Here is a 57,671-nt window from a genome sequence, read left to right as displayed (position 1 = left end):
GGAAAATCGATAACACAAAGGAAACTCGGAAGCCTTGGGCTTGAAGTGTCGGCCCTTGGCCTGGGCACGATGATGATGCCGGACAACGAAGAGTCGGTTCGTACCATACACGGCGCGCTGGATCTTGGCGTTACGCTGTTCGATACGGCGGATATTTACGGCGAGGAATTTATGCAAGGAAAGTTCGGCGGCAATGAGCGGCTGGTCGGCCGCGCCTTAAAAGGACGCCGGGACCAGGCAGTGATTGCGACCAAATTCGGCATTGTATCGCCGGATCTGAAAGTCCATGGACACCCCGCCTATGTAAAAAAATCGGTTGACGCGAGCCTGCTGGCGCTTGGCGTCGATTATATCGACCTGTATTACCAGCACCGCATAGATCCGAATACGCCGATCGAGGAGACGGCGGGCGCTATGGCGGAGCTTGTCCAGGCCGGCAAAATACGCTATATCGGCTTGTCGGAAGCGACCGCCGAGCAAATTCGCCGCGCGCATGCGGTGCACCCGCTTACCGCGGTGGAAACGGAATATTCGCTTTGGAGCCGCGAAGTGGAGGATGAGGTGCTGCCCGTTCTGCGTGAACTCGGCATCGGTTTTGTTCCGTACAGCCCGCTTGGCCGCGGGTTCCTGACCGGACAAATCCGCTCCTTCGACGATCTTCCCGAAGATGATTACCGCCGTTATTACCCGAGATTTCAGGGCGAAAACTTCAATAAAAACCTGGAGGTCGTGGCTCTCATCGAAAAGTTTGCCGTCCGCAAAGGCTGTACGGCGTCTCAACTGGCGCTCGCCTGGCTGCTTGCGCAGGGAGAGCAGATCGTGCCGATTCCCGGCACGAAGCGGCTGGACCGGGTCCGGGAAAATCTCGGCGCTCTGGAGGTGACGCTCAGCGCGGAGGAATTGGCGGAGATCGAACGGATTTCGCCGAAAGGGGCTGCGGCGGGAGCGCGTTACCCGTCATTTTTGCAGTCTTGATAAATACGAGACAGCCGCTTCGCAAGTCTGGTTTAGATTTGCGGAGCGGCCTTCTCATTTATTTGGCGCCATGCTCGATCAGCAGTCGCTTAATTTTTAGTCCGTCCGGATCATCTTCATCAACATCTTGCAGAATCGTAACCTCTTCTCCATAATCCCAATACGTCGCGTTAGCCTTAGCCCCTTGCTCAATCAGATAGTTGACCATCTCATAATTCGACTGGCTTACAGCCCGTGATAACAAGGGAATTCCCAAACCATCCGTCTCATTGGCATCAAAGCCGTAATTTCCTTCCAGCAGCAGTTTGGTTAGCGGCAGGTTTCCAAACGACACCGCATAATGGAGGATCGATATCCCGCCTTCATCGCCCGGCCGCAGGGACAAATCGGCTCCGTGCCCGATCAGATAGGCCGCGATATCCGTCCGGCCAAGCTCCACGGCGGCGAAGAAGGACGGAAATTCATGCTGGCCGAATCCCGCGTTCACATCGGCGTGATCCTGCTCCACCAACCGCTTCACCTCTTTCAAGGTCAGGTTGCCAAGTTCCGTATACAATTTTGCCGTGGCGCGTTCATCACTGGTTGCATAGGGCTCCAACTTCTCCACGGTTTGTTGATCTTGATTCACATAAGCGACCGTATAGGCGGTTTGGCCTGCTTTCGATTTGGCATTTACGTTCACCTTCTGCTCCAGCAAATAATCCACAGCCTGGTCATACTTTGCCGCTTGCTGACTATCAGATGCAAACGTTTTGTTTTCAACGGCCAACATCAAGGCCGTCTCTCCTTGAGCGTCCGGTGTATTCAAGTCCACTCCGCAGGCCTTAAGCTTCTTCAACGCCTCCACGCTTGCGTTCATCGCCGCGCCGGATATCCCGTATTCCGTACGCGTGCCGTCCTCGGCCGCCAATATGGCCGTTGGCCCTTCGTCATCCACCACGATATCGGCATCGGACGCCCCTCCGCCGTGGGGATAAAAGGACGCGCATTTTTCTTGAGCAGCGCTTGGTTCTTTAGTTTCGGCAGACCCTTTAGTACCGGAAGAGGCGGCATTGATCTTTGTCTCCTGCACGGGAACTTCGTCCGCCTGAGCTTTGTTCCCGGGCACATCCGCCCGGCCGCCACACGCCCCCAGCAGCATGCCGGTGATTAGCAATACGCCGCTTATTCCCAGCAACTGTTTCATGGTAGTCTCACTCCATCATTCTATTTTTCCACCTATATCTTGTCGGCTTTTTTGGCTTTATTTTATATAGAAGCTAGGAAAAAAGTTCGGTATAGTGATAAGACAGGATTGCTCGGAGGGAAAGGAGAGGGATTCAAAGTGTACACGATCCTCATCGTCGAGGATGACATGAAAATTGCGGACAAGCTGCACTCGTTCATGATGAAATATGATTTTGACGCGCGGGTTGTGGAGGACTTCAGCCGGGTGCTGGACACGTTCCTGGAAACGCAGCCCGATTTGGTGCTGCTGGATGTGAATCTGCCGAAATTCGACGGCTTCTATTGGTGCCGGCAAATCCGGGCGAAGTCGCTTTGCCCAATCATTTTTATCTCGGCGCGCGAAGGTCAGATGGATCAGGTGATGGCGTTGGAAAACGGAGCGGACGATTACATTACGAAACCGTTCGACATGGAGATTGTGATGGCCAAAATCCGCAGCCAGCTCCGCCGCGCCGTGGGCGCTTACGCCTCCGGGCGGGAGCGGGAAAGGACGATCGAATATGCGGGGATCGTGCTGTACCCGGAGCGCTATATGGCGTCTTATCAAGGGAACACGATTGATTTTACGCAAAAAGAAGCCGACCTGCTTACGATGCTGATGGAAAAAGGCGGCCGGGTCGTCAGCCGGGAGCGGCTGCTGGACATGATGTGGGAGGATCAGCATTTTATCGACGACAATACGCTGAACGTTTATATTACGAGAGTACGCCGGAAACTGAGAGAGCTGGGAACGGGAGACCTCATCGAAACGGTCCGGGGCGCCGGCTACCGGATCGCGGCGGACAAGGAGCCTTCGGCATGAGGCTGTTTTGGAAAGATCAGTTCCCGCTCGTTCTGTTTTTTACCGTGCAAATGCTGCTTGTCCCGTTCGTTTACTGGCTGACGGGCGAAGGGCGGCCGGTGCGGGTTGTCCTGTACGGCGTTCTGTTAAGCGGTTCGGTGTTGGCCGTCTATTTGGGATTCCGGTATGCCACGCACCGGGCGATGTACAAGGAGCTTGCGGCGGAGGAGCCGTCCGGGGAGTTTCTCAATCCGCCGCTGGGGGAGGCTCCGCTGCCGGAAGCCTTACACGGGCGGATCGGCCATTACGAGCGATTGTACCGCGAACAGCTCCACCGGCAGCAAAGCCGGACCGAGCAGCATCTCACTTTTGTGAACCGCTGGGTCCATCAGATGAAAACGCCGCTCTCCGTGATTCAGCTGACGCTTTCCGAAGTGGAGGACGAGCCGGCCGAAAGTATCCGCGAGGAGCTGGACCGGATCCGCAAAGGTCTCGATATGGTCCTCTATACCGCACGGCTGGAGCATTTCGAGCAGGATTTCGCCGTCCAAGCCATCGGACTGCGCGCGGCGGCCAGCGAAGCCGTCGCGGAGAACCGCACACTGTTCATCCGCAAAGGCATTACGCCCAAATTCGATATCGGCAGTGAGGTGCGGGTCTATACAGATGCCAAGTGGTTTCGCTTTATGCTGGGCCAGATTTTAACCAATGCGGTGAACTATTCGGGCGGTCCCGGCAAAGCGGTGCATCTGGCCGCGGAAGACGCCGGGGAGTACATCAAGCTCCACATTTGCGACGAAGGGATCGGGATTGCCCCGGAGGACATGGGCCGGGTGTTCCATCCGTATTTTACGGGAGAGCGGGGAAGGCAGTACCGCGAATCGACTGGCATGGGGCTGTATCTTGTGCGGGAAATCGCCGGCAAGCTGGGCCATGAAGTGGAGCTGGAATCCGCGCCCGGCGAAGGCACCACGATTAGCTTGACCCTGCGCAAAGCGCACGCCAATGAAGGCACATCCTAAAGGGGGTGTGTCTTCTTCCGTTATGCTGGACAGCCATCCGAACGAAAAGGCGAACACAACCTTATCGCAAATGTAAGGTTCGGTTCACCTAAACCGATGGCAGCTTAATGCGGAACTGGCGTAAAGTTAGGATATAATTTGCAACGGCACAGAAAGGAGCTGCTTTAAGCTTGGATATTCTTGAAGTCAAAGCATTAAACAAAGTTTACAGCGGTAAAGTGGCGACGCATGCCCTGACCGATATTCATCTGACGATCCGCGAAGGGGAGTTTGTCGGCATCATGGGGCCGTCGGGCAGCGGGAAAACCACCCTGCTGAACATGGTATCGACCATCGACCGGCCCAGCTCGGGCGAAGTCCGAATCGGGGGACTCAACCCGTACAATATGAAAAAAAGAGAGTTGGCGCACTTTCGGCGCAAACAGCTCGGCTTCGTGTTTCAGGATTTCAATCTGCTCGATACGCTTACCGTGGCGGAAAATATCGTCCTGCCGCTGACGCTGGACAGACGTCCGCTGAAAGAAGCGGAGGCGCTGCTGGCCCGGACGGCCTCCAAACTTGGCATTGGCGGGATTCTGAACAAACGCGTCTACGAAATCTCGGGCGGACAGCGGCAGCGGACGGCGATTGCCCGCGCCATTATCGGGTCTCCCGTGCTGCTGCTGGCGGACGAGCCGACCGGGGCGCTGGATTCCCAATCCTCGCGGGCGGTCATGGAGTCGCTGGCCGAAATTAACGAGCAGGACGGAACGACGCTGATGCTGGTGACGCATGATCCGGTGGCCGCAAGCTACTGCAACCGCATCGTCTTCATTAAAGACGGCAAGTTGGCGGCGGAAATTCACCGCGGCGAGAATCGCCAGGCTTTTTTCCAAAAAATCATCGATATGCTGTCGTTCTGGGGAGGGGATACGCGTGAACTTTCCTCAATTCGCGTTTAACAACGTCCGCCGCAATGCCCGCGCTTATGTCGCCTATTTGCTGAGCAGCGCATTTATGGTCATGATTTTTTTCACCTACGCCGTCTTTATTAATCACCCGAACATCGCCGGCTCCCCCATGGGCAACATGACCCGGACCGGCATGACGATCGCCACCGTCATCGTTTATGTGTTCGCCTTCTTTTTCGTGTTGTATTCCATCAGCGCTTTTCTGAAGTCGCGGAACCGCGAGTTCGGCATCCTGACGATCCTGGGCGCAGAATCCCGGCAGATTAACCTGCTGATTTTCCTGGAAAATATGCTGATCGGCGCCGTGGCCATCGTAACGGGAATCGCGGCGGGACTAATGTTGTCCAAAGTGTTTCTGCTCGTCAGCACCAGGATGATCGATATGGAGGAACTGCCCTTTTACTGGCCCGCAAAAGCGATCCTGCTGACCGCCGGCGCGTTTGTGCTGTTGTTTCTGTTTATCTCTCTGTTTACGCTGTTGTTTATTCGGAAACGCCAAGTTCTGGATTTGCTCACGGGCAGCAGCAAGCCGAAAAAAGAACCGAAAGCGAACGTTTTTATTTCCGTGTTCGGCATCGCCCTGCTCATGATCGGGTATTGGGCTCTTCATGGGAAAAAGCTCGATGAAATTGGACTTTTGATCGCGGCCGTAAGCGGCATCGCCGGAACGTACTTTTTCTACTCCCAGCTGTCCGTCTGGATCATCCGAAGACTGCAGCGCAGCCGGGCGACGGCCTGGAAGGGCACGAATCTGCTGTGGATCTCCGAAATGAGCTATAAGTTGAAGGATAACGCGCGGATGCTGTTTTTGGTTACCGTCGTTGTCGCTTTGGCCTGCATGAGCACCGGGTTTGTTCTGGCTTCCCAGCAGGCGATCAGGGATTCTTTTATGGGGAACCCGTTCAATTTTAGATACACAGCTTACAGCGACGGGGATAAAACGAAGGCCGAGGAAGATCTTGCGTACATCGAAAAAGCGCTCCGCGCGGCAGGCTTGGAATATCGCCTCGAAAAGGCGGATTTGATCGCAAACAACAGCTACACGGCGGGGGAAGAGGAGACTATGCTGATTTCGCAAACGCAGTTTAACCGCCTGGCATCGGTTATGAATATCGACACGGTGGAACAGCTCGGCGAAAGCGAAGCGGTGCTGGTGCAAACGCCGGAAACTAAACGCGATCATCTTCCGCAAGGGGATACGATGGATCTGCGGATTGCGGAATCGGCGTACCCGTTCCATGTTGTTGCCCGGACGGATCCGGCTGCCTTCCTATCCTATACGGGGAAGCTGCTGGTTGTCGAGGACGGGGTATTCGAGCGGCTGGAGCAGGAACATCGGGCCGGGGGAGGTTACGTGCAAAATAACACCGTCTTTATGGTTCCCGGTTCCGGCAAGCTGCCAAGCAAGGAGGACCCGGAAACGAAACTGGGCCTTGAGCTGACCGAGTGGAGCCGAAGCGGACATCATGAAGGTTTCCTGCAATCGCGGGCGGAAGATTATTACACCTATAAACAAACCTTCTCTCTTTTTAGTTTTATCGGTGTATTTATCGCGCTGATTTTCTCGGTCTCTTCGGCGAGCTTTCTTTATTTCAAATTGCACACGGAGCTGACCGCCGACGCGGCAATGTATCGCTCCCTGTCCAAAATCGGGCTCAGCAGCCGGGAGATGAACGTCTCGGCGACGATTCAAATTGCCGTTTTGTTTTTTATCCCGATCGCGGTGGCGGCGCTTCAGTCGCTGGTGGTGCTTGGGCCGGTCATGGAGATGATGAACTCGATGGGCCCCGTTTATGTACCCGTGCTGACCGCCTCGGCGGCTTTCCTCGCCGTCCAGATCGTGTATTTTCTGATCGTCAGAGCCCGCTATATCAGAGCGGTCAATAAAACGATGGTTTAAATTCGGCTCACGACGAAAATCAGTGCTTGACAAAATAAATGATGACGGAGATGGGGAGGGTTGTCTCTCCAAACCACTTTGCACGATTATCCCTTTGGTTCAGAAAGCCAAGTCACATGATCAAACGGGATAATTGTGCAAAGCCTCCGGATAGCAAGTCTCGCTCCAGGCCACGGTCTGTTGTCGGCTTGACTGTCAAGCACTGATGATTAGGTTGAACCTTAAATTCAGCAATCCATAAGAAATGTTATCTGCGCTTTTATGTATAATAAGCAGATAGCGGGGGCACCAAACTCCTCGTGTATAAAGACACCTACGTATAGTGAAGAGGAGGAGTTATGAAGCAGTATAATACACGCGCCATCATGGCGTCCTTGCTTATCTGCGGTTTTATCGGCATGTTCAGTGAGACGGCGCTCAACATCGCCATCAGCAATCTGATGGAAGTGTTCCAAATTTCGGCGGCGACGGCGCAGTGGTTAACGACGGGCTTTCTGCTGACGCTGGGCATTCTCATGCCGCTGTCCGGTTTGCTGCTGCAATGGTTCACGACGCGGCAACTGTTTGTCGGCTCGGTGACGAGCTCGATTATCGGCACCTTGATCGCGGCGCTTGCGTTCAATTTCGAGATGCTGATGGTCGCGCGCGTCCTGCAGGCGATCGGCATGGGGCTTTTGATCCCGCTTATGTTCAATACGATTCTAGTCGTTTATCCGGCGGAAAAACGCGGCGCGGCGATGGGCTTTGTTGGTCTCGTCATCATGTTTGCGCCTGCGACCGGGCCGACCGTGGCGGGACTTTTGATCGAATATTTGACTTGGCATTTCATCTTCTGGCTATCGCTGCCGTTCCTGGTGCTCGGCTTGCTCGTCGGTCTGAAATTCTTGGAAAACGTCACCGAAGTAACGAAACCGCGCATCGACCTGCTCTCCGTCATCCTGTCTACGCTTGGCTTTGGGGGCGTCGTGTTTGGTTTCAGCAAGGCGGGGGAAGGGGATGCGGGCTGGACTAGCCCGGTCGTCATCGCCTCGATCGCCATCGGTCTCGCCGCGCTTGCGCTGTTCGTGCTGCGCCAGCTGTTCATGCGCGAGCCGATGATGAGTTTGCGCGTGTTTAAGTACCCGATGTTTATCGTCGGGCTGCTGCTGGTGCTCACCTGTATGATGATTATCTTATCCAGCATGATTGTTTTGCCGATGTACTTGCAGCAGGGCATGAAGCTTTCGCCGTTTACCGCCGGCCTGATGCTGCTGCCGGGCAGCGCGCTGAACGGCTTCCTGTCGCCGCGGATGGGCAAGCTGTTCGATAAGTACGGTCCGAAGTGGCTCGTCCTGCCCGGGCTTGCCGTTGTGGCGGCTGCGTTATGGTTTTTCTCCGGCGTCACTCCGGTGACTTCGGTGTTCTTCATCGTCGCGCTGCATATTTGCCTGATGATCGGCATTTCGATGGTGTTCATGCCGGCGCAGACGAACGGCCTGAACCAGCTGCCGCCGGAGCTGTACCCGCACGGCACCGCGGTGATGAACACGCTGCAACAAGTGGCGGGCGCGGTTGGCACCGCGGTTGCGATTAGCATCCTGACGCACGGCATGGAGCGGTATCTCGGTGCGTCCGCGGCCCCGAACGAAGTCACCGAGGTGGCGAAAGCGATGACAATAGGCTCGCACGGCGTGTTCCAATTCGCGATGATCGTGACACTAATCGGGCTGGCGCTGGCGCTGTTCATCCGCCGCGTTATCGTGTCGCACGGGGCGGTGCATCCGTCGCATTAAGCGATAAATAAAAAACGCTGCTGACAAATGAATGTCAGCAGCGTTTTTTATTATTTTTATTAAATAGCATCCAAGGCGGCTTCGACTTTTGATTCCACCGATGTATCAACAAATTGTATGGCCATGACGTATCCGGTGTCCGCTGGTTTTAAGAAGATAGTGATTTTTGTGCCTCCTACATTCCACTCGCTCATGAAGTAACCTCCGTTGGCCAGAGGTATTAGCTCATTATTCTTATCGGCAGCAGCGATATTGGTTTCCGGTTCCCCATATTTGTCAACGAAACTAGCGACCATACCGTCGTAAAAACCGAGTAACTCGTCTTCGTTATAGCTAGGAACTTGCGGGTTATACATCCATTTGGCCAGTTTGTTTTTATAAAACACGTACATTTCATCCGTGTAATCGGGTGCTTCCTGGTACCATAGGGCATAAATATCGCCTTCTTGCCCTTCCTCGATCAGCTGCTTATGGCTGAAAATCGCCTTCATTTGCTCCGGGGTCGCTCCCCAGGGCGGAATCGGGACGGTTTCTGCCGGCTTTTCCCCGATCCAGGCGATTCCTTGAGAGGCGTCCAGTCCGATCGACTTGCCGGTTAACTGCTTGATGGCCGATAAAGGGATATACGTAGTTCCTTTCATCGACTTGGCCACTGCGGGCATGGTGACATCAGACCCGTTGATTTTGGCTTTTTTGCTTCCCGTCTTCACGGTGATAGAAGAGCCGTCCGAATTTTTGGCCGTAATGGCCTTCGTTTTGCTATCGACGGTCGTGACATAACCTAGAGCGGTAAGCACCGGTTTCATCGGAATAAGAGTGACATTCTTCTCCACAACCGTTGGGAATTTTGAAGATAAAACTTTGCCGTCCACATAAAGCGTGTAAGAAGCGGGGGCGGCAGCGTGAGATTGGGGAGCAAAAGAGAAAAGACCGATAAATGCAGCGAGGCACCCCATAAGCGTTAAGTAAACTATTTTTTTCATGACGTCTCCTTTTATGTATTTGGTTTCAAAATCATAGGACTATTCTCTTAAATATAACATAGGCAGCTTTAATAGGGGAGGAAGAATTTCCCTGATAGCCAAGGAGCGTCATACGCAATAAAAGAAAAATTTTTTACAATATATAAGTGGTGCAATCATTTTTACATAGGTTTTACGCCTGGATGACAAGCGATTAATCTCCTTTTGTTATGTTATAGCTGTTTGGAGTGTGGGTACATATCCAACAAAAATAGAGGGAGATGATCAACTAGGTGTCTAAAAAGCTGTTATCCATGTTGTTATGTACAGCGCTGACGTTTGGTTTATGGTCAGGATTAGGAGCCTCACCCGTGGCCGAAGCGGCCGCGCAAGACGAGCCAGACGAGCCCATGATTCTGCTGCCGCGAAACAGCGAGTGGAAATATTTTGATCAGGGTCAAGATTTAATGTCCGTATGGAGAGCCACGTATGATGATTCCTCTTGGGATTCCGGGTTTGCACCTTTCGGTTACAAGGATAACGGCAGCGGCATTGCCACCTCTACCTTTGGACCGCTCAATACGGAAGTTGACTATGGTCCGGATAAAAATCTCAAGCATCGCACCACGTATTTCCGTACGAATCTTCAAGTCAACAAGGATGAGATCGACGGGTACGGACAGCTTCTCGGCACATTCGGAATAGACGACGGGGCCGTTGTTTATGTGAACGGACATGAGGCGGTCCGGTTCGGTATGCCGGCAGGGGAGATCACGTATTCCACCAAAGCCGGCTCAAGCAAAGATCTTCCCGTATTGTATGAAGATGTGGATCTGACCGCGCCGCTGAAGTCCTACTTAAAGGACGGCGACAACGAAATTGCGGTCGAGGTTCATCAGCAAAGCGACAGCAGTTCGGACCTCTATTTCGATATGGAGCTGAAAGCGTTGGTCCAAGCTCTGGCGCTTGAAATCAGCAAGGTGACCGTAACTTTCTACGGTGATGCTACAAGTGCGAAAGGTTTTACATGGTATACACCGCTGGGCTCATCCCGGAGCGATGTGCAGGTTGTGGAAAATCGCGGGGGAGAGCCGGATTTTAGTCAGGCCCAAACATTTAGCGGACGTACTTCCGTCTCTTCGAATTCCCCGGGAGAGCATGTTCATAAAGCGGAAGCGACAGGTTTAGCGGCGGATACCTCCTATTATTTCCGGGTAGGCGATGCGGCGCTTGGCGTTTGGAGCGGCACGGGAACCTTCCGGACCGCACCGGAGAAGGGCGCGTTTACGTTTATCGATCTGGCTGACACGCAGGCGAAGGACGAAGAGGAAGCGGTGCTCTCCTCCGAGACGTTGGCCAAAGCGTTGGCTGCCGTGCCGGAAGCGCAATTTGTCGTGCATAATGGCGATATTGTCGATACAGGCGTCAAGGAAGAACAGTGGAATTGGCTGCTTGGGCACTCGCAGGAAAGCTTGCTCCATACGACGCTGGCGCCTTCCGCGGGCAATCACGAGGATGAAAACTACGCGTTTATTGAGCACTTTAATTTGAAAGTTCCGGAAAAATCGGCAATCGAAACCGGCGCATATTATTCATACAATTACAGCAATGCGCATTTCGTTATTTTGAATTCCAATGAGGATTCGGATACGTATGACAATTTCTCGGTAGAGCAAGTGGAATGGCTCAAACAAGATGTTCAGCAGGCCAAAAAGGCCGGGGCTCAGTGGATAATCGTGAATATTCACAAAGGTCCGTACACCACTTCGAACCATGCAACGGATTCCGATATTATGGGCACGAATGGCGTGCGCAACAAAATCGCTTCGATCATGGCGGAACTGGATATCGATTTTGTTTTGCAGGGTCATGATCATATTTATGCGCGTACCAAGCCGATCAAAGCGGACGGCAAAGCAACAGAGCCCGTCAAAATTACGGAAATGCTGAATGGGGAGAAGCTGGAATACTCGGTAAACCCGGACGGTACGATCTATTTGATTCCGGCAACCGCTGGTCCGAAGGTTTATTACAAAAATCCGAGCCCCGATCTTGGGGATGCGTATTACAGCTTGTTCGAACGTGCGGAGGAAAATCATGCGGCCAAATACGGCCCCGACCCGAAGGATAACCGGCGTCCGAAACGCAGTCAGGTGCAAAATTTCGTCGGCATTACGATAGACGGCGGCAAGCTGACGGCCGTTGCGTATGAAATTGATCAGAACCTGAATGGAGCGCAGCCGTTTATTATTGATCAATTCGGCATTGAGAAGAAGGGGGCCGCAACGCCGAACCCCGGTTCGGGGAACTCGGGTTCGGGTAATTCGGGTTCAGGAAATTCCGGTTCAGGAAAAGGGAGTAACCCGGTTTCGAGTCCCGGTTCAGGTAGCGGGTCAGGAGCAGGCTCGGAGAAAGATGCGAATTCAGGGAATGGGACAAATCCGGATAGTGGGGCAGATACAGGAGCGCAGCCCGGAAGCAATCCGGGTACCGGATCGGGCCGCGCGAATCCGCCGGTGCTTAAGGATATTCAAGAGCATTGGGCCAAAGCGGCCATCGATCAGGCTGTGGCGGCAGGCTTCGTGAACGGCTACGCTGACGGAACCTTCCGGCCGAATCAACAAGTTACACGTGCGGAATTCGTTACCATGCTGGGACGCGCATTGGATTTGAACGCGGACGGCGCGCAGCTTTCATTTACGGATGCAAGCAAAATTCCTTCATGGGCGACGGAGGCAGTAGCTGAGGCCGTGGCAGCAGGCATTATCAGCGGCTACAAGGACGGCTCTTTCGGTCCGCATAACCCGCTTAATCGGGCGGAGCTGACAGCGATGATTGTCCGCGCCGGCGGGATCCGTCCCGATTCGCAAGCCAAGCTTGCTTTTAACGATGCGAAGGATATTCCGGCCTGGGCTGCGCCGTATGTGGCGGCAGCGGTTGATGCCGGACTTGTGGACGGAGTCGGCAACAACCGCTTTGCTCCTCAGCAAGTTGCCACCCGGGCGGAAGCCATAACGCTTGTTGTGAAACTTCTGGAATTTGTGAAGTAGGCACCCCCCCGGAATGGATAATTGAGTGTTAAAAAGGGTTCATGGCGTTGCGGAAACGTCATGAGCCTTTTTTCAATTGAAAGCTACTGTTTATATGACAAGATAACGATCTCATTGTTCAGCTTATTAGACAGATACACGCGTACGGAGGCACAAATCATCGCCAGAACGAGCAGGGTGCTGCCGGAAAACCAAATAATGGTGTCGCCATTGATAATGAAACCAAATTTTTTAATGAAAGTAGCGGGAAGCGTAGCGGCAAAAATAAACAAAAACGAACTGACCGAAAGATAGGTGCGGATCCGCTCCGGGGTTTTAGAAAGCATAGAGATTAAGGTCAATGTACTGGTTGCGAGATAAGTAAAGAGAAGGTATGTTGCCGCAAACCAAACAAAAGACACATCTTGGAACAAATGAAGCAGCACAGTCTCGTGGCTGGCCATAGCGTAACCTGCTATAAGGATGTCGAGCAAAAGGATGGGGCCGATGTTTAAACTATAGGAGGAGCGGCTGTATATGCCGGTAAGCCGGCGAACATCCACTTGGTTGGCCAGGTAATATTCACAGCGCCCCGAGCTTTTTTCTGAAATCACAATCAGACTGATGGTCAGCATATTCAAAAAGAAATAGCTGGAGACATTCAACATCAAAAAAACATAGACAACGATAAACTCCATCAGGCCGGTGTTCGTTTTCAGAATTTGCAGCATGGAATTTAACGGTACGATCAACATGATGTTGAGCATGACCAGGTAGGAAGGACTTTTTAGGATATCTCTGAAATTGAGCTTATTGATCGGGTGAATGCCCATCATTTGATCCCCTCCAGCACATCAAAAAGTCTTTGCTCAAGGTCTCCCTCGAACACCTGATTATTGATAGTTTCCACGACGGTACCGCCGTTCAAAATCGTAATCCAGTCGCTGATCTTTTGAACTTCGGCCAGATCGTGCGAGGTAAGGATGACCGTACGGCCTTCTTCCTTTAGTTGGTTCAACACGCTGCGCATCACCCGTCTGGATTCGGGATCAACGCCGGAGGTCAACTCATCCAGCATCAGAATCGGTGTATTTCTAAGCAATGTAACCAGGAGAGAGAGCTTTCTTTTCATACCCTTTGAGTAGGCAGCAACCTTATTGTCGAGCGCTGAATCCAATTGCAACAAGGAGGAGTAACGGTCCACTGCCGAAGATGATTGTCCAAGATCTAGCGAAAAATAGATGCCAAAATCGCGAATGTTCTCTCGTCCGGTTTTGGCTTCGAATAGATAGTCGTTCTCCAGCAGCACAGCAATTTGATGCTCATCATTAGCATAACGGATTGTACCTTCATCCAAGGTCAACAATCCGTTCATGAGGCGAAGCAGAGTCGTTTTCCCTGCTCCGTTCGGGCCGATGATGGCGTATATGCTGTTGCGGGGCACGGCCAGAGAAACGTTATTTATAATCTTTTGGCCATTTAAAGTTTTGCCTGCGCCGGATACGAGAATAGCGTATCTTTCAATTGCTGAGGCACTTTGTGGGTGTACCATTTGCATTTCGCTCCTAGTTCCTGTGATTTGATATTTCCCCATAACAGACAATTACCACACGCTGAATCAGAGGCGGACACTGTCTTTCCGGCAACTAGCCAATCGCCTTGGTGTTCCTGCCTGTTGCTTGCCTTTGCACGATTATCCCATTCGTTCAGGGAGCGGGGATCAGGGGGCTAGAGCAAGGGTTGCAAAAAAAAGAGAAGAAAAAGAGAGGGGGAAAAATGAGGCGGTTCAGGTGAGATTTTCGATTTGATAAGGGAACGTACGTTTGATATTACAAAGTAAATAGAACGCGAGTTCGTAAATTCTTGATTTGGGGGCGAGCGAACATGGAGGTCAATGCGGGAACGGAACTTCAACCATTCACCAGCCGTTATAACAGCGAGCAGGCCTGCATGCCTAAATTATTTCGAACCTATCTGCTTCTCCACCAAATATTTTCTTCTCCAGAGCTTGTCTGTTTCTCTGCTACCTGTTCAAATGGGATAATCGTGCAAAGTCTCCGGACAGCGAGTATTGATCTGCCGCGCCCCCCAAGAAAAGAATACTTTAACTCACTCAAGATTTGTAGTTTCATCAATCCATTTATATATTCAAACTAGGAACGGAAGTATCCGACCCTGTCGAGGTGTGCATTGCAAAAAGGCGTGTCTTTAGCTGGTTGTTTGCTCCCAAAAAGGGGCCAAATTGACCGATAGAACCTCAATGACTTCGTCAAACATCGTTTCCACCGATCGATCTTGAGGGTTCCGGCTCCACTGTAAAGCCGATCCGAATATGCCCCAACTGATAACGAGCGCCATAGCTTCCAATTTTTCTTGCGAAAAGCCCTGTGTGTCCACTTCATTTGCCCGTTTAAGCAGGAGCCGATGAAGATCCTGATGCATGGCCTTTTCAAACATCGCTTCAAACGGCTTGTCTCCCGGCGTACTATTTTGTTGAAACCGTAAAAGAAAATCGAATATGGTTTGAATAAGGATCCGCAAATTTTCCGCATTGCATCTTGTTTCTTCCGGCAGTCTATCCCTTATAGTCATTTGGAATTTTTCCGTCATCCAATATTTAAGAAAATCATATTTATCCTGAAAATGCGCATAAAATGTTGTTCGATTTACGGTTGCTTGATTCGTGATATCATGCACAGAAATGGAATAGATATTTCTCTTTTTCCCAACCAAATCGTTAAAAGCCTGCACGAATAATTGACGGGTTCTTTTAACACGAGGATCCTCGGGATTTACGGACATTTTACCCCCTCTTTCTCTTGAGCTCAATAACAGACAAAATGGCTGAAATGTTGGGAACACAACAAAAACAGCTTTTTGCAGTTTGTCCGCATGGGCTCAATCCTTTTATCCTTTACTTACGATTATGATTGCACAAACAAAATCGTATGACAAGAAAACTAGAAACTCTTTATCTGATTTGCGACCGAAAGGATGAGTGCAGAAATGATTGTTGTTACAGGAGCGAATGGAAAATTAGGCCGGAAGGTCGTAGAGGAACTTCTCAAGCGTGTTCCTGCCGGGGATATTGGTGTAAGTGTCCGTGATGTGAACAAGGCACAGGATCTAAAAGAACGCGGAGTTCGTGTTCGGGAAGGAAGTTTCGATGTTTCCGAAAGTCTTCTTCACGCTTTTGAGGAAGCGTCTCAAGTTCTCATTGTCTCGTCCCACTCCTTGGGAGAAGTTGCTGTTCGTCAGCATCAAACCGCAATCGACGCGGCAAAGAAAGCTGGTGTTAGCCGACTGCTGTACACTAGCCAAATGTTTTCATCCGCAACGTCGCATTTTCCTCCCATGAATGTTCATGCCGCTACAGAAGCGATGCTAAAATCTTCAGGAATGGCTTTCACGTCGCTGCGAAACGGCTTTTATGCCGCGTCAGCGATCATGTGGATGGGGGATGCCTTGAAAACTGGGGAATTGATTGCTCCGGAAGATGGTCCTGTTGCCTGGACCAACCATTCCGACCTGGCTGAAGCCACAGCGGTCATCCTGACAGAGCAGAGATATGACGGTATAACTCCTAACCTTACGGCTTCCGAAGCGATTGACATGGATAGAATCGCTTCGATTGCTTCCAAGGTCTTGGATCGGCCGATTCGGCGAATCGTCGTGTCGGATGATGAATATCGGAAACACTTGATGTCCCGAGGACTCCCGGAAGCGATGGTCGGCATGCTTACAGGGATGTTTCAGGCAAGCCGCCAGGGAGATTTCTCGCAAACCAATCCCGCTTTGGAAAACCTGATTGGCAGATCCCCAGTGAGTTTTGCGGATTTTTTCAAAGACTCGATTTCTCAATAACACTTTTGAAAAAAAGTTATGAACGCAAAACATGAAATTGGCAAGTAAACGTTGTTGTAACCGGACGAGGCGGCTATCCAGATTTGGAGTTGGACAAGCCGGTATAAGAACTAAGAAGTATCGCCCGGGCCAAGTATCATCGGTCCCGGGCGTTTTTTCGATTACCCTATTACGGGGGCTAAACCAGCAGCAACGACCTCCAAAACATCCCGCGCCATGTCTTCCGCCGATCTATCTTGCGGATGTCTGCTCCATTCGACGGCCGAGCCAAATATGCCCCAGCTTGCTATCAGAGCGGTAGTCTCCACCGTCTCTCGTGAAACGGAAGGTTCCGCTTGTTCGCTTAACCAGGTAAATAATAGGTCATTTAGTTCCTTTTGCATGGCGACCTCAAACAGCGTTTCATATTGACGATCAGCAAAAGTCATATACGGACGGGTACAGAAAAGAAAATCGAAAACGATTAAAATAAGCGTTCGCAAGCTCCCTATATCGGATAAAGCAGCATTCGGCAGCTCATCCTTTAGCTTCTCTAGGAATTTCTCCCTCATCCAGCTCTCAAGAAATGCGAATTTGTCTTCAAAATGCGCATAAAACGTGGAGCGGTTTACGGTCGCGTAGGACGTAATATCTTGTACGGTAATGGAAGAGACATTCTTCTTCCTCTGCTCAAGCAATTCCATAAAAGCTTGCATCAACAGTTGACGCGTCCGTTTCACACGGGGATCGTTTGTATTAGTGGGCATGTTACGCTTCTCCCTCTCCCTCAGATTATATTGGTTAACGTGCGTTTATTGGAAAGCAAAAGGACAACAAATAAGCTCGTGTGTTGTATAAGCCACAAATGCGGTTGTTTATTGGTTGTGCAGCCCAAACCGCTAAGCTAAGATTAGCACAGACAGTGCAGATTTTACTACACTGTCGGGTCAATCGCCCGTCAAAAGCAATACAAGAAAACTAGAAAGAATGGGTTCTGTGAAAGCAGTAAATACCCATTATGGTGATTGCTTGTGCAATTTATCTACGGGCTTCTTATCCAACAATTGACCGTTAGTTTAGCAAGATGATATACCGGATAAACCAAGGGAGGAAGATGAAAATGGAAAACAATCCAGTAAGTAAATACGCAGGCAAGAAAGTAGTGATCACGGGAGGCAGCAGCGGGCTGGGCCTCGCGACAGCGAAGCTGCTGGCGGATGAAGGAGCACGCGTTCTGATCACCGGCCGTACCCAGGCTAAGCTTGACTCAGCTCGTGAACAACTTGGCAACAACGCGGTCGCAGTGCAAAGCGACGCCGCGTCGTTAACGGATATCGACGAGTTGGCCGACCGGGTAAAGGCCGAGTTCGGAACGATCGATGCCCTGTTCGTAAACGCCGGAATCACGCGCTTTGTCCCCTTCGAGTCGATGACCGAGGAAGTGTACGACGAGTTACTTACAGTCAACGCCAAAGGTCCGTACTTCACCGTGCAGAAACTCGCCCCATTGCTAAACGCAGGCAGCGGCGTGGTGCTCACCACCTCTATCACGAACGTATTGGGTGTCCCGATGATCAGTGCGTACGCGTCCAGTAAAGCAGCGCTGCGCTCCATGACTCGCAGTCTGGCCCGCGAGCTGTTGCCGCGGAAGATTCGCGTCAACGCGGTCAGCCCCGGCCCCATCGACACCGGCATCATGGACAAGTCGATGCCGAAGGAAGCTGCAGAACAGACCAAGGAACAGATGAGACAGCAGATCCCAATGCTGCGTTTCGGTGACCCCCTCGAGGTTGCCAAAGCAGTTGCATTCCTTGCGTTCGACGCGACTTACACAACCGGAGCCGAGTTTCCCGTGGACGGAGGCGGCTCTCAGATCTAAGTTCGGGAGGAAGGACGAAACCACATGACAACACCATGGACAGAAGACCACATGCCAGATCAGACCGGACGAGTGGCTATTATAACCGGATCAAACAGCGGGATTGGTTGGGAAGCGGCGCGGGCGCTAGCCAATAAAGGGGCGACGGTCATTATGGCCTGCCGCAGTATCGCCAAAGCCAACCTTGCCGCTGACCGGATTAAAGCCCTTAAGCCGTCGGGCAAGGTCGTAGGAATGGCGCTCGATCTGGGCGATCAGGCGAGCGTCCGCGCTTTTGCGGCGGCCTTTCGCCAGGACTACCATCGGCTTGATCTCCTGATCAACAACGGCGGCGTGGCGAAGCCGCCTTACGGGAAGACAGCGCAGGGCTTCGAGCAGCAATTTGGAATCAATCACCTGGGGCACTTTGCGCTGACCGGTTTGCTGCTGGATCGGCTCGACGCGACGCCGGGCGCACGCATTGTGACGGTAAGCAGCTTGTCGCATCGGTCGGGAATCATTCACTTTGATGACCTGAACTTGGAGCGGAATTACACGCCAGCGCGCGCCTATGCTCAGAGCAAGCTGGCGAATCTGCTATTCACCTTCGAGCTGCAGCGACGGCTTGTTGCGGCAGGCCAATCAACGCTGGCAGTAGCTGTGCATCCGGGCTGGACAGCGACCAATGCGCTGCGGTATTCCAGTATGATGCGGCGCTTGAATCCGATTTTTGCCCAGACCTCGAAAATGGGTGTCTTGCCGACCCTTTATGCGGCCACTGCGTCAGACGTTCGAGGTGGAGATTACTTTGGGCCAAGCAGTCTCGAATTACGCGGCTACCCCAAGAAGGTCGAATCGAGTGCGCGCTCGCATGACGAAGCAGTCGCGCGGCGGTTGTGGACGGTTTCCGAGGAAATGACACAAGTGAAGTATGCGCTCGCGCCGGCCCCGGTATTTTGATGAAGATTTACCGTGAAGAAGGCTTCCTGATTTCGATCATAAGGCCAAGTCACACCTATGATGAGCGTTCCATACCGCTTGTCGCGCAAGGAAGGAATGGAACGTGGCAGGTTGCCAAACGTTGCTGGAAAACAAAAAATTGGAGGTTATCGAATTGGAGAATTTAGATACGTCGAGCAAAGATGTGAACTATCAAGCATCCAGCCCTGCTACTATGCGGACGATCCGCTTCCACAACTACGGCGAACCGGCCGAAGTCCTGCGCATGGAACAGGTCGCGGTCCCTGATCCAGGCCCGGGACGCATTCGCGTGACGGTGCGAGCTTGCGGGCTGAATCCGGTCGACTGGGCCATATGCAAAGGGCTATTTCCCGGCAATCTGCCCCGCGGTATCGGGCTGGAGCTGTCCGGGATTGTGGAGGCGGTCGGTGCGGACGTCACCTATGTCGTCATCGGTGACGCCGTCCTGGGCACCACCGACTTTGCCGGCGCCCCGAGCGCCGGCGCGTCGGATCGGGCGATCCTGGACCATTGGGTCCGCATCCCTGCAGGACTCGAGTTCGTGCAAGCTGCGGCGCTTCCAATGGCGGTCACAATTGCATACAACCACCTTAAAGCACTAGGTGTTAAGCCGGGCCACACCCTGCTGGTGCACGGAGCAGGCACAATGATGGGCTTCGCTGCCGTCCAGATCGCCCTCATGCGCGGCGCCAGCGTGATCGCTACCGCCGGTAACACTTACGCCGACCGGCTCCGTTCGCTGGGAGCGGCAGTGACTTCGTACGGTGACGGAATGGTCGAGCGGGTAACCGAGCTCGCCGGACAGCCGGTGGACCTGGTCCTGGACACTGCACCGGTCAGCGGCATAATACCCGATCTTATCCGGATCGCCGGTGGTGATCCCCGCCGTGTTCTAACCATCAGCGACTTCGCCGCAGCCGCCGAACTCGGCGTCCGCGCCAGCACCGGAGAACACCAGACCTTCCGCTATGATGTTCTCAGGGAGTTTGCCCAGTACGCCGCAGACGGCAAGTTCACCGTTCCGGTCGCCCAGACTTTCGCCCTCGAGGACTGGCGTAGCGCACTCGACATTAGCCAGAGCGGACACGCCCGCGGCAAACTGATCCTCCTGCCTGCCGGCGGCTGATGTAGAGACTTGCTTTTCCGCGGACGGGTATGCCGGGGCCGATGGAAACAAGACGAAGCTGACGTATTGAACGATCGATCGTCACGACACCGATTTTATCGAGCAAAAAATCAAAGAATACGAGGTCAAGCCCATGGAGTATTGAACTTGGGCTTGTCTTTTTTCGTTAAATCAAAGGAGCTTCGCTTATTCGGTAATTGCTTTTCTCTTGGCTTTAAAGATGTGAATCAGGTAATCCACAACAAGCGCCACGAATAAGAAGCTGGATTTTTAAGCGAACCTTTCTATTTTTCTTACGGATTTGATTCTAAGCATAATATCGCACGACGTTTATACCGGTTCATCAATGGGAACTTTGAGAGGTACGACCCCGTGGGGGTTACCTGGAAACCTGATCCGGAGCAAAGCAGGATCTTTATAGGTGAAGATTGGGATTATGACGAAATAACCGAGGAGCAAGCGAATAGTTTGCATGTTGTATGTTAGTTAACTCGAGTTATAGGTATTTGAAAGAAAACCATTAGTTAAGGGATCATTGTTTACTAATCGTTCTTAAACTTGTATGATAAGTGAAGGAAGGAGGAGGCTGTAAATGGCAAGACCCAGAGAATTTGATCAGGAGACCGCATTGAACAAAGCCATGGAATTGTTCTGGGAGAAAGGGTATGAGAGAACATCCATTCAGGATTTGGTCGAACGCACCGGAGTTCATAGGGGGAGCCTGTACGATACGTTTGGCGATAAAAATCAATTGTTTCTCACCTGCTTGGATCGATTCAGGGAAGTGACGAAAGATCGAGCCTTTCGCATCCTTGAGGAGGACGGGGAACCCAAAGAATTGTTACGTCGTTTTTTCGATACATTGATTGATGTGGCTTTAAGCAACGAAACGGGACGCCGAGGCTGCTTTATCGCAAATACAGCAATGGAACTGGGCGCAGTGGATTCGGCGATCTCCTCTCGGATCGAAGCTTATACGTTGGATATGGAAATCGCTTTTTATAAATTTCTGATGCGCGCTCAGCAGTTGGGTAAATTAAAGGCAAAGCTGAATGTTCGTGAGACGGCCAGATTTCTTGTGGGGACGAGGCACGGGCTTTATGTACTCGCTAAAACAGCCACGGATCGTAAAGTATTGGAGGATGCCGCTAAAGTAGCCATGTCCATTATCTTGTGATCTTAGGGTTTAGGAAATCAGCTGGCAGAGGGAAGACACGATTATAGTTGACTAATCGTTCTTAAATCGTGTATGATAGCTCTGGAGGTTGAACTTCCTGAACATTTACGAGAACGATCATTCTAGAAATGAAATTGCCATAGTGGAGGGGGGAGCAGCAACTTCATAGGTGTAATATTTTTTTTTGATCATTAAAGAACGATCGTTCAAAAAAAGAAGGCCGAATCGAATAGATCCCAAATTTGTGAAAAGGAGCTGTTAACTATGGATATTTCAAAACAAGTTGCGTTGGTTACTGGTGCTAACCGAGGGCTTGGCCACCACCTTGCAAATGAGCTTCTCTCTAGAGGAGCCAAGGTTTATGCCGGAGCGAGAGACTCAAAAACAATTCAATTGCCAGGAGTGATCCCAGTACAACTGGATATTACGGATTCCCAATCGGTAGCTGAAGCGGCACGGGCGGTTCCCGATCTGACTTTGCTGATCAACAATGCAGGATCACATACAGGAGCATCATTGCTTGATGGGGATATCGATCAGATTCGCTTGGATATGGATACTCACTTCTTCGGCACATTATCGATGATTCGTGCTTTTGCACCGATTATTGAAAAAAATGGCGGTGGGTCCATTCTAAATATCCTCTCCACCCTGTCCTGGTTTAGTGTGGGTGTAACTGCATATCCTGCCGCAAAATCGGCTGAATGGAATATGACGAATACGCTTCGTTTGGCTCTGGCTGAGAAAAATATCAGGGTGGCTGGGCTGCATGTGGCATATATGGACACGGATATGACAGCAAATGTTAAAGCACCTAAAGCTAGTCCTGCTGATATAGCCAGAATCGCGATCGATGGCATTGCAGCTGATAGCTATGAAATTATAGCCGATGATTGGAGCCGCAAAGTGCAGCGTGACTTTGCTGGCGGCATACAAGCCGTGTATCCTCAATTGTTCCAATAAGAAAAATAAGGAGCGGAATTATTATGGCAACTGTGTTGTACGTGACAGCACATCCTTTCCAAGACGATTCTCACAGCTTGCGCGTGGGCAGACATTTTATCGAAACTTATCAGGAAGCCAACCCCGGTGATGAAGTCATTCATCTGGATCTGTATCGCATGGATCTTCCGCAAATCGACGCGGATCTATTGAGACGTTGGGGTCAACCGGCAAGCGGATCTTCCTTTGATGAGCTTAGCGAAGAGTCGAAGAAAAAAGCGGTACGGATGAGCGAAATTGTAGATCAATTCATGGCGGCGGATAAAATCGTCATTGTCAATCCGGTATGGAACTATTCTTTCCCGTCAATCCTGAAAATGTATCTTGACGCCGTTTTGGTTCCGGGTAAAACGTTTACACGAGCCAATAATGGATTGCGGGGGTTATCCGGTCTGATGGGAACGCAGCAAGGTAAGAAGGTAATGCACATTCAGGCTTCCGGTACGGTGCTTTCCCATGGAAAATTTGAAGATGTAGAATTTAGTCATCGTTATATCAAAGCCGCGATGAATTTCCTCGGGATAGAAGATGTACGAGCGATTTTTGTTGAGGGCACCAGTGAGCATCCGGACAAGGTGCAAAACATCATGGAACAAGCGATCCGGCAAGCCGTATCGGCAGCCAAAAACTTTTAAAATAATAAAGTTTTTCCGGCTACAATTAGGAATTCTTGAATTCTTGTTGTAGCCTTATTTTATTTCAAGCGCATTATTCAGGAGCTTTTTGGGAGGAAAGCGGGAAGAAAGTGGGAGGTGATTTAATCCAGTCGCTAATCCTTTGGACCTCCGCCAGATCTTGCGAGGTAAGGATAATTGTTGGGCTTAAACATACTCGCTGAAAATCCCAGGCATCCTGAACTCGATATAAAAAAGCTGCAAGGGAAAACGAACCTTTATCGTTTAAGAGTAGGGACTTGTCTCATTCTCTACAATATTAGAAAATCTTTTAGTTGCATATGTCGTAACAATTGGTTCACGACGCAATGTACATAAATGACCCATACAAGCCACTTTGTATGGGTCATTTTTTGTAGATTGTTCAATAAAATTTTATCTCTTCACCAAATCCTCGCGAATCGGCGTAAAGACGTCTAGCAGGGCGGAGTTTTCCTCCAGCGCGGTGACGCCATGTTTCGCGTTTCCGGGAATATTAATCGTGTCTCCGGCTCCGATGCAGTATTCCCGGCCATCGATGCGGAAAATAAAGCTTCCGCGCAGGCAATAGCTCATTTGCTGGTGGAGGTGGCTATGCTCGTAACCTTCGGCCCCTTTGGCAAAATGCACTTCCATCATCATCAGACTGTCCTCGGCTCTTAAAATGCAGCGTTTCACGCCCGGTTCGGCATTTTCCCATACTCCAATATTGCTCATAGATTTAACTCCTCCCGTAATTGGATTGCGGCAGCAGGACGCAAAGGCGGTTGGCTTCTATTTGCAGCGATTGTCCGATTAGTTCGCCGCCGTTTCCTCCGTTTCCGCCATTCGCCTGATTTTGCCCGCCCAATAATCTCAATGATCCCAAGGCTGCTAGATGTAAAGTTTGCGTTCGCTTCAACCCATTCATTACAACGATACACCATGCCCCGTCGGGTTTGGTGATTTTGTAGCAGCGCACTTGCGGCCGAGGATCGGAATGGGGGGGATCGGTTCGATGCGGCAGGCTACCTAGATCAATAGCTTCGATGTGAGCCCTCAGTTCCCCTTCTTCATGAGGATGCAGCAGCACCAAATAATCATCGCTTGCCCGGCCGTATACTTTAAAATGCTGCTGCACCGGCAGAGGGTAGTTGCCGGCGACGGCGCCTTGATCCGTGACGATCACAGGCCGCTTCGGTTCGGCGATGACGGCGCTTAATTGCATGCCGCCCAGACAATACGCGTCGATGTGCTGTTCCCCAATATCCGCTCCGGTGCTCAGCGTATGCAGGTTCCATACGCGTCCCGACTCACCGTCGATGCGGTCCCAGACCAGGTAAACTTCCAATCCGGCTTTGATAAAAACAAAATGCCGGTGATATTCGCGGATGTTCGGATCGGGGATCCGGCTTCGGACATAATCCAGTTCCGCGGAGAAAGCCACCTGTTCGCATTGGCTGCGCAGCGGGACTTCCTGCCATTCTCCCGCAGGGCCGGCAAACTGCACGACATTGTGGGCCGCGCTGGACACGTACCAATGCCTGTCGCCATTGTAGTAACCGCCGGTTCCAGAGTCGAGCGTCAAAGGCACCTGATGGCTCCAGATCGAGAAATGCCCCTCATCGTGATGGGCATGGTAGGTAAGCGGGGAAGCCTCGTAAATTGCATAATGCTCGTACCGGTTCGGACCCTGCGGATTGCGGAAAATCACGTAGCCCATGCCGGGATAATGAAGCGAACCTAATTCGGGAGCTTCTTCCGGCAAATCCGGCTCGGGAAACAGCAGGGCCGCGAGCGGGTAGGGAGAAGCGCCGGAATCCCGGACGGGCGCACCCCCGCGCCGCCAAGCCCACATCATTTCCTTGGCCAACTTGGGGTCATTCTCCATGTAAAAAGGAGCCGCATAACCCAGCAGCCGGAACCAGTGCTCCTGCACATTGGCATCGCCGACCGCTGGCGTCAGCATGACGGCGGGGCTGTCCGGCCCGGCTTGAATCCGGTCCGCCGGCACGGCCGTTCCGATCAAAAAACGGTACATGCTTTTGACCTTCTCGTGCTGAAAATAATCGACTCCCTTGAGCCGTTTCAGCAGGACGAAAAATAGAAAATAACGATGGAGCACCGCGCCATGGTATCTGATATTTTCCGGCCAGGCTCCGCAATCGTCCACAACGTGATCGAGCTGCCAATCCACCACCGCCAAGGCGTGCGCCAGATATTCCCCCGCCTTCGGCTCCTGCGGGAACAGCAGAGCATACACTCCCAGGCCTGTGGCCCGGTCCGCGTTCCAGTTGCTGCGCATCCCGCCTTTTTCATCAGGGAATTCTGCGAGGTCATAACGGTAATATCCCGTATCCATCATTAAATTGGAAATATAGCGGAAGTGCTCCAATAGCGCTGCTGTCTCATCCCGGTCAAACACACCAGAAGGGGCGATCTGGCGATAGATCACCGAGATGACCGCCAAACCTCTGCCGATATGGACCGCACCGTAAACATCGTCGTCATGCCAACCCGTGGCTTTAAAAATGTCCATGCCCTGGATCATATCGCGCAGCATGTACAGTAATTTTTGCTTACAGCGCTCGGCGCTGGAGAAATCGCCTTCCACCATAAACCGGTTGGCGTCCGCTCCGGCCGCTTCTAGAAAATAAGACCAAGGGCTTGGCGTGGGCCGGTTGAAGGGAGGAGAACATAGGGGAATTTCGCGCTCCAGCGGGCCTTCGCTGCTCCGGAAACGAACCTCCGTATAAACACCAACGGTTAAGGGAACTTCCAAACTCAGCGTAATCTGGACGCTGTAGTGTTCGCCCGCCCGCATGGGAATCGGCGCGCCGTAATGCAGCACAGTGTCCGCATCCGCCGAGGCATTGGCCATGCAAACGCACTGTGCTTTTACCGTGGTGTCCGCGCCGCTGGCCGGTGTTACCCCGGAAGGCTGCATGGCCGCCGCGCCTAAGGGCAGGGGTTGAAGCCGAAGCTCGCTTCCATCCGCCACTTCGGCCTCCCAGTGGGCTAAATCCTGCGCAAAATTCGCGTTCTCCAGCTCCACGGGCAGCCCGCGCTGGGAAAACGTCAGCCTCATGCCGCTGATGCGGGCCGTCCCTTTTCCGGCGATATGAATGGAAATGAGCCCATATCGGACTCCTTCAGGCACCTTAAACACAAACGGATACGTACGAAAATTGGCTTGCTCTCTAAGCGGAGCGGTTATGGCCCGGGCGGCATAACGCTGCGAGAGCTCTTTTTGCCGTAGATACTCCTCCTGCAGCGCGGGATTTGTCCTGATGCGGTTTCGCACAGCCTCCAGTTCACCCGCATCGTACAAGCCGTAAGAGGCTGCTGCCCCTTCGCCGTTCATAGGTTTCATCGTCCTCGTCACCCTCCTAAAAGTTGAAGTTCCAGTTCAACGATAATCATCTCTCGTCCTAATTCTAATTGAATACAGGCTGCCGCCGGGATGGAGAAACAAGCGAAGGGCAGGGGACAAATCGACTGAAAAGTGATTTTCCCCCCTTAACACAGTGGGTTTCTCCCTAACCGCTTCCGCCTGCGGGCTTTTATCTTAGGATTAAGAAAAGCAACGCTTGATGACAGGAGGAAAAACAGTGAACAACGCAAAACGCCAAATCCATGCCTGGACGTTCGTCGTGCCGAGTCTGATTTTGACGCTGGTGTTTGGGGTGTATCCGATTATTTGGGCGCTTAAGTACATGTTTTACGATTATCAGGGGTATGGTGAACCTTTGTTTATCGGACTGAATAACTTCGGGCGGTTGTTCCGGGATACGGAGTTTTGGCAGTCGGTGTTGAATACGTTCGTGTATGCTGGCGGGAAGCTGCTGGTGACGATTCCTTTGTCCTTTGTGCTGGCGGTCATTTTGAACCGGGCTTTCGCGGGAAGGCAGCTATTGCGGGCGGTGTATTTCCTCCCTACCATCGTAAGTTCTTCCGTGATGGCGATTGTATTCTATGTCGTGTTCAACTCCTACAACGGGATGATCAATCAGATGCTGCTCGCCTCCGGCATCATTTCGGCCCCCATAGACTGGTTAGGGCCCAAGTATGCCTTGCTAACTTCCATTATTGTGGCGATTTGGGGAGCGATCGGCAACTATATGCTGCTGTTCCTGGCCGGGCTGCAAAATATTCCCGAAGATCTGTACGAAGCTGCATCCCTGGATGGAGCCGGACCGGTCCGCAAAATGTGGAGCATTACCGTGCCGATGCTGGGACCGGTGCTGCAAATGATCGTGATGTTGGCGATAATCGTCTCGTTAAAAGGGTACGAGAGCATCATGGTGCTGACGGAAGGCGGACCTTACGGCAAGACGAATGTCATGTACCTCTATTTGTATAAATTATTTTTCCCGGTATCCAGCGGGGGAGCAAGCGCCCAGCAATTCGGATACGGGAGCGCGGTCGGTTTTGCCACGGCGGTCATCGTCGGGGTGATCACTTTGCTTTACTTCCGTCTTTCCAAAAAACTGAACGAAATCTACTGACAGAGAGGAGATAAGCCGATGAATAAGATATCAAGCGTTCTATTATGGATATTTCTTTTGGTCGTCGCCGTATTTACCTTATTTCCGATCCTGCTTGCTTTCTTCGGCTCCTTAAAGTCGAATTTGGAGCTGACCACGGGCGCTACGCTACTTCCAAACGAGTGGAAATTCAGCAATTACGCGCAGGCCTGGGAGGTCGCCAATTTCGCCCGGTTTACCTGGAACAGCGTGTTTACCAGCTTTTTTACGACGGTCGGCACGCTGCTGATCGGGACAATGGCCGCCTATGCCGTGGCGAGAATCGATTTTATCGGGAAAAAATTTTATGTGCTGCTGCAATCCGGCACACTGTTTATTTCCATCGGCGCGGTGGTCCTCAGGCCGCAATTCGATCTGATGGTGGCGCTACACCTGCAAAAATCACTTTGGGGCGTCATTATCTTGCTGATCAGTGCCCATGCCACAGTCTTTTTTATGCTGATCGGGTTTGTGCGCGCTATTCCGAAGGAATTGGATGAAGCCGCTTACATTGACGGTTGCAATTTTTACAGCACGTATTATAGAATTGTACTGCCTTTGCTGGCCCCGGCGTTGGGCGTGGCCGGACTTTGGAGTTTCCGCGGGGCGTGGAACGAATATATTTTGCCATTGGTGTTTACGATGACCCAGCCCGAATTGCAAACATTGACGGTGGGGCTGGCCAGCCTGAAATACGGCGTGGGCGACGCCGCGCAGCCGCAGCTGATGTTGGCCGGCGCCTGCTTGTCCATCCTGCCGATGCTGGTGGTGTACGTGTTCGCCAATAAATCGTTTATGCAAATGACGGCGGGTTCGGTGAAGGGCTGACCTTCGGGAATGGATGTTGAACTAGATGTACCTGTTTCCATTCTAACGGTTGCCACAGCGGCTATTTGCGTGAGCAACGCCGATTTCAAATTCTAACGGTTGCGATGGCGCTTATTTCGCTAAAACCCAGCTATTTTGCTCAGATTAAGGCAAATAACAACGCTCACAACCGTTAAAATCTAAAAAGGGTCTTTTTTCGCAAAATAGCGGCTGCTGCAACCGTTAGATTCCCGCCGGGCGCGGGCCCCCATTCCGGTACCATTAGTAATTCAACTTTTATCGTGGCGGGCAGACATTACGAGGAGCGTGACGGCATTGAAATCCTGGATCTACCGAACTTCGCTGCAAAAAAGGATATGGATCTCTTTTGCCGTGCTGACGGTGCTTTGCATCGCGGTGACGGGCCTATGTTCCTATTTGATCGCGGCCCGCGCGATGGAGCGTAATTCCGTGGAGTTGAACCGCAGCGTGCTCAACCAGTCCGTCAACGTGCTGGACCAGAAGCTGAAGCAGATCGTCGTGGCTTCGTCCACAATGACCCTAAGCGAAACTTACAAACAAACGATTCGCGATATTCAGGCTGACAACCGCAGCCGGTATTTCGCGAATTTTTCGCTGCTTCAAGGCCCTTTTTCACAAGCCGAGCTGACGGAAAACTCGATCGATTCGATCCTGATCACCACGCCCGGCGGCGACTTCTATTCCAGCGGCAAAATCCGCAAATCCGGCGTGCCGTTTACCTCCACCGCCATTTACCAGCGGATCAAAGAACATCCCGATACCCGGTGGATCGAGAGCCATGAGGATGAGTTGTTTGCCGGAAAACACCGGGTTGTCACTTTGGTTTTGCAACCGCTAACAGAAAGTAATGTTCCGGACGTGTTCTTGATCGTCAATGTCGATGAGAAGATGCTGGGCCAGGTGGTCCGGGAAGGGCTGAATCCCGGCGCGGCGCATTTTTTGCTGATCAACACCGCCGGGGCCAGCGTGCTGGGGGATCAGGGACGGCCGGAATGGACGCGCTCGCCGGAATTTATCGATCAACTGCGGGAAAATAAGGCCGGGAACTTCGAATATAAAAGTTCGGAAGGCACGATGCTGGTCAGTTACGCTTCCTCCGCGTTTGCCACGGACTGGATTTTGGTCAGCTATTTGTCCAAAACGGATCTGCTCGGCCCCGTGCTCCAGATCAAGTGGCTGGTGCTGGCGATCATGGCCTGCTGCATCCTGATGGCGCTGCTGCTGGCCCGGTATTTGTCGAGGCTGCTGCTATCCCCGTTACTGAAACTGCAAAGAACGATGAAACGGGTCGAGCAGGAGGATTTGCGGGCGCGCTTCGTAAGTCCGTTCCAGGATGAGATCGGCGAGGCCGGACGGAAGTTCAATCAGATGCTCGACCGCATCGGTCAGCTTATCACCGAAGTGAAGGAAACGGAGAAAGAGAAGCGGAAGGCGGAAATTAAAGCGCTGCAGGCGCAAATCGACCCGCATTTTTTATATAACACGTTAAATACGATTTTCTGGAAATGCGAGATGAACGAATATGAGGATGTCAAAGAGATGGTGCTTTCGTTATCCGCGTTGTTCAAGTTGGGGCTGAACCAGGGACAGGAAATTACGACCTTGGGCCGGGAGCTGGAGCATGTTCGCCAATATTTGAACCTGCAGCAGCAATGTTACGAGGGATTGTTCCAATACGCCATCCATGCGCCGCCCGAACTGCTTAACTTGCCGGTGTTAAAAATTATCATTCAGCCGCTCGTGGAAAACTCCATCCTGCACGGTTTGCAGGACAAACGGGATTCCGGCATGATCCGGATCGCGGCGGAGGCGAGGGGTAGCAGCTTAATCATTACGGTTACGGATAACGGGGTTGGATTTGATGCCGAGCAAATGAACGAGAAACTGCAGCTCCCCGCGGGCGGCAAAGGGTATGCGTTATTCAATATTTGCAATCGGTTAAATCTGTACTACGGCAAGGAGGCCGGGCTGCGCTTTGCCAGCCGCCCCGAGGAAACGGTGGCCGTCATTACCATTCCAATGGAAAGCGGGTTAAGCCATGAATCGAAACGAACCGATGAAAATCTGCATTATTGACGATATTCCGGCGGTCGTGCGCGGACTGTCCACACGGATTCCCTGGGAGGAGCACGGTATGACGGTCGCGGCAACGGCCGCCAATGGCTTAGAGGGGCTGGAGTGCCTGCGCCGGGAGCGTCCCGACATCGTGCTGACGGATATCCGCATGCCGCTGATGGACGGGCTGGAGATGGTGCGGACGATTGTGCCGGAGCTGCCGGAGGTCAAAGTGATCTTTTTTACCGCGTATACCGATTTTGCCTATGCCCAGGATGCTGTCAAGTTGGGCGCGTTCGATTTTATCGTCAAGCCCTTTACCCCCGCGAACGTGCTGGATGTGGTGCTGAAAGCGAAGGAAGCGCTGGAGCGGGAGCGCAGCAAAACCGAGTATATGCAGGGCATGGAGCGGAAATTAAGGGAAAGTCTGCCCTATCTGCGTCAGGAGTTCATGCGTCTGCTCATCCGTTACGGCACCCGGCAGCAGAGCCAAAGCCAGCAGTGGGATTTTTACGGGATTACGATGGAGCCAAACGGTTTCTGGGTGATGGTGGCGGAAATGGACGGGTTTTCACAGCGGACGGCGGATTTGCCGGTGAACGAGGTGGAGCTGATCCGGTTTGCCGTGCAGAATATTTTGGAGGAGACCGTCACTTCCTATACCAGGGGCATTGTGTTCCGCGAAAATATCAACCAATTCGTCATCGTCGCCAATCCGGGGGCCTCCCTGGATGCCGGGCAGCTGGCGGAGAAATGCCGCGAAAATGTCCGTAAACATACCTATTATACTGTGTCGATCGGCTTGGGCGGCGAAGTGATTGAGACTGCGCAGTTGTCCGTTTCGTACGCGCAAGCGCTGGCCGCGTCGGCCAACACCTTTTTGTCCGGCGGCAACAGCGTATATCAGTACGAGGAGGGGGACAGCCGGGGCGCGGCCTGGCCGCAGTATTCCTATGACAAGGAGAAGGAGCTGCTATTTTGCTTGCGTTCCGCGAATGTGGACAAGGCGGAGGAGCAGCTCCACAGCATCTGGGACGAATGGATTTCGGCCAGCAAGCATCCGAACCCTGCGCTTTTGCAAACGTTATGCCTGGAGCTGGCGCATTCCATGCACCGGGTGTTTGCGGAAAAAGGTTCGGCAGAGGAGATTCAGGAGCTGGAGAGCCAGCTGGCGGAGATGAACAAGGCGGCCACGTTTGAAGCGCTGTGCGGCTTGATCCGGGATTTCTGCCGGCAGGGCTGCGCCCAATTGCGCAAGCGGCAGGTGAGCGAGTCGCGGCTGCTGGTCGAGCGGGGCGTTGCCTACATTCAGAGCCATCTGCAGCAAAATTTATCCGTGGCGGACTGTGCCAAAGCGGTGCATTTGAGCCCGAGCTATTTTTCCAACTTGTTCAAAAAAGAAATGGGCGTCACCCTGGCCCAGTATATTACCCATTGCCGGATGGAGAAAGCGAAGGAACTGGTGCTGGAGGGAATGCAGGTGCAGGATATCGCCGGATCGCTGGGCTATGAGGATCGTCCGTATTTTACCGAATTGTTCAAAAAGCACACCGGGATGACGCCAACGGAGTTTCGGATGAAATATGCCGCGTGTGCCGAGGCGTGAAAGTGCGAGTTCAAAAATTCGGGTTTCCAGGACCGAGAAGATTGGATGAAGCTAGGGACTGAGTAGCGGAGCGTAGGTGAGCCTACGTGAGCAACGGAAGGCCCGGCTGAATTCAAGATTCGACGTCGAATCAACCCCTTGAACTGCTTCGTCATGGGAAGACGACTTTTTGAACAACCTCTGAAAGAGTCGTTTTCTCACCCCCGGAGAGTTGTTTTATCCTTCACGAGACGGAAGGCGGATGATTTATATTTTAAGTGGAAATGAATGCGATTACATTGTTCTAAGGGGGCATATTCATGAGTGTTAGAAGGCGGTTTGTGTCGGGAATGATCTTGTTGTTGGCGGGAGTTTTGGCGGCCTGCTCACCGGCGGGCAACAGCGGTGATTCAAAGGCAAACGCCGGCGCAGAAGACATGAAGACGAAGCTTACGTATTGGACGATTGACCGTCACGACACCGATTTTATCGAGCAAAAAATCAAGGAATACGAAGAAAGCAATCCCGATGTCGAGATTGAAATGAAGGTGATGGCGGAAAACTATGAACAATCCGTAGAAATCGCCTTTGCCAGCAATCAGGCGCCGGACATCTTTCGCATCACGGGAAAAATGCCGATTTGGGTGGAGCGAGGTTACCTGGAACCGTTTGATGATTACCTCTCGCCCGAAATGAAGGAAAACTTCAAAAACGTCCTGATCGAGGAGAAAAACATGGTTGACGGCAAAATATATACCCTGCCGAGTACGGGGCAATTCTGGAGACTGATCTACAACGTCGATCTGTTTGAACAAGCGGGCATTGACGGGCCGCCGGCGACGATTGCGGAAATGGTCGAGGACGCCAAGAAGATCACGGAAGCGGGCAAGGATATCGGTGCTTACGGGTTTGCCGGGAACTTCAAGAGCGCCAGCGGCTTTGAGCGGATCGCTTATCCGATCGTGTCGCTGAGCACAAACACGGGAAACGAGGGCTTCAATTTCCAAACCGGACAGTTCGATTTTACCGTGTATAAAGAAGTGCTGCAGGCCCTGCATCAAATCAAAGCGGACGGCAGCATGCTGCCCGGCTCCGAATCGCTCGACATCGATCCGCTGCGGGCCCAGTTCGCGCAAGGCAAGATCGGCATGTATTTCAATCACTCCGCAGAACCTAGCGTGTACAAAACGCAATTTCCGACGGACATCCGCTGGGCCGCGGCCATGCCGCCGACGATCGACGGTCAGCAAAACGGGGCCGTTCAAGTCCTTGCCGGCAGTTACTTGGCCTTAAGCAGAAATTCCGAGCATAAAGAAGAAGCTTGGAAATTTATCGAATGGATGTACAGCGACGAGGTACGGATCGCCTATCAAGAGGGAGGATACGGCATCTCCGTCATCCCGTCCGTGTCGGCCAAAGCCAAAGCCCCGGACATCGCCGGCATCGAAAACTTCCTGCCGACCTCGCTGGACGGCATCTACCCCGCCACCCCGCTGGTCGCCACCGAAGGCCGCGTCGAAGGCGCCAAAAAAGTCGACGTCTTCAACAAATTCATCTTCGACGGCCAGAACCTGGACAAGGTATTGAGCGATCTGAACGCCCGCTATAACGCCGCGCTTGAAAAGGCTAAAGCAGCAGGGGATACCACGATTGAAGCGGATTCGGGATTTAATGCGGCGAATTTGCAGGGGTCGTTGGTGGAGAAGTAGAATAGTGAATACGGAAGACAAGTCCAGTTGCATATTAACTTGGCTTGTCTTTTTTTCGTTTAATTAGGGCGTTTCGCCTTAAATATGTAAATCAGATAATCCGCAACAAGCCCCACCAATAAGAAGCTCCCAAAGTGTACATCAATCCTAAAACGTCCTGCTAGCCTATGGTTATTTTCCATTGGGTCGTTTGGAGATATTCGTCTGACCAAGAATGTAGTCAATACTTACGTTGTAAAATTCGGATAACTTAATCAACACAGAACTCGGTACATCCAAGTTCCCGCTTTCGTATCGGGAATAAGTTGCTTGAGAGATGTTCAGATAATCTGCCAATTGTTGTTGCGTCAAATCCCTGTCTTCACGCAAATCGCGTATTCTTTTGTACATCTTTCTTCACCCAAGCTAAGTTTAAATTATGCGAAAACTGCATATTGAGTTTTATGCAGTTTTCGCATAAAATTGATTTATACGGAAAGTGTTAGCTGTTTTTTAGGTTTTTAACGATACTGTTCACAATTCTTAAGGAGGAGAGTGAAATGAAAAGTATTCTTAATAGAGTCGATTACGGAATGAATCTTATCAATAGGATATTGGCCAGGCTGCTCCCTAAGTAGTCGCTTAGGCATATCAAGATGTTTATGATAGAAAGCCAAAGGGTGGTTCTTTTTAATAGGGACATGGGGATCACCCCTCTATTGTAATCATCAAACCTGACACTCTTTGTCGCCAGTGCTATTTATTTTCCATTGTGACGTTTGAACATATTCGTCTGACCCAGAATATAGTCAATACTTACGTCGTAAAATTCGGATAACTTAATCAACACAGAACTTGGCACATCCAAGTTCCCGCTTTCGTATCGGGAATAAGTTGCTTGAGAGATGTTCAGATAATCTGCTAATTGTTGTTGCGTCAAATCCCGGTCTTCACGCAAATCGCGTATTCTTTTGTACATCTTTCTTCACCCAAGCTAAGTTTAAATTATGCGAAAACTGCATATTGAGTTTTATGCATTTTTCGCATAAAATTGATTTATACGGAAAGTGTTGGCTGTTTTTTAGGTTTTTAACGTTACTGTTCACAATTCTTAAAGGAGGAGAGTGGAATGAAAAGTATTTTGGAGGAACTTTACAAAGGAAACCTTAACCCTGAAGCGCGAACGGTCCCCACAGATCCCGAATATCGTTCGATCAATGGAGAAATTTCTGATTTGATGTTGGAAGTCAAACAAAGATTTTCGGAGAACGACTTTAAAACTCTTGAGGAAATCTTGGATTTGAACGGTGATACTAGTTCCATGCTTACAAGCACCGCTTTTGTCCAGGGATTTAGGATGGGGGCTTTGATGATGGTGGAGGTGTTTTGTGGGGAGGGGAAGGTTTTTAAAGAGTGAAGTTGGTGAGGGCAGCCTAGGATTTTTGTATATAAAATCAGGAGCCAAATGTGCTTGCTGTTATGTGAAAAAGATATAGATATCCATAACTTTCGCTATTTTTTAGCGGGAGTTTTTTTATTATCGAGCAAATAATTATTTGTTCGGCATATTATTCCATATTATAGTAGAATATAACTGTAGGTCATTAAGACTAGTTTTATCAAAGATTGTTTGTATATTAGCTGTATTCCTTAATTCACTAACTTTGTGAATATAAAGTTATATGACATAACTGAAAGGGCGGTAATAAATGAACTTTGAAAAATATGTATCTAATTTTATGTCCTCCTATGATATAGATCTGTCTCCAAAACCTATAGGATATTACAAGGACTTAATGGTATTTTATGATTATTTAAAATCCAGAGATGTAACAGATAATAATATCGATGAGTTTGTAAGAGGATTAGATACAAATACTATTATTTCCAGTATAGATTATTACATAAAGGAGAATAGCATAAAAAAAATTTCTACTGTCCAGAGATATGTATCAGCTGTAAAAGAATTTCTTCTTTACATAATATCTAATGATTATGTTAGTAATGATGCTTTTTTAAAAGAGTTAGGATCTCCGGCTTATAAAGAGGGTTCATTTAGAAACAAGATTAACATCTATTTGGCAGAGAATAGCGAGTTGGATAAATCGACTTCATATGACCCATTAACCCAATATGAAGTAGAGGATTTAATCAAAGAATGTAACCTTGTTCTTGAAATATCTATTACAAAGGTAACAAGAAGTAAAGAGATGAATATGATTACATCAGCATTAATTATAAAACTAATTCTATTAACTGGGATACCGTATCGTGAAATTATTAAAATTCCAGTGGAATCTTATTATAAAACTATCGGATCCTTTAGCATTGATGGTATAAGTATTCGATTACCAGAGGGATTAATTAAACAATTCAACTGCTATTTGGAACTTCGCGAAAAGATAGCTCAGGGAGGAAAAGAATTATTTATTACATATAGAGGAAAGCCACTTCCTAAGGGTACCGCTCAAGTTGTATATTGGCTGAAACAATTGTCAGGCAGACAAGATTTAACAGGGTTAATTAAATTTGCAATAGTTCAAATGATGGACCTAAATATTAATCATATTGCAATAGAAAAATTTACAAAGGTAGGATTTAAAATCATTATGTCATGTAAAGAGCAATTCATAAATGAGCAAGGTTTTTTATTAGGAATTGAATTTGATTCCTTGCTGAGAAGATCACCTGTTTTCGATAAGTTGTAAGTAATGCAAAGTACCACGTGTATGTACAGAAGATGATGCCGAATTATTACAATGGCGCAATATGAAAAAAGAACGGCTAAGGAGTTGTTATTAAATGAAAATAACACAGATGAAAATTTCTAATTTCAGGAGTTTCAGCGAAGAAGAAACAGTGATGGATTTACAAAAACTTACAGCGATAATTGGGGCGAATAGTTCAGGCAAAACAGCTTTGATACATGCGTTACTGAAATTATTTGCAGTTAATCAGATTGAACGTGCTCTAGAACGGTCAGATTTTCATTTACCGATGGGTAAGAAGCCTGAGGATCTAAAAGATGGATCACAGTTGTATATTGAAGTGAAAATTGAGTTTCCAGAGTTGGAAAGTGATGATGAAATTTCAGCAAATACAGTCCCTCATTTTTTTAAGCATATGATTATTAATCAACCAGACGAAAAACCTTATATCAGGATTAGATTAATAGCTACTTGGCATTCAGCTAATACCCCCGAAGGTGTGATTGATGATAAATTATATTACATAACTGTACCCGATACTGAAACTATTACCGATGAAACACTTAAGCCTGTTCAACCCTATGAAAGAGCAGTAATTCAGTTGATTTATATACCAGCTATGAGAGATCCTAATACTCAACTTAAAAATGTATCTGGAACCGTCCTTTACAGATTACTTTCTTATATAAATTGGCCTTCAAACATGAATGATCTAATTAAAACGAATATGAAAGCGGTTGAAGGAGAACTATTTGATGATATTGTCGGAGTAAGAAAGGTAAGGGAAATATTAAAAAAAGAATGGAAAAATTATCATTGGGATGAGCGGTATAACAATGCTGAAATAGCATTTAATAGTTCAACATTATCTTCAATATTAAAAAGAATTGAAGTGCAATTTTCACCTTCATTGTCGCCTACAAATTATTCAGTAGACCAGTTAGGTGATGGTCTGCGTTCATTATTTTATCTTTCTTTAGTTGCATCATTGTTAGAATTAGAGAACACAATAAAAAAAGAATATAAAGAAGCTAAGAAAGATGGTTCAGAATATAATTTCAAAAAAATCCCAACAGTTGTTACAATTCTCGCAGTCGAAGAACCAGAGAATCATATTGCGCCACATCTATTAGGTAAGGTGATGCAAAATCTTAGGACCATTTCAAAAAATGATAACGCCCAAGTTATTATTTCTTCTCATAGTGAATCCATAGTGAAAAATGTTGAACCTATTGAGATAAGACATGTCCGAATTGGTCAGACTGATCAAGATAAACTCGGGGCAACGATTGTAAACGAAATTGTTCTACCAGAAGAAACTGACGAAGCATATAAATATATAAAAGAAGCCATTAGAGTATATCCGGAAATTTATTTTGCAAGACTTGTAATTTTAGGTGAAGGCGATAGTGAAGAAATCATAATACCTAAAGTACTTAAAGTTTTCGGATTAGATATAGAAATGAATGCAATTTCAATCGTTCCACTTGGTGGAGTTTATGTTAATCATATGTGGAGATTATTAAATAAACTTAATATACCTCATGTAACTTTGCTTGATTTAGATAGAGAGCGAAATTTAGGTGGATGGACACGAATTAAATACGTGATCAATCAATTAATATTACACAGAAGCGATAAATTGAATAAAGATAAGTTGCTAGAATATAAAGGTGCTATTCTTAAGGACTCACAGTTAAATGAAATGCATAAATGGCCTCTTAGTGATCAATTGCAAGCAGAAGAATTAAATGTTTGGAGAAAAAAGTTAATGGGAGAGCCTTATAATGTTCATTTTTCATATTCTTTGGATATAGATTTTGTAATGCTAGAAGCATTTTCAGATGAGTATATTCAGATAGCACAAACTCATATACCGGATGAACTTGAAGAACCTAAATCATATAAAGAGAAAGAAATACAAGCAATACAATCAACTCTTAAAAGATCGAATGATGGATATGGTGGTACTTATAACGATATCCAAAAACGATTAATGATTTACTATAATTCTTTGTTTCTTAATAGAAGTAAGCCTAGCACGCATTTTATGGCACTGGCTGCTATTAGTGAAGATAAACTTCGAGAAAAATGTCCTCAGCAGTTACTCGAATTAGTGGAAACTATTAAAAGGTTACTAAAAATAAATTCAAGTATGGTTGGTGCAAAAAATGAGGAATAATATTACTTTCATAAACCCGCTTAATTGGCAAGTAAAAGATGGAATCATACTTGAAAATAATGCTGAAGAGGTTGTACGAAGTTCAAGTAACCATGTAATTATTGCTGGACCAGGGGCAGGGAAAACAGAACTTTTAGCGCAAAAAGCTTGCTACTTACTTGAAACTGATAGTTGCACCGCCCCAAAAAAGATATTAGCTATTAGTTTTAAGAAGGATGCAGCAGAAAATTTAGCAGATAGAGTCAATTCAAGATGTGGAAAAGAATTAGCGAGACGTTTCGAATCCATGACATACGATTCGTTTGCAAAGCATTTGCTGGATCATTTCAGATTAGCTATAAATGAGAAGTATCGTCCTTCAAAAGACTACAGATTGCTTTTAAAGGATAGTGAGTTAGCTGATATTGCAGATAAGTATTTGCCAGTTTTGTATCCCCATTTCCCCAATTGGAGAAGAGTAATTCGTCGTAATAGTGATCTGGCAAATTTGCTTTGTAACATGAAACTCCCTTTGCCTCCATTGAAACCTGACGATAGTATCCAAGTTCATATAAACTTAAGTTTATGGGGAATATTAATAAAAGGGACATTTGATTTTGAAGGCGGTTTGACATTTCCTATGATCTCAAGAATTGCAGATTATTTACTGAGGGAGAACCGCTATATTCGCAATGCATTAAGAACAACTTATAGTCATGTTTTTTTAGATGAATTTCAAGATACTACAGATATTCAATATTCTTTGTTAAAAACATCATTTCTTGGATCCAAATCGACAATAACAGCAGTCGGTGATGAAAAACAAAGAATAATGGTTTGGGCAAGAGCTCAAAAAGGTATTTTTAATCATTTCAAAATTGATTTTCAGGCTATAGAAACTCAATTGTTTATGAACTACCGTTCTTCACCTAAGCTAGTTACTATACAAAATATTGTTTCAAAAAACTTAGAAGAAAATAGTGCCGAAGTGATTGTCACTGATAAATGGGGAGAGCTAGAAGGAATTTGCGAAATTTGGGCATTTAAAAATCATGAAGAAGAAGCCATATTTTTGGCTAATGAAGTTATTAATTGGATTAATATAGAAGGGATTAAACCAAGGGATATTTGTATCATTGTTAAGCAGCACGAGGATATTTATGGTGAAGCATTTAAAAGAAGATTAGCCGTATATGGGGTTCAGGCTAGAGAAGAAAAAGAATACCAAGACCTTTTATCAGAAGAGATCGTGAATATCATATTGAATATGATTACTCTTGCTGTTAAACATCAAGCTCCTGATGCTAGGAAGAATACTATCGATTTTTTGTTCTATATAAATGGTTTCGATGAGAGTACCAAATATGAGTTGCTTTATGAGTCAGAAGATCAATTAAGCAAATTTTTACTAGAATTGAAAATAAAATTGTTAGAACTTGATAAATTAATAGTTAATGAAGCCGCTCTCCAGAAAGTTGTTAGTTCAATTATTGAATTCTTTGATCCAACAAAAATAAAAAACAGTTTTCCTAAATATAGTAGAGGAGACTACTTTGATAATTTAATTAATGAAATAACTATGAAAATACAAAGTGCATATCAAATTAGAAAAGATTGGGGAAATACAGTTGAGGATATTTATGGTAATCATAGCATTCCAATGATGACTATTCACAAAAGTAAGGGTCTTGAGTATGATACAGTTATTTTTATTGGTCTTGAAGATGCTGCATTTTGGAACTTTAACAATAACTCAGAAGAAGATAAAAGAGCATTCTTTGTAGCGTTATCAAGAGCTAAGAGAAGAGTTATATTTACAGCAAGTAAAGTACGAAGAGTACTAAATCGAGAAAGGCATTTAGAAAATATTGAACAAAGTGTACAAAATATAACGACTTTATATAAAATTCTAAAAGATGCTGGAGTATCAATAATTAGGCCGAAGTTAAAAAATGATATCTCTTGATAATTTTAATGGTAAAAAGAAGAGAACACGTTTGGAATAAAGAATACTTATATTCTTCCTGAATGGTCATGGTCTCGATAGTGAACTATTTGCTCTATTAATGAAAATACACAAAATGGATAGCATAATTATAAAACAAAACAGTGCACCTATTAATTGAGGTGATTATATTATTATGAATGATAAATTAAGTATAATATACGAACCACAACCTTATATTAAAGATCCTAGGTTATTAACTAGTTTATGTATTTACTATGATAACGTAATGTTATTCCATCACACTGATATAACGAATGATTACAGTGAAAGGTTAGATACGCAAAGTGAAGAGTTAAATGAATTTCTATTAGGTCCTTTCGATATATTATCGAGTGAGGGATTTATTGATATATACACTCCAGAAAAGGTAACTAAATTATTTCCTGAGATAAATCAATTAGAATTGGCGATAGAACGGATTGATGAAAATGATGATGGCATTGTTCTTCGACTAAGTGATTCTAATCTTGATGATTTAACAAATTCTATTATCACATCATTAAACTCCAAAATTGTTGGAAAACCTACGACAGTTAAAGATTTAATAAGATCTATTTATCTTTATTCAGTTGCCAAGACATACAATATCCCAGTATTAACTGATAGAAAATATCCACTTAATAACACTTTGGCAATTGAGCAAAAGGTAAGGATGGTTTCCGATAGTCTTGCAATGATGACGATTAATAAATTTGCTTTACCTGAACTTTGTACTTTAAATGTTGAGGATATTTTATTTTCTCGAGAAAAATTAAAAGATGAATTAATCGAATTTCGAACAGGAATATTAGATTTAACATACTTTTTATGTAAGAATTTAGACGGAGATAATCTTAAGGACTTGCATTATGAATGCTCTTTATTAGTTGAAACTAAAATAAAAGCTTCAATAATGAGCCTAGAAAAAGCAATAACTAAAAATAAGAATAGTAGGATAAGAAACCTTATTTTTAACGCTGCAAAGCTAATATTAACAGGTGGAAATATTTTTTTAACGGGTGGAGGAATAAAGGATATTATATCGAATGGAGCGTCCTTATTAGATATATCCAAAGCTCTAATTGACACAAATATACCTGAACAACGTATCGCTTCATTTACTTATCGTATAAACCGAATATTGTCAAAATCAAATAGAACGACTGGACAATTTTTAAAACCAAAACGAACCCGTTTCTAATGTAATGCAATGATAGTCCTTCGGGACTGATCGCTCAGCAATAAACTTGTCTTTTTTACAAAGATAAGTCTGAATGCTCAACGTGGGATACAGTTTCAGGGATGATCACATTAATGATCTAATTATTCTCTGGACAAAAAAATGTAAAAGATTACACTAAAGGTTTATTAATCGTTGATTATAAAAATTCTAATGAAGATAAGGAAGCTTTTAAGGAAGTTGTTCGTAAGGCAATTAGAAAGAGACCAGCTATACCAGACCATTGTTTTGAATTTGGTGGAGCTAATAACATACATGATGTTGAGGGAACTGAAGCTAAGGAAATTAACAAAATGATAAGATAGGCGATAGTAACTCGATGATGGCTTTAACCTCGCCTAAGAGCAATTCACCCATACGGGCCTCTAAGCCGTTCAGTGACAAAGTGGATCTTCAAAGGGGTTAATTTATCCGATCACTACGTCGTGGCGGGTCCTTCGAATAAGAGGGGGTTCGTGAATGCCTATATGCTAGATGAAATTCCTGTAAGGAGGATAGTATATGTTGTGGTTAATATATAGAGATTATTTAAAGCAGAATGTAAGAGTTACTTCATATGCGAAATTTTTAAACTGGTACGTATGGGTTATTTTTTCTTTTATGATGCTAATAACAGGCGGTTTATTTATTTGTTATTTGTTTTATGAAAATTCATGGCTTGTTATATTATTGCTTGTTAGTGGATTTTCTGGAGAATCATACTTTGGTTATGAATTGAGAAAAAGTGCTGTTAAACATATAGGTACAACTGAAGAAAACTATGAACATGATATTAATGTTCTGAGAATAATTCTAAATCAAAGAAATGTAAATAGTATTTCTCAAATAGAACAATTATTAAACCAAATAGATGATGAGTTACCAAATTTAAAAGTAAGTGAAAATATATTAAAACCTTTTTATACAATAACTACTGTAATACTTGTTCCTATTTTGAGTTTATTTATCAAGTGGTTGCTGGATAAGGATCATAATGGTTTTTTAATAATTATACAAATAGTGGCATTGTGCTCGATGATTTTTAGTCTGTTTTATATGTTAAAACCTATTATTGAACAAATAGTAGACATATCCTTTAGAAGAATGAGTCAATTAAAGAGAATGTTAGAGGATATTAAAATCATCGACTTTCTTAAGTAACTGAAGAAATTTGTAACTTTATAATTACTTCCAAAGAGAACGTATGCTTGTTGCAATATACCCCCTTTTTGCGTTAGAAACACGATACGTTAAGCGAATACTATTGATTCTTATGAAGGTGATTAGATTATGTCAATCTCCGAGAAAACACGATAGATTCTCTGGGGGAGGTCTGGAAATAGATGTTCAATTTGTAAAATTGAATTAGTTATAGAAGCAACTACGCAAGATGCACCCTCAGTCATTGGGGAAGAATGTCACATAATTTCAGGTCAAGTAAATGGCCCAAGATATAATTCAAATTACGATAAAGAATTGATTGATTCTTATGAGAATCTAATTTTATTATGTAGTGTACATCATAAAATGATTGATGATCAGCAAGAAACTTAATGGTAAGGATATTATTTCGATTATTGATGGGGCTATGGGTTATCAGTTTGATCATGATGTGTTATTAAATGAGAATCACACTGAACTAATCTCGGGATTTTTTCAGTATATTCAGGATTTAGGGGGGTTACTTAACGAATTTGAAGCGGGTGAGAGAGTAAGACAAAGCTATGAGTTAACAAAACAAATTAATGAGTTAATGGACAATGATTATTTTGTTTTTGGAGCACGAGAAGTTCGGATACTAGAAGGTGGAAGAGGAGAACCTACTAATTTTCCAATTGCTATTATATACATTAGGCACAAAGATAATACAGAAATACTTAAGATAAGTTTAGATGAATCTGAGGAGTAAATAGGTCAACATAATGATCCAGTAAGGTATAAGCTGTCATTGGGGCTATTAGCGTTGGAATACTAGGATGTAATGAGAAAGCAATGCGATTTATTAAATTAAATAAGGAGAAGAAATGGAAAGAGTAAAATTTTACTCAATAAACGATTTGACTTATGGATATAATCTAAAAAAATCTCAGGAAATAATACAAGATTATGATACCGGTAAAAAAGTGGTAGAAGATATTAACGACATAGTTGAAATATACAATATTAAAAAGTATTTTGATAATAATGTTTATTTTGATGAATGGACTCCTGACATTATTGAGCGATTCGGGGTAGCAGTTAAAAAGTATTTTGGTATTGCAGCTAAAAATTTTAAAACATCAATTAACGATGATACCATCATTAGTATCTATAATGTCGTTGAGTTTTACTACAAAAATGATTTTTGGGAACTCTTAGAAAAATTAACGGTCTATTTAAATATTTCACACGAAAAATTTCGTGAACTATTAAATGTTACGAAAAGATCGTTATACGAAATAATGAGATGTAAGGATATAACAGATCACTTTGGTGAATTAATTAAAGAATATATGCTTAATAATCCCTCATCTGCCCAAATACTTCTGGATAAATATGAAATTAAACATCATCGAGAAAAGGATCCAATATATATTCCGAGAGAATTAAGTAATTCAGACAAAGAGACGATTATTTGTAATTATATTGACAGTGAAGACCCTAGTTTGAATTATCTACGACTAATTACCAATATTCAAAGTAGTAAGGATAAGCTCGAAATTTCGCCGAAAACTATATTGAAGTCAAAAAGAAAAGTAGAAGAGCTAGAAAAGCAATTTTTTAAAGATAACTCTGGTATGGAAATTGAAACCACAGTCATTTTTTCCAAATCACAGGATGAAGAGGTTCTTCTAAACTTTGAAGGTCAATCAATATCTGCTAGCTACAGTACTAAGTGGATTGAGAGGAATACAGATTATGCTACCTTACTAAATAATTTTATATTTCTATTTGAATTTGTAGATATACAAATGAGGTGTATCCTTACTAATAAATCGAGTGAGATGGGGGTGTTTGAAGAATTACTTACATCCTCCCAAAATGCTTATAATAAAGGTTTTGCATTTGAACAAAAGGATACGTTCTCATTACTACAAATGGCAGGTTATTATAGTCATCTCTTTAGTATTGGTATAAGGTTGGAGGAAGTTATTGAATGGTTTTTTGAAAATTACCTTGCAAATGAATTTGATGAACATTACTTCAAAGTAACTATGCCTTCAGCTAACTCAACTTTTCTTGAAAAGTGTACCAATATTATGCCAGCATTGGAGTCAGTATTGAAACAATTTACTTTATATGTTGAGGAGGGGCATATTGACTTCGAACTCCTAGAGATAAGATCTGAACATCTAATTTACAAGAACATTCCATCTCTTGTTGACAAAAAATATGTCTATGGTTCAGGCAATGAGTTTAACTCGGTAACATTTTTACTTTTTTCAGATCAAAGCGGTTTGGGGTATCATGAAAAATTTGAAGAAAAATATAACAATTTTTTTGAATTACTGACTAATGAAAAAATAAAGCTAAGTGAAATCGCCAATTATAATGTTTCGAAAGTTAACTGGCTAATAGATCTTAAGTATCTGTCAGTTGATAAAGACGAATACGTTGTTTTTAACAATAAACAGCTGATTTTTATACTTAAGGATTTATATTTGAATGATGTAATAAGCTATTGGAAATATTCGAAATTCAGTAGAACAATTATTGATGATTTAGAAAAAAGAAATGTGGTTGAAATTGAAAGTTCTCTTTTTTCGAGACCGGAACAAGATTACATAAACTACACACTTAACAAATCACAATTCAATAACGGACTAGACTTAAGAAATAAATACAGTCATACTCAGCCAAATAGTGGTGAGGATGAAAGAATTCATAATCAAAATTACTTGATATTTTTAAGATTGTTTATTATTGCAATTATAAAAATTAATGATGATTTTTGTACATTAAAAGTAATAGAAAATATGAGAGAGTGATTTTTTATTAGTAAGATGTTACAAAAGATAGGGATAAGAATGATATAAATCGTAGGTAGTCATAACAGTACAAGTCTCAAGGCAGTTGTTTTATTAATAACTGTTACATATCTAACGTCAAAGGAATTTGTAGTTCCCTTGTCAATGACTATATTATCGATGACAAGGGAGCTTTCCCCTTAAGAAAATCTCCAATAACGTGAATACTTTATACCAGATCTTGTCATATTGACCATCTATATTTAAATAAATTTGAGACACTGCTTTATATCTGCTTTTGTGTGAGAAGATTTTTTTTATTTTAGAGAAAAGAAACATTTTTCGTCATATTATTCCATTTCATAGTAGAATATGACTATAGTGCATACAGACTATTTTAATAAAATATTATTCGTATATTTAATTGGGGCTGTTTTATGAATTATTAAAATAGGCGAACTGTCAAAGAAGATGAAAAGGAGAAACATGGGTGTCAAATAATTTTTAGAATACGAGCTTGAGTTGTCTCAGACCAGCATCATCTAAAATTCTACTCTATCTTTATTGCATCAATTCAAGATTTCATCGAACTGAGTAAGGTATTGGAAAAAGGAATCCGTCTTTTTAATCAGATAACAAAATATGGAGAAATGATACTGGCCTAACCTCCACTTATTTTTATTAATATTAAGTTTGGTAAAATCCCCCCAAGTTCTCTAAAATAACTATTTGGTCATTACAACTTCAAAGTAATACTTAATAAGCAGGATTAAATCTTTTATAAAATGAATCGGTCAAACCATTAAATTTGAAAGATAGAGGGACTAATGATGCAAAACTTAAAAGGACACTTTTATTTGTTGTGTAAATGGCTTCTATTTGGATTCCTACTTGCAGAAATTATTTTAATTCTTAAAATAATTGTGGTGAATTTTTCAAATGCTTTGATTCAAAATGAAGAATGGCTGTGGTTTATTGGTGCTTTGTATCTTGTGATAATTAGAAACATTTTACATAGCAAGGAAGTATGGAAAAAGATTTATATTATTTTAAAAAGCAAGAGGTGGGATCTCTTATTAATTTTTTCTTTTGGAGCAGGCTCAATCATTCTAATTGATGGTTTAGGTATTGGTTATTTTAATAGATGGATTAGTGCAATGTCTTCAAAAAGCATCATTATTTTAATTCTTCTTCCAATTGTGTTTTTTATGGCTTTAATGATTAGAAAATTACAAGTCGTTACTACTAAAAATATAAACATAGATTCATTCTTTATAAGTGATAAAGAAGGTCAGCATAAAGATGATGACGCTTTTGGTTTTCAAGATATTTCCAAAAGATTCGCCGAGAGGGTGTATGATCAAGGCTCACCAGAAAGTCTTGTTTTTGGAATTGATGCACCATGGGGAACGGGGAAATCAACTTTTGTAAATCTATGCAAAGAATATTGGCATAATAATTATAATGATAAGATGCTTGTTTACACCTTCGATCCACTTAAATATGAGAACTCTGATAAAATACTTGAAAAATTTGTTGAAGGACTATTGAAGTTAATTAAAAATCATTTTTTTGCGCCAGAATTAGAATCTCTTTTTGAAAAATATGTGAAATTAATGAATGATTCGAAGTTAACTTTTTCAATTTTCGGTATGAGATTCGGAATGCCTTTCGATAACACATCTATTGACAAGACTTTTGAAAAGCTTGAATTAGTTTTACGCAATATGGATAAAAAAATTGTTGTGGTAGTAGATGATTTAGATCGCTTAAACTTCTCAAGCATAAAAGAGGTTCTCTTTACTATTAAAAAATCTTTTTCTTTACCCAATATATCCTATGTATTATGTTATGATACCGAGAATATTACGGCATTCGAACAGCAAAAACTTGATACTGAAAAGATAATTGAGTTTCTTGAAAAATTTATAAATATTAAAATAAGTTTGTACTTGGATCAGACGTTACTACTCAATTATTTCACAGAGAACAAAGATAAATCAGTGTATAGAAATTTATTAAGTGATCCTGTGCTTGTTTCAAAAGCAGTAGAAGGACTTAAGGATATTTTTAGTTCAAATGAATTTTACATGTATATCCCCTTTATTGGAGATGCTAGAAAATTAAAAAGATTAGTTAATACAATCATTTTACTTGAAGTTGAAAAATTAGATTTATCAATTTCTGATTTTGATAAGCATGATCTTATTCACTTATTGCTAATTTACATTAATTATCCAAATATTTTTAGAAAAATATATAATACTGAGGCTCAGGGAAAACGTGGCTTTTTCTCAGTTTTGAATAATTACGATGATGATTATCCAAAAAACAACAAAAATGATTCTCATAATGAAGATGTTTATAAAAACTCGAAAAAATACAATGCTTTTTTAGAGACTTTGACTCAAACTCAACAATTTCTTTTAAATAAAGTTTTTAATGCGGAGCAACGCTTGAAGAAACAACAAAATCTTTCACAAGAACAACTTACTTCATATGCTTGTTTTAACGGGTCAAAATGGAGTCCCAGTGGCAGAAACTTAGAACAATATTTGAATCTGATAATTAAAATATCGCCACCGGTTTTAACAGAACAGTACAAATATTATGCAGATAAAAAAAATGAGATATTAAATATAAAAAATATAAGCTATATTTTTAATCTTGAAGACTTTTCATTCTCATCTGGTGAAGAAAACCATAAACAACTCTGGCGAGTTATAATAAATTCTTCTCATGGTGAATTCTCGCCAAATAAAGCAATGGAAGTTATTCACTATGCTTTAGATAGCTTACCACGGTATTCAATTCTTGAAATCGGAGAAATTAATGTTGGTTTACGCCACGATTTACCCTTGTACATTGCAAAATTATTAGATAAAGTTGGATGGATTGATGAATCGGGTAACCGTTTTAATAATACAGATGAGAATGTAATTCAGATTGCTTACTGGATTTTTGGTGAAAATAAACATGAACACAACGGCATTTTAGACAACTTAGCTAAAGATGAACGGGGCATACTTGGTTTATACGATATGTTGTTATTCCGTCTTTATTGTTGCGCAGATAGGGGCGGAGACATGTATAATTTATCCAGGGCTTTATCTAAACATGATGGACGCGAGAATCCCACTTCAGGGAATGTGAAAGATATTGTTCTTGGTGAAATGCGTGAAATATCTCAATATGTATTTAGGTTGTTTAATGAAAAGTATATTTCCAGAGGTATTAACATCTTCGAAGAAATTTTAGGACTAACAGCAGAAAACGTTAGCGGTGAATCATTAGATTATATCAAGTCACAATTTTCAAGTGAGGCATTAAGTATTAAGTTATTCTCACTAAAATCAACTATGCTCTCTTTTATGATATATCAATTAGGTAGCACAACATACAGAAGTGGTATCCCTTGCGGTTATTACGATTTTGAGGGTGAGAAAGATGGAAATGGTATTAATAGGGCAATGAATGAATACCTTTTTGACATCTGCTTTAATCCTGCAATAAATGAAATAAATTATAATTATTTCTTATATTATCTTTGCATTAATTATCAAACTACTTATGAATTTGTCACAAAGTATGTACCCCACATTAACGAGTTTACGAAAGTTCTTAATATGGAAAGAATTGGGGCTTATTGGGAAGAACATGGGGAAAACATCAAGGGAGTACAATTTATATTAAAAGATAAACTAATGCAAAGTTATAGTAAGATCAATTATGAAACATATTTGGAAGAGGCATACAAACTACTTGATAAATTAGTTAGTAGTAACAACAGTCAGGAAAACGAAACACGGCCGTGAGAGCTCTAATAAACTGATAGAACCTATGTCTTTAAGGACATGGGTCTTTCTTTATAATAGGGGTGTTTGGATAAGACACGAGACTTCTTTTTCTTGAATGTGGATAGTAAATAAAGACAAAGGAACGCGAGTGAATTCGCATTTTTTAGTCGTAACTAGGTGTGACTGGATACATTTCCAACCGATACAGATCAATGAACATGTTGCCGCTTTTTAGAATACCCAACCCATTAATTTGTTCGAACTCCTTGTGAAAACACCAAAATCTACATAGACATTAATCATAATGTTATCGCCTAGGACGTGTTTCAAACTATTAATGCGCCCTAAAATTTGGTAAATTTTTTATATGAGAATCCGATACGAACTACGCGACGACTAATGGGTAAAGCCCACTTATCCATCTGGGTGGAAGGCACAAGGTGGACGTCAGGCGAAGAAAACCGCCAGATGCTGAATGCGACGCTTTGGGCGGTGCGCTCGGAAGCACCATGGAGGGATATCTCCGATTATTTTGTGGTGGCAGTCCGTGTATAAGCGGTTCCGCCGCTGGGAACAAGCGGGTCTGTTCGACCGGATGCTCGAAGTACTGGCCGCTGAACCGGATGCCGAAAGCGTCATGATCGATGCCTCCATCACCCGGGTTCACCAGCACGGGGCTGATGCAAAAGGAGGCAGCAATTGCAAGCGTCGGAAGATCACGGGGAGGCTTAACCGACAAGGTCCACACGGTCGTAGACGCAATCGGTAACCCATTGGAATAGCACCGGCAACATAAACGACTACGTAACGGTCTTTGAGATCCTATAAAAGATGGATGTGGAGGACAAGAACGTTATGGCAAACTGCAGGTTACACAAACAAGATCCTCGCACTGCTGGAAGAGAAGCAGGCGCAAGTGGTCTTCCTAGTTGCAAGCATCGCACCGTCCAACGTCCGACCGGTGGGGTGGTGTTCAAAGAGCGTCACTTGGGCGAGTGCTTGTTCAGCAAGCTGAAGCATAACCGCCGACTGGCGACCTGGTACGATAAATTGCCTTGTACTTTTTTTTCTTTCTTAGAGCTCGCCTCGGCTATGGTTTGGTTGGTTAAGTTTTGAAATCACACCCTAGAAATATGCTAACTACTATTATATTGTTGTCGAAAAAGTTTGATATCAATAGAAGACTCTCGGAATAGTGCAATTTGAATTATCTAGCGCTGCTACTGAATCACCCTAATTTGCTTATCAGCTGTGACTGCTTTACTTAACAATAAAAAAATCATAAGAATATACATTCCATGACAAATATCTGTCTCAATGGGTTATTAAACTAGAGTAGTCTAGTGTTTTTTGAAGTGGAAAGTATTGCTGAGCCTAAGATTCTAGATTAGATACATACATATCAGTCTTAGAAAGGAGGTTGCCGAATGAGCTTTCTATTAAGTTCCGTAAAAGAAGCGACATATCTTTCTGCTCCTAAAGCAGAAAGATACCGTCCCATCTGCTACGTTTTCTATCAGAAGTACCGTCAGGAATACAACTCTTATATGTTCCTGGATGATGTGTATCAAGAATTGGTAATGTCAGACCAGTTTGGCCCTCACTTTAAGGATTATTCCGAGAAAGAATTGGAAGAAGACCTCAAGGCGCTCGTGAAATGGAACAACCTGATTGTCCATCAAGACGAATCCCATGCACAGCGCATCGAGGATTTTTATAAACGCAAGAATTATTATGAGGTCACGCAATATACCATTTCACTTGAACGTACGCTGGAGGAGATGCAACATAATCTGCAGGCGATTCGCGGTGGATCTTTCGAGCGCGTTTTGGCGGACCATATTTTAGAGGACCTGACCAAACTTCGCAGGTGGAGGCCTTCGAACAATGGAACGTTGGGCGATATCCGCAACATCTGGCGGGACCTCATGTCCCGATTTGAAGCCCTACGCAACGGCACCGCCGACTTCTTGTCCCACGTAAACAGCGAACCATATGAACGTTTGATCCGTACGGAGTCTTTTTTGCCGTACAAAGAAAAATTTGTACGTCTATTAAGCGACTTCGTGGTCGGCATTATGGAGAAGAAAGATTTGATCGAAGAGCGCCTCGGATTCATCGATGAAAGTGAGATTGAGCACATTATTTCCGCGATTGTTTCTTACGAAGCGGAGCAGCAAATCGATGATAAGTTTGAGGTGGTGCTTGCCTCTGAGCGAAGAAGGGCAGAATGGCTCGGTTTTAAAGGGTGGTTTGTGGAAATCAACGACCGTAAAGCGAGTTCCCGCTTTCTCATCGAGCAAACCCGCGGCACCATCCAAAAAATTGTACGGATTGCAGATCAGATCAGCGATAAATTCAACTACTTTAAAAGCCGCAAGAATGACTATTTAGAACTGGCCCGCATTTTTGCGAACACTTCAGACTTGCGGGATTGCCATGCTATTGCTGGTGCGATGTTTGGAGTTTCCACCACAAAACACTTCTTAGTCCCTCGTAAATTCGAGGATGATAACACTAAGCATGTGTGGGAATGTGATCCATTCGAACTGCCGCTCAACAAAAAGACGCCTGGGAACCGCAACGGACGCACCAAACTACCTGTATACGAAGATCCCTTAGCACAGATGTCTCTGGTTCAGGAGCATCTGGAGAAAACGCGAATGGTGCAGGAGCAGTTCAACAGCCTGATAAAGGACGGCAATATTACGCTGGATGAAATCGGTGTCGTGTATCCCGAAGTGCGGGATTTGTTGCTTGAGTTATTGGGACAAGCCATGATTACAAAAAACTTAAAAAGTCGAACGGAAGACGGGCGCCGATTTTCTCTTAGGCTTCGTTCTAATAAGCGTATCCGCCTGCGTTCCACTGACGGTACGCTGACGATGGATGATTACGAATTCGTGTTTACGGAGGATTAGCATGGATAAGGATCGGTTGGTGCTGCAGGAGTGCATTGAAGCTCTGTTTCACTACTACTGGATTCATCGGGACACACAGGCGGATTTGTATTTTCAGATTCTCGCCAGAAAAGCAGATATTGCCGACATCGTGCGGGAATACTTTGGCTATCGTCTACTCTTGCGTAATGAGTTTATCAAACTAGAGAAAATTCCCGTCACGCCAAAGGCATTTATGGGCGTTGGCGACTTTACAACGTCACTCCACTATATATTTTTCTGTTGTTTCCTTGCTTTCTTGGAAGACCACGGGGAAGACCGGCAGTTTACGCTGCAAAACGCTTGTGATGCCATCCGTATGTATTATCCTGAAGAAGCAGTTACTTTCGCTTGGGAAGAGCGTTCGCATCGTAGGGCCTTTGCAGATGTTCTGCAGCATTGCGTGAAATTAAGGCTCGTCTATGTCGTAGACCGTGACATTGACGGGTTTCGAGACAATGAAAAGCATGATGTTTTGTTTCAGACCACTCCATATTTCCGTCATTTCGCACCGCTGTACTTCTTCGATCTAAGCAAAATCCAAAATCGTAGCCAGTTGGAAGAGCATATTGCGAAAGAGATTGCCAATGGTACGACTCCGAGACAACGGCTTCTGCGCAGATTCTTTTTGGAATCGGCCGTCTATGATGACGAACTATCAGAAGCGGAAGTCAAGCTTCTGGAAGATAGGGAAGAGCTAGAGAGCCTGAACGAAATGATTTCAGAACGGTTTGAATATTGGCACCTCGAACGGTACCATCGCACGACGATGCTCACCCATGCAGAAAACCGTTATGGAGACTATTATCCAAAAGATGAGCAGATTTCAAATGCAGCCGTGCAATATGCAACCCTCATTTGGGATAAGGTAAACAGCCAAGAAGTAGCTCTTGATCATAACGGCCGTGTTCTATGTTCGGAATATGAGGCGATCAAATGGTTTCAAGAGATCAAAAATCTGCATAGTCATGGGTGGACCAAATCGTTTACAGAACGGCCCGTCACCGCAATTTGGAGAGAAGTTATGGAGTATATGTCTGACTTTCATATGGCGGATACGCTTACGGGCGAGCAGGTTGTATTTTATTCCGCTGCGGGGCGCGTTACTGGGGAATACGTATCTCAATCTATTTAAACGGGGGGGATAGGCGATGAGTACGTTTCATTTGAATCGCTTCGGTCTTATAAATTTCTGGTATCACGGTGACACGGTTTTTGAGTTTAGCAATGGACGCCTTTTTGTCCGCGGTGCCAATGGTTCTGGTAAATCAGTATCCACTACCATGGCGGTGCCGTTTTTGCTTGACGGCGATAAGCGACCGTCACGCCTTGATCCATTCGGTTCGCAAGATCGGCGGATGATCGATCTTTTGCTCGGCAATAAGCATGTGTCAAAACGCGAGGAAGGTACAGGATATCTCTATATGGAGTACCGTAAAGGAAACACCTTTGTGACCGTTGGGATCGGCTTGAATGGTAAACGGCGGGAGAGTGACAACACCATTCGCACGTGGTATTTCATTCTCCATAATAAGCGCATTGGGAAAGACATTCAATTATATGATGAAAAGATTGTAAGCGGGGAAACTAAAAAGTTTCCTCTTACCAGGGTTGAATTGGCGAACCGCATTGGCGGGGACGGAGAAGTCACCGACAGCCAGCAGCGTTATGTAGAGATCGTGAATCAAGAAATTTATCGGTTTAATACTACGCAGGAATTCAAAGAACTGATCGGCGTGCTGCTCCAACTCCGAAGTCCGAAGCTCTCTAATGCTGTAAAAGCGAGCGAGGTATCCAACGTTCTCTCTGATGCTCTTCCAGAATTGTCACAATATGAATTGGCCCCGCTCTCCTCATCATTGGAGAGCATGGATAGCCTGCAAGAAAAGAAAACTCGTCTTGGCCGTGAACTCAGTTTCCTTACGATGTTGGCGGACGCTTACGACACTTACAACCAGCTATCTCTATATGAGAAAGCGAAACATCTCATATCCAGTGAGAAACGGTTCAATGAATCCATGAAGCGAATGAATGATTATAAAACTGCCGAAGCTGCAGCACTGGCAACCAAAACAGATTTGGAACGGAAATGGACAAAACAATCCAACATCAAAGAAACCCTCCAGAGAAAAATCGCTTCCATGCAAGGTCACGCACTCTTTACACTTGAGGAAGAATTAGGAAAGGTAAGAGAAGCTCTGCAAGAGTCAGAAAAAAAACTGCAAAGTAAGATCGAATCCTTGGATAAGAATAAATCACAACAACGCCAAGTGGAGAATCGGATCAAACAAAGTGAAGGGGAGGAATACAAAGCTGCCAAAAGCCGCAAGGATGCGCTTTCGGAGATGGAATCGCTAGCGGATGAAGCCTATTTCAAGCCTCACACCGCCTTGCGTCAGTACTTTGAAGCCAGTCTCGAAAATTTCTCAGACGCAGGATTTCAAAATTGGCATGAAGCCCTTAAGGAGTATCACAGCAAGGTGGAGGACATCGCGAGTCAACTTCGATCATTGCAATCTCGCCTCGAACACGAGGAGCGGATGCAGCGACATGTGGCGGCCGAAGAAGAACGTGCAGAAGGAATCGAAGCAGAGATTCGTGCCTTGGAGAAAGAAATTGCCGAGAGTACCGCTTCGGTCGAACAGGCTGTTGTAGAATGGGCGGAAGGGGCCCAACAATTTCAGGTTCAGACTAGCGAGCTTCTCGAAGCACAGGAAATTCTGCAAGGGATTGTCGACCTTTTGGATGACTCCTCTCCTTTGAAGGTAACGGATTGGTTAAATGGTTTGTATAACAAGCGTCTCGGCGCACTTCAACAAGAGCTAGCGAACCTAACGGCCTCCATCGGTTTTCTTCAAAAGCAAATTGAGGAGACGGAAACAAAGGCGGAAGAACTATCTGCGCAAACGGAGATGGAGCCCGATCTTACCGCTTTTGAGGTGGTAGAAATGGAGCGTTTGCGCACACAGAACATCCGAGCCGCTTATTTTTATGAAACGGTTGAATTTATGGAGCACATAGAGCCGTCCGTGAAAGAAGCCATCGAAGGTGCTATTACCCGCGCGGGTCTTCTAACGGCTCTTGTGGTGCATGAAAGCGATCGTTCGATGGTTGCCGCTTCCATGACCGTAGTACAAAAAGGCTCCTATAAAGAAGAAAATCTGCTGACTTATGTGCGCCCGACGCCGATTAACGGGCTCTCCGAGGATGACATTAGCGCCGTACTGCAAACTATATCTATTGTTCCCCATGAGGAAGGATATGTGCTTGAAACAGGTGAATTCCGCAGCGGCATGGTCGGGGGGCTGGCACCTCGATACGAGGATGCGTACATTGGGAAATCCGCGCGGGAACAAATTCGGGCACGTAGGTTAAAAGAACTGCAAAATCTGCGTGACGAACTCATGAATAGAAAATACGATTTGGAATCGGAACGCTTTTCCGTGGAAAATCAGCAGCGCCTGCTTCATATAGAGCGGGATATGTTCCCGTCTCTCGAGGGGCTAGAGGATTCCCTTGCCCGCTATGAAAACAAGACCAGGGAGCGCATTGCGCAGCTTTCCTTATTGGAACGGCTCCAAAACGATCTGCGTGTGTATCGCAACGAGACCCAAGTCACGCGCAATGCGCTCTATTATGCAGCACAGGAAATGGAGCTACCGCTTCCGCTTACGCACTCTAGCTATCAGCAGGCCCTCGGCGATCTTGCACGTTACCAAAAAAAGCTCACCGACCTTCAAGTGGCGCACATCGAATGGCTTTCTGAGATTAAGTTACTGTCTAGCCTTGGGGCAGAAAAAGAACGTTTAGTTGATGATTTTGGGTTCCTAATGGATGAGAAAACGGATCTTGAGCGGAGCATTGACAGGAACAGATCGATGGAGGCGATGTATCTTGAGCGAATAGAGGATCTCGGCGATACAGACGTGAAACAGGAGATCGAGGAAGCAAGAAAGGCAGCACTGGAGACGGATGAACTGCTTGAAACTTACCGCAAACAAATCAATAATGCAGAAATTAATATCCGCACGTATGCTGAAAACCATGAGAAAGAACAGCCGCAGATGGAAGAGCGGCTGAGACTGTTGAATGCGTGGACGAAAATATTCCAAGAGGAGCTATCTCTAGGTTTTGTATGTCCTCCGCAGAGCGCTTCCCAGGTCGTAGAGGCGTTGGAGGACACGTGTAAGACGCTTTCGGCTGAGGTGGTACTTTCTACACTAAAAGATGCAGAAGCCCACGCGCAGCGCGAACTTGTGGATTACAATCTTAAGCAGTCGCGGCGCACGATCCCGCTTGAAGTTCAGGCCAAAGACAAGGAAGACGCATCATGGCAGCTCCTTGCACAGCACTGCTCGCGGCAATTTTTGGTCTTTTCACCCCAGCATGTGGAGAACACGCCTAGGGAAGTACACGGTGATGTGGATAATCAACTAAAGCTTATATCACGGCATATTCAGGAAGAGGAGCAGAAGTTGTTTGAAAAGGTGCTCATTGACGTCGTCGGTACCGCGATCCATGAGAAAGTGCGGGCCGCGAAGCGCTGGGAACAAGATGCGAACGTGATGCTGCAGCGAGTGAAGGGCACCATTCAGATGCGGCTCGAATGGGTTCCTCTCGCAAGCAAAGAAGAAGACCAAATTTCGACGACGGAGCTACTGTCGTATTTGTCTAAAGAGTCTATCTATTTGACGCCGTCGCAAAAGGAAAAAGTGCGCTTGCACTTCATGTCCAAAATCAATGAAGCCCGCAAAAAGTGCAAGGACGACGCGAGTTTCTCGATGTTTGAAGAAATGAAGAATGCGCTGGATTACCGCAAATGGTTCCGCTTTAACATGTTCATCACGCGCAAGGGCATTCCGGAAGAGCGCTTTACAAACAAGGTGTTCGGGGAGCTCAGTGGCGGGGAAAAGGCGATGAGCATCTACTCGCCTCTGTTTGCGGCGATAGCGGCCAAATATTCCTATGCCGCG

43 protein-coding genes (1 of these 43 cut by a window edge) are annotated in these 57,671 nt (G+C 45.8%); 33 read left to right on the top strand and 10 right to left on the bottom strand.

The window, feature by feature from the left end; genetic code table 11:
- Positions 1-9: 9 nt before the first annotated feature.
- Positions 10-975, top strand: coding sequence for an aldo/keto reductase (locus EHV15_RS26735; RefSeq protein WP_128633905.1), 966 nt, complete (start codon positions 10-12; stop codon positions 973-975).
- A gap of 58 nt (positions 976-1,033) precedes the next feature.
- On the opposite strand, the gene EHV15_RS26730 is transcribed toward EHV15_RS26735, so the two are convergent.
- Positions 1,034-2,161 carry an ankyrin repeat domain-containing protein gene (locus EHV15_RS26730; RefSeq protein ID WP_128633904.1) on the bottom strand — a complete coding sequence of 376 codons (1,128 nt, stop codon included), beginning with the start codon at positions 2,159-2,161 and terminating at the stop codon, positions 1,034-1,036.
- 138 nt (positions 2,162-2,299) lie between these two features.
- Here EHV15_RS26730 and EHV15_RS26725 point away from each other — a divergent pair, with 138 nt between their 5' ends.
- The 5 genes from EHV15_RS26725 (at position 2,300) to EHV15_RS26705 (ending at position 8,627) form a co-directional block, all read left to right on the top strand.
- A complete protein-coding gene (locus EHV15_RS26725) occupies positions 2,300-3,004 on the top strand; it encodes a response regulator transcription factor (protein WP_128633903.1) in 705 nt (234 codons plus the stop codon).
- Positions 3,001-4,005: a sensor histidine kinase gene (locus EHV15_RS26720; protein ID WP_128633902.1), complete on the top strand. Its 1,005-nt coding sequence runs from the start codon at positions 3,001-3,003 to the stop codon at positions 4,003-4,005. Before EHV15_RS26725 ends, EHV15_RS26720 begins: the two co-directional genes overlap by 4 nt.
- Before the next feature lie 170 nt (positions 4,006-4,175).
- A complete protein-coding gene (locus tag EHV15_RS26715; RefSeq protein WP_128633901.1) occupies positions 4,176-4,946 on the top strand; it encodes an ABC transporter ATP-binding protein in 771 nt (256 codons plus the stop codon).
- Positions 4,921-6,855 (top strand): ABC transporter permease, encoded by a 1,935-nt coding sequence (locus EHV15_RS26710; protein ID WP_128633900.1) that lies wholly within the window; start codon positions 4,921-4,923, stop codon positions 6,853-6,855. The genes EHV15_RS26715 and EHV15_RS26710 overlap by 26 nt, the downstream gene beginning before the upstream one ends.
- A 338-nt stretch (positions 6,856-7,193) precedes the next feature.
- Positions 7,194-8,627, top strand: coding sequence for a DHA2 family efflux MFS transporter permease subunit (locus EHV15_RS26705; RefSeq protein ID WP_128633899.1), 1,434 nt, complete (start codon positions 7,194-7,196; stop codon positions 8,625-8,627).
- 59 nt (positions 8,628-8,686) lie between these two features.
- Here EHV15_RS26705 and EHV15_RS26700 read toward each other — a convergent pair whose 3' ends face one another.
- Positions 8,687-9,610 carry a stalk domain-containing protein gene (locus EHV15_RS26700; RefSeq protein WP_128633898.1) on the bottom strand — a complete coding sequence of 308 codons (924 nt, stop codon included), beginning with the start codon at positions 9,608-9,610 and terminating at the stop codon, positions 8,687-8,689.
- Positions 9,611-9,882: 272 nt separating this feature from the next.
- Between EHV15_RS26700 and EHV15_RS26695 the strand changes: the two genes are divergently transcribed.
- Positions 9,883-12,639: an S-layer homology domain-containing protein gene (locus tag EHV15_RS26695; protein ID WP_246061795.1), complete on the top strand. Its 2,757-nt coding sequence runs from the start codon at positions 9,883-9,885 to the stop codon at positions 12,637-12,639.
- An 83-nt stretch (positions 12,640-12,722) separates the two neighbouring features.
- Here the strand turns inward: EHV15_RS26695 and EHV15_RS26690 are convergent, their stop codons facing one another.
- Together EHV15_RS26690 and EHV15_RS26685 are read right to left on the bottom strand one after the other, a co-directional pair.
- Positions 12,723-13,454, bottom strand: a complete 732-nt coding sequence (locus tag EHV15_RS26690; RefSeq protein ID WP_128633897.1) for a hypothetical protein — start codon at positions 13,452-13,454, stop codon at positions 12,723-12,725.
- Positions 13,451-14,170: an ABC transporter ATP-binding protein gene (locus tag EHV15_RS26685; protein WP_128633896.1), complete on the bottom strand. Its 720-nt coding sequence runs from the start codon at positions 14,168-14,170 to the stop codon at positions 13,451-13,453. Before EHV15_RS26685 ends, EHV15_RS26690 begins: the two co-directional genes overlap by 4 nt.
- A gap of 332 nt (positions 14,171-14,502) precedes the next feature.
- Between EHV15_RS26685 and EHV15_RS26680 the strand changes: the two genes are divergently transcribed.
- Positions 14,503-14,775: a hypothetical protein gene (locus tag EHV15_RS26680; RefSeq protein WP_128633895.1), complete on the top strand. Its 273-nt coding sequence runs from the start codon at positions 14,503-14,505 to the stop codon at positions 14,773-14,775.
- 51 nt (positions 14,776-14,826) lie between these two features.
- On the opposite strand, the gene EHV15_RS26675 is transcribed toward EHV15_RS26680, so the two are convergent.
- The gene (locus EHV15_RS26675) at positions 14,827-15,480 is read right to left on the bottom strand and encodes a TetR/AcrR family transcriptional regulator (RefSeq protein WP_246061794.1); all 654 of its coding nucleotides are present in this window, start codon (positions 15,478-15,480) and stop codon (positions 14,827-14,829) included.
- A gap of 144 nt (positions 15,481-15,624) precedes the next feature.
- On the opposite strand from EHV15_RS26675, the gene EHV15_RS26670 reads away from it, so the two are divergent.
- On the top strand, positions 15,625-16,482 hold the full coding sequence (locus EHV15_RS26670; RefSeq protein WP_128633894.1) for an SDR family oxidoreductase: 858 nt from the start codon (positions 15,625-15,627) through the stop codon (positions 16,480-16,482).
- Between the two features lie 161 nt (positions 16,483-16,643).
- On the opposite strand, the gene EHV15_RS26665 is transcribed toward EHV15_RS26670, so the two are convergent.
- Positions 16,644-17,228 (bottom strand): TetR/AcrR family transcriptional regulator, encoded by a 585-nt coding sequence (locus EHV15_RS26665; protein ID WP_128633893.1) that lies wholly within the window; start codon positions 17,226-17,228, stop codon positions 16,644-16,646.
- A gap of 353 nt (positions 17,229-17,581) precedes the next feature.
- Between EHV15_RS26665 and EHV15_RS26660 the strand changes: the two genes are divergently transcribed.
- The 6 genes from EHV15_RS26660 to EHV15_RS26630 all read left to right on the top strand — a co-directional run bounded on the left by EHV15_RS26660 (position 17,582) and on the right by EHV15_RS26630 (position 23,240).
- Positions 17,582-18,340, top strand: a complete 759-nt coding sequence (locus EHV15_RS26660) for an SDR family oxidoreductase (protein ID WP_128633892.1) — start codon at positions 17,582-17,584, stop codon at positions 18,338-18,340.
- A 24-nt stretch (positions 18,341-18,364) separates the two neighbouring features.
- The gene (locus tag EHV15_RS26655) at positions 18,365-19,279 is read left to right on the top strand and encodes an oxidoreductase (RefSeq protein ID WP_128633891.1); all 915 of its coding nucleotides are present in this window, start codon (positions 18,365-18,367) and stop codon (positions 19,277-19,279) included.
- 121 nt (positions 19,280-19,400) lie between these two features.
- The gene (locus EHV15_RS26645) at positions 19,401-20,426 is read left to right on the top strand and encodes an NADP-dependent oxidoreductase (protein WP_246061792.1); all 1,026 of its coding nucleotides are present in this window, start codon (positions 19,401-19,403) and stop codon (positions 20,424-20,426) included.
- A gap of 592 nt (positions 20,427-21,018) precedes the next feature.
- On the top strand, positions 21,019-21,603 hold the full coding sequence (locus tag EHV15_RS26640) for a TetR/AcrR family transcriptional regulator (protein WP_128633890.1): 585 nt from the start codon (positions 21,019-21,021) through the stop codon (positions 21,601-21,603).
- Positions 21,604-21,867: 264 nt separating this feature from the next.
- Positions 21,868-22,566, top strand: coding sequence for an SDR family oxidoreductase (locus tag EHV15_RS26635; protein WP_128633889.1), 699 nt, complete (start codon positions 21,868-21,870; stop codon positions 22,564-22,566).
- Positions 22,567-22,589: 23 nt separating this feature from the next.
- Positions 22,590-23,240: an FMN-dependent NADH-azoreductase gene (locus EHV15_RS26630; protein WP_128633888.1), complete on the top strand. Its 651-nt coding sequence runs from the start codon at positions 22,590-22,592 to the stop codon at positions 23,238-23,240.
- A 414-nt stretch (positions 23,241-23,654) separates the two neighbouring features.
- Here the strand turns inward: EHV15_RS26630 and EHV15_RS26620 are convergent, their stop codons facing one another.
- On the bottom strand, positions 23,655-23,975 hold the full coding sequence (locus EHV15_RS26620; protein ID WP_128633887.1) for a cupin domain-containing protein: 321 nt from the start codon (positions 23,973-23,975) through the stop codon (positions 23,655-23,657).
- 4 nt (positions 23,976-23,979) lie between these two features.
- Positions 23,980-26,610 carry a heparinase II/III domain-containing protein gene (locus EHV15_RS26615; protein ID WP_128633886.1) on the bottom strand — a complete coding sequence of 877 codons (2,631 nt, stop codon included), beginning with the start codon at positions 26,608-26,610 and terminating at the stop codon, positions 23,980-23,982.
- Positions 26,611-26,848: 238 nt separating this feature from the next.
- On the opposite strand from EHV15_RS26615, the gene EHV15_RS26610 reads away from it, so the two are divergent.
- The 5 genes from EHV15_RS26610 to EHV15_RS26590 all read left to right on the top strand — a co-directional run bounded on the left by EHV15_RS26610 (position 26,849) and on the right by EHV15_RS26590 (position 33,961).
- On the top strand, positions 26,849-27,745 hold the full coding sequence (locus EHV15_RS26610; RefSeq protein ID WP_246061791.1) for a carbohydrate ABC transporter permease: 897 nt from the start codon (positions 26,849-26,851) through the stop codon (positions 27,743-27,745).
- Positions 27,746-27,763: 18 nt separating this feature from the next.
- Positions 27,764-28,591: a carbohydrate ABC transporter permease gene (locus tag EHV15_RS26605; protein ID WP_128633884.1), complete on the top strand. Its 828-nt coding sequence runs from the start codon at positions 27,764-27,766 to the stop codon at positions 28,589-28,591.
- A gap of 315 nt (positions 28,592-28,906) precedes the next feature.
- Positions 28,907-30,688: a sensor histidine kinase gene (locus EHV15_RS26600; protein WP_128633883.1), complete on the top strand. Its 1,782-nt coding sequence runs from the start codon at positions 28,907-28,909 to the stop codon at positions 30,686-30,688.
- A complete protein-coding gene (locus EHV15_RS26595; protein WP_128633882.1) occupies positions 30,651-32,273 on the top strand; it encodes a response regulator in 1,623 nt (540 codons plus the stop codon). The genes EHV15_RS26600 and EHV15_RS26595 overlap by 38 nt, the downstream gene beginning before the upstream one ends.
- Positions 32,274-32,572: 299 nt before the next feature.
- Positions 32,573-33,961 (top strand): ABC transporter substrate-binding protein, encoded by a 1,389-nt coding sequence (locus EHV15_RS26590; protein WP_128633881.1) that lies wholly within the window; start codon positions 32,573-32,575, stop codon positions 33,959-33,961.
- A gap of 171 nt (positions 33,962-34,132) precedes the next feature.
- On the opposite strand, the gene EHV15_RS26585 is transcribed toward EHV15_RS26590, so the two are convergent.
- Both EHV15_RS26585 and EHV15_RS26580 read right to left on the bottom strand, forming a co-directional pair.
- Positions 34,133-34,351: a helix-turn-helix domain-containing protein gene (locus EHV15_RS26585; RefSeq protein ID WP_082207799.1), complete on the bottom strand. Its 219-nt coding sequence runs from the start codon at positions 34,349-34,351 to the stop codon at positions 34,133-34,135.
- Positions 34,352-34,700: 349 nt separating this feature from the next.
- Positions 34,701-34,919 (bottom strand): helix-turn-helix domain-containing protein, encoded by a 219-nt coding sequence (locus tag EHV15_RS26580; RefSeq protein WP_128633880.1) that lies wholly within the window; start codon positions 34,917-34,919, stop codon positions 34,701-34,703.
- Between the two features lie 150 nt (positions 34,920-35,069).
- Here EHV15_RS26580 and EHV15_RS26575 point away from each other — a divergent pair, with 150 nt between their 5' ends.
- The 13 genes from EHV15_RS26575 to EHV15_RS26510 all read left to right on the top strand — a co-directional run.
- Positions 35,070-35,357, top strand: a complete 288-nt coding sequence (locus EHV15_RS26575; protein ID WP_128633879.1) for a DUF6809 family protein — start codon at positions 35,070-35,072, stop codon at positions 35,355-35,357.
- Between the two features lie 292 nt (positions 35,358-35,649).
- Complete coding sequence (locus EHV15_RS26570) at positions 35,650-36,648, top strand: hypothetical protein (protein ID WP_128633878.1); 999 nt, start codon at positions 35,650-35,652, stop codon at positions 36,646-36,648.
- A gap of 94 nt (positions 36,649-36,742) precedes the next feature.
- Positions 36,743-38,830: an ATP-dependent nuclease gene (locus EHV15_RS26565; RefSeq protein WP_128633877.1), complete on the top strand. Its 2,088-nt coding sequence runs from the start codon at positions 36,743-36,745 to the stop codon at positions 38,828-38,830.
- On the top strand, positions 38,820-40,775 hold the full coding sequence (locus EHV15_RS26560) for a UvrD-helicase domain-containing protein (protein WP_128633876.1): 1,956 nt from the start codon (positions 38,820-38,822) through the stop codon (positions 40,773-40,775). Before EHV15_RS26565 ends, EHV15_RS26560 begins: the two co-directional genes overlap by 11 nt.
- A 175-nt stretch (positions 40,776-40,950) precedes the next feature.
- On the top strand, positions 40,951-41,997 hold the full coding sequence (locus EHV15_RS26555; protein ID WP_128633875.1) for a hypothetical protein: 1,047 nt from the start codon (positions 40,951-40,953) through the stop codon (positions 41,995-41,997).
- A gap of 540 nt (positions 41,998-42,537) precedes the next feature.
- The gene (locus EHV15_RS26550) at positions 42,538-43,176 is read left to right on the top strand and encodes a hypothetical protein (protein ID WP_128633874.1); all 639 of its coding nucleotides are present in this window, start codon (positions 42,538-42,540) and stop codon (positions 43,174-43,176) included.
- A gap of 156 nt (positions 43,177-43,332) precedes the next feature.
- Positions 43,333-43,569, top strand: a complete 237-nt coding sequence (locus tag EHV15_RS38460) for an HNH endonuclease signature motif containing protein (RefSeq protein WP_128635553.1) — start codon at positions 43,333-43,335, stop codon at positions 43,567-43,569.
- A complete protein-coding gene (locus EHV15_RS26540; protein WP_128633873.1) occupies positions 43,550-43,924 on the top strand; it encodes a hypothetical protein in 375 nt (124 codons plus the stop codon). Before EHV15_RS38460 ends, EHV15_RS26540 begins: the two co-directional genes overlap by 20 nt.
- Positions 43,925-44,039: 115 nt before the next feature.
- Positions 44,040-45,983 (top strand): hypothetical protein, encoded by a 1,944-nt coding sequence (locus EHV15_RS26535; protein WP_246061790.1) that lies wholly within the window; start codon positions 44,040-44,042, stop codon positions 45,981-45,983.
- 806 nt (positions 45,984-46,789) lie between these two features.
- Positions 46,790-49,777 (top strand): KAP family P-loop NTPase fold protein, encoded by a 2,988-nt coding sequence (locus EHV15_RS26530; RefSeq protein ID WP_128633872.1) that lies wholly within the window; start codon positions 46,790-46,792, stop codon positions 49,775-49,777.
- 1,409 nt (positions 49,778-51,186) lie between these two features.
- Positions 51,187-52,680 (top strand): TIGR02677 family protein, encoded by a 1,494-nt coding sequence (locus tag EHV15_RS26520; RefSeq protein WP_128633870.1) that lies wholly within the window; start codon positions 51,187-51,189, stop codon positions 52,678-52,680.
- A gap of 1 nt (position 52,681) precedes the next feature.
- Positions 52,682-53,833, top strand: a complete 1,152-nt coding sequence (locus tag EHV15_RS26515; protein ID WP_128633869.1) for a TIGR02678 family protein — start codon at positions 52,682-52,684, stop codon at positions 53,831-53,833.
- A gap of 16 nt (positions 53,834-53,849) precedes the next feature.
- Positions 53,850-57,671, top strand: the 5' portion of a protein-coding gene (locus EHV15_RS26510; RefSeq protein ID WP_128633868.1) for a TIGR02680 family protein. Its footprint extends 288 nt past the window's final position; 3,822 of the gene's 4,110 nt are visible here — the first part of the coding sequence; its start codon is at positions 53,850-53,852; its stop codon lies beyond the right edge, outside the window.

It is taken from the genome of Paenibacillus oralis, assembly GCF_003863965.1.
Taxonomy (GTDB): domain Bacteria; phylum Bacillota; class Bacilli; order Paenibacillales; family Paenibacillaceae; genus Fontibacillus; species Fontibacillus oralis.
The sequence above is the reverse complement of the archived record's forward strand: the minus strand, read 5'-3'. Positions and strand labels throughout refer to the sequence as shown.

Excerpts from the sequence above, each read along its gene's own strand:
- EHV15_RS26515 (WP_128633869.1), top strand. The coding sequence starts at position 52,682 with ATGGATAAGGATCGGTTGGTGCTGCAGGAGTGCATTGAAGCTCTGTTT.
- EHV15_RS26590 (WP_128633881.1), top strand. The coding sequence starts at position 32,573 with ATGAGTGTTAGAAGGCGGTTTGTGTCGGGAATGATCTTGTTGTTGGCG.
- EHV15_RS26685 (WP_128633896.1), bottom strand. The coding sequence starts at position 14,170 with ATGGTACACCCACAAAGTGCCTCAGCAATTGAAAGATACGCTATTCTC.
- EHV15_RS26535 (WP_246061790.1), top strand. The coding sequence starts at position 44,040 with ATGGAAAGAGTAAAATTTTACTCAATAAACGATTTGACTTATGGATAT.
- EHV15_RS26530 (WP_128633872.1), top strand. The coding sequence starts at position 46,790 with ATGATGCAAAACTTAAAAGGACACTTTTATTTGTTGTGTAAATGGCTT.
- EHV15_RS26555 (WP_128633875.1), top strand. The coding sequence starts at position 40,951 with ATGAATGATAAATTAAGTATAATATACGAACCACAACCTTATATTAAA.
- EHV15_RS26665 (WP_128633893.1), bottom strand. The coding sequence starts at position 17,228 with ATGCCCACTAATACAAACGATCCCCGTGTGAAACGGACGCGTCAACTG.
- EHV15_RS26705 (WP_128633899.1), top strand. The coding sequence starts at position 7,194 with ATGAAGCAGTATAATACACGCGCCATCATGGCGTCCTTGCTTATCTGC.
- EHV15_RS26680 (WP_128633895.1), top strand. The coding sequence starts at position 14,503 with ATGGAGGTCAATGCGGGAACGGAACTTCAACCATTCACCAGCCGTTAT.
- EHV15_RS26660 (WP_128633892.1), top strand. The coding sequence starts at position 17,582 with ATGGAAAACAATCCAGTAAGTAAATACGCAGGCAAGAAAGTAGTGATC.
- EHV15_RS26635 (WP_128633889.1), top strand. The coding sequence starts at position 21,868 with ATGGATATTTCAAAACAAGTTGCGTTGGTTACTGGTGCTAACCGAGGG.
- EHV15_RS26595 (WP_128633882.1), top strand. The coding sequence starts at position 30,651 with ATGAATCGAAACGAACCGATGAAAATCTGCATTATTGACGATATTCCG.
- EHV15_RS26605 (WP_128633884.1), top strand. The coding sequence starts at position 27,764 with ATGAATAAGATATCAAGCGTTCTATTATGGATATTTCTTTTGGTCGTC.
- EHV15_RS26540 (WP_128633873.1), top strand. The coding sequence starts at position 43,550 with ATGATCAGCAAGAAACTTAATGGTAAGGATATTATTTCGATTATTGAT.
- EHV15_RS26585 (WP_082207799.1), bottom strand. The coding sequence starts at position 34,351 with ATGTACAAAAGAATACGCGATTTGCGTGAAGACAGGGATTTGACGCAA.
- EHV15_RS26570 (WP_128633878.1), top strand. The coding sequence starts at position 35,650 with ATGAACTTTGAAAAATATGTATCTAATTTTATGTCCTCCTATGATATA.
- EHV15_RS26720 (WP_128633902.1), top strand. The coding sequence starts at position 3,001 with ATGAGGCTGTTTTGGAAAGATCAGTTCCCGCTCGTTCTGTTTTTTACC.
- EHV15_RS26670 (WP_128633894.1), top strand. The coding sequence starts at position 15,625 with ATGATTGTTGTTACAGGAGCGAATGGAAAATTAGGCCGGAAGGTCGTA.
- EHV15_RS26565 (WP_128633877.1), top strand. The coding sequence starts at position 36,743 with ATGAAAATAACACAGATGAAAATTTCTAATTTCAGGAGTTTCAGCGAA.
- EHV15_RS26690 (WP_128633897.1), bottom strand. The coding sequence starts at position 13,454 with ATGATGGGCATTCACCCGATCAATAAGCTCAATTTCAGAGATATCCTA.
- EHV15_RS26640 (WP_128633890.1), top strand. The coding sequence starts at position 21,019 with ATGGCAAGACCCAGAGAATTTGATCAGGAGACCGCATTGAACAAAGCC.
- EHV15_RS26560 (WP_128633876.1), top strand. The coding sequence starts at position 38,820 with ATGAGGAATAATATTACTTTCATAAACCCGCTTAATTGGCAAGTAAAA.
- EHV15_RS26550 (WP_128633874.1), top strand. The coding sequence starts at position 42,538 with ATGTTGTGGTTAATATATAGAGATTATTTAAAGCAGAATGTAAGAGTT.
- EHV15_RS26655 (WP_128633891.1), top strand. The coding sequence starts at position 18,365 with ATGACAACACCATGGACAGAAGACCACATGCCAGATCAGACCGGACGA.
- EHV15_RS26520 (WP_128633870.1), top strand. The coding sequence starts at position 51,187 with ATGAGCTTTCTATTAAGTTCCGTAAAAGAAGCGACATATCTTTCTGCT.
- EHV15_RS26730 (WP_128633904.1), bottom strand. The coding sequence starts at position 2,161 with ATGAAACAGTTGCTGGGAATAAGCGGCGTATTGCTAATCACCGGCATG.
- EHV15_RS26700 (WP_128633898.1), bottom strand. The coding sequence starts at position 9,610 with ATGAAAAAAATAGTTTACTTAACGCTTATGGGGTGCCTCGCTGCATTT.
- EHV15_RS26620 (WP_128633887.1), bottom strand. The coding sequence starts at position 23,975 with ATGAGCAATATTGGAGTATGGGAAAATGCCGAACCGGGCGTGAAACGC.
- EHV15_RS26615 (WP_128633886.1), bottom strand. The coding sequence starts at position 26,610 with ATGAAACCTATGAACGGCGAAGGGGCAGCAGCCTCTTACGGCTTGTAC.
- EHV15_RS26580 (WP_128633880.1), bottom strand. The coding sequence starts at position 34,919 with ATGTACAAAAGAATACGCGATTTGCGTGAAGACCGGGATTTGACGCAA.
- EHV15_RS26630 (WP_128633888.1), top strand. The coding sequence starts at position 22,590 with ATGGCAACTGTGTTGTACGTGACAGCACATCCTTTCCAAGACGATTCT.
- EHV15_RS26575 (WP_128633879.1), top strand. The coding sequence starts at position 35,070 with ATGAAAAGTATTTTGGAGGAACTTTACAAAGGAAACCTTAACCCTGAA.